The sequence below is a fragment of the Kineococcus rugosus genome (assembly GCF_050871975.1).
Classification (GTDB): domain Bacteria; phylum Actinomycetota; class Actinomycetes; order Actinomycetales; family Kineococcaceae; genus Kineococcus.
Genome location: NZ_JBJLSJ010000018.1, coordinates 57,407 through 100,105 on the forward strand (window position 1 = coordinate 57,407; position 42,699 = coordinate 100,105).

The following is a 42,699-nucleotide window of genomic DNA, read 5'->3' on the forward strand; positions in this document are numbered from 1 at the left end:
GCGACGTGGCGGGGCTCGATGACGGACGCGGTGACGTCCGGCAGCAGGGGGCTGTAGGTGAGGTGGTCAGTCGGGCTGACGATCACCAGCTCCGCCGTGGAGGCCGGAAGGAGCTTCTCGAGCTTCTTGCCGGCGTAGAGGCCGGTGAAGCCACCCCCGACGATGACGACTCGCTGTCGATCGACCATGTGGCACCCCATTGTCATTGTCTGTGGCTCGCCGGGACGTGGTTCCCGCTTCGGTCGACGATTCTCGCACTCGCGACCGCGAACGTTCACGCGGGTGCGCACCGCGGGCGCGCACCGGGGCGTGAGCGGGGCGTGAGCAGGACGTGAGCGCGGGGTGATCGAGGGGTGGCCGCGGTCACGGACCGTCGGCGCCCGCCTCCAGCTCGGCGACGACCGGGCGCCGCATCCCGAGCACGGCCGTCGTGACCCGCTGCGCCCGGTCGGGGCCGGGGTCGGCCAGCTCGTGCAGCCGCCGCGGCACGACCTGCCAGGACACCCCCCACGGGTCCTTCAGCCAGCCGCACCGGCCCTCGGCGCCGCCGCCGTCGAGGACCACGTGCTCGCGGCCGTCGAGGGTGGGGGAGACCGTCAGCGGCGCCCGTCCGGCCCGCCGGGGCCGGTGGAGGTGGTCCGCGAGCCCGGGAACAGGAAGTCGCAGCGCTGCGCCGCGCTCAGGCCGTCGTGGTCGAACCACGGGCAGGGGACCGTGGTGCTCACGTCGTCACCTCCCGCTCGACCAGCGCTCGCACCGGGCACTCCCGCAGGTGGTCGTCCACCACGCCGCAGGCCTGCATGGCCGCGTACGCCGTCGTGGGGCCCACGAAGCGGAAGCCCCGGCGCTTGAGCTCGGCCGCCAGCGCCGCCGACCCCGGCGTCGAGGCCGGCACGTCCGCCGGGCTCGCCGGGGCGGGCCGCGGGCCCGGGGCGAAGGACCACACCAGGTCCGACAGGCTCTCCCCGGCGGCCCGCATCGCCAGCACGGCGCGGGCGTTGGCGACGGTCGCGGCCACCTTGAGCCGGTTGCGGATGATCCCGGGGTCGGCCAGCAGCCGCTCCACGTCGGCCTCGCCGTAGGCGGCGACGGCGTCCGGGTCGAAGCCGTCGAAGGCGGCCCGCAGCGTCTCGCGCCGGCGCAGGACGGTGATCCAGCTCAGCCCGGACTGGAAGGCCTCCAGGCTGATCCGCTCGTACAGGGCGCGGTCGCCGCGCACGGGCCGGCCCCACTCCTCGTCGTGGTAGCGGGCGTACAGCGCGTCACCGGTGCCGAAGCAGCGGAAGGGTTCGTCAGCGGGCACGGGCCCACCGTGGCACGGGCCTGCGACACGGGGCCGCCGGTGCGGGCCGGGTACGGTCCCGGGGTGACGATCCTGGTGCTGAACGGACCCAACCTCGGCCGCCTCGGCAAGCGCCAGCCGGAGGTCTACGGGACCACCACGCTGGCCGACGTCGACGCCCGCCTGCAGCGGCTGGCCGCCGACCTCGGGGTGCGGGTGGAGCTGCGCCAGACCGACGCCGAGCACGAGATGCTCGCCTGGGTCCACGCCGCCGCCGACGCCGGCGACCCGGTCGTGCTGAACCCCGGCGGGTGGACGCACACCTCGGTGGCCCTGCGCGACGCCTGCGCGGAGCTGACCGCGGGCCTGGTGGAGCTGCACGTCTCCAACGTGCACGCGCGCGAGGACTTCCGCCGGCACTCGTACGTCACCCCGGTGGCCACGGGCGTCATCGCGGGCCTGGGCACCGACGGCTACGAGCTCGCCGTCCGCTTCCTGGCCGCCCGTGTCGGATCCGGCGCGTAGGCTCGCGCCGGAGTCGTAGGGCGATCAGCTGGGAGCAATCGTGGTCGAGCACATGAAGTGGTGGGGCTGGGGCGTCGAGGGCGTCGCGTTCCACCACGAGGACAAGCCGAACCTGGCGCCGTTCGCGCTGCGGATGGCCGGCATCGACTTCAACGCCCCGCCGGTCCAGGTCCCGGACCTGTCCGAGCTGCACGTCCCGGCGTCGCAGGCCCCCGACACGCTGCGCAAGGCGTTCGTGGAGGCCCTGGGCGAGGAGCACGTCCACGACGACGACCTCGACCGGGTCGTCCACACCTACGGCAAGTCGATGCGCGACCTGGTGCGCATCCGCCGCGGCGACTTCGGCCGGCTGCCCGACCTCGTGCTGTACCCGGGCACCGAGGCCGAGGTGGAGGCCGCGCTGCGCATCGCCCTGGACGCCGACGCCGTCCTGATCCCCTTCGGCGGCGGGTCCAACATCGTCGGCTCCCTCGAGGCCCCCCGCGACGAGACCCGCCCGGTGCTCTCCCTCGACCTGGGCCGCATGCGCGCGGTCCTGTCGCTGGACGAGACCGCGCAGACGGCGCGCATCCAGGCCGGGGCCCTCGGCCCGGACCTGGAGGCGCAGCTGAACGCCCGCGGCTGGACGATCGGGCACTTCCCCGACAGCTTCAAGCACTCCACCCTCGGCGGCTGGATCGCCACCCGCTCCTCGGGCATGCAGTCCGACCGCTTCGGCGACATCGCCGACATCACCCGCGCCGTGCGCGTGGTGACCCCCAAGGGGGTCGTGGCCACCGCCGAGGTGCCCGTGCAGTCGGCCGGCCCGAGCGTGCGCGAGATGGTCCTGGGCAGCGAGGGCCGGCTCGGCGTCATCACCGAGGCCACCGTCCAGGTGCACCGCCAGGCCGAGCAGCGCGAGATCCAGGCCTACTTCTTCCCCGACTACGGCAGCGGCCTGAAGGCGATGCACGACATCGCCGCCTCCGACGCCTCGCCCAGCATCACCCGCGTCTCGGACGAGATGGAGACGCAGTTCACCCTGGCGACCTCCAAGAAGGGCAGCACCCTCGGGCAGCTGCTCAACAAGGGCGTGCAGCTGTACGCCAGCAAGCGCAAGGGCTTCGACCTGTCGAAGATGTGCCTGTCGTTCATCGGGTTCGAGGGGTCGGCGCTGCACGTGCGGCGCAACAAGCAGCTCGTCGGCGAGATCGTCAAGAAGCACGGCGGCTTCGGCGTCGGCTCCGGTCCCGGCACGCTGTACGACCAGAAGAAGTTCGACACCCCCTACATCCGCGACTTCATCCTCGACCGCGGCGCGTACGGCGACGTGTCGGAGACGTCCTCGTCCTGGACGACGCTGAAGGCGCTGCACGACAACGTCGTGGCCGCCGCCAACAAGGCGTTCGCCGAGGTCGGCATCAAGGGGTTCGTCTTCTGCCACCTCTCGCACAGCTACCACTCCGGCGCGTGCCAGTACTTCACCTTCGCGTTCCAGCCGCCGACGGACCGCGACGGCCTGGAGGCCTACGACACGATCAAGGGCGCCATCCAGCAGGCGTTCATCGACAACGGCGGGACGCTGTCGCACCACCACGCCGTGGGCCGCGAGCACAAGCGGTGGGTCGGCGACGACCTGTCCCCGGCGGGGGCCGAGATCGTCGGCGCGCTGTTCGCCGGCGTCGACCCCGGCCGCAACCTCAACCCGGGCGCCATCGTCGACTGAGCCGTCCGGAGGGCATTCGAGGCCGTGATCGACCGATAACCGGTAGTGTCCCCGCCAGAGCTGGACGGGGGGACACCGTGGGAGAACCGGTCGATCACGGCGGTGGCCGGGACGAGGACGGGCGGACCGCCCGCGCCGCCCGGGTGCTCGCCGTCCTGCGCGACCTGTGGGGGGACGAACCGCCCCCCGGGCAGGACCCCGACCTCGCCTGGCTGGTCGACGCCCTCGCCGTCGACGACGCGCACGGGCGGGAGAACGGGTACCTGGTGCGCGGCGACGCCATCACCGTGACGTCGCTGGCGCACTGGCTCACGTCCCCGCAGTTCCCCGACGAGCAGACCGGCGCCTGGCAGTGGGACAGCGCCACCGGCCGCGTCCAGCTCGACGAGCTGGCCGGCCGGGTCCTGGGCGTGGTGGGGGGCGGGCCGGTCGGCTTCCAGCGCCTCCTGCGCGACGTGCACCCCGGCGACCGGGCCCAGGTCGAGCAGGCGGTGCACCGCGCCGCGACGACCGGTGAGCCGTTCCACCTCACCTTCCGCGGCCGTTCCCCGCAGGGGGAGTGGCTGTGGCGCACCAGCGCGGGCCGGCGCGTCGCGGCCACCGACGCCGGCACCGTCCTCGTCGGGTTCATCACCGCGCACCGGTCGGCGCTGCCCGTGGAGTGAGCCTCCCCCGCAGCGAGCGAGCGGGCCGGCTCAGGCCACCAGCAGGTCCGCCCACACCGTCTTGCCGTCACCGCGCGGGGCGACCCACCACCGGTGGGCGACCACCTCCACGATGCCCATCCCGCGCCCACCGGTGGCGTCCTCACCCGGGTCGCGCGGCTGCGGCTGACGGGTCGACCCGTCCTCGACCCCCACGCACAGCACCGCGCCGGAGACGTCGTGGCGCAGGGTCAGGGCCGTGGGGGAGCCCGTGTGCAGCACCGCGTTCGTGACCAGCTCGCTGACCACGAGCTCGGCCTCGTCGCACGCGCCGGCCAGCGCCCACTCGGCGAGGGTCGTGCGCAGGTAGTCGCGGGCCACCCGCACCGCGCGGGTGTCCGGGGGCAGCACCAGCCGGGCCTCGCGGGTGTCCGGGTCGGGCCCGGAGTAGTCCACGACGAGCAGCGCCGCGTCGTCGTTCTTGGTCCGCTCGGCCGGGGCGAGCACCCGGTCCGCGACCGCGTCCGCCGGCTCGGCCGCCGTCGCGGACAGCGCCCGCGCCAGGACCTGCTCCCCGCCGTCGGTCGTGCGGGGCCACTCCACGACGCCGTCGGTGTAGAGCAGCAGCCGGCTGCGGCCGACCAGCCGGTGCCGGGTCTGGGCGAACACCGGCTCGGCCGTGACCCCCAGCGGGGGACCGGGGTCGACCTCCAGGGCGCGGACCGGGCCGGGCGCGAAGAGCAGCGGGGCCGGGTGCCCCGCGCTGGCGACCACGACCTCGCCGGTGTCCTCGTCCAGGGCCACCAGGCAGCACGTCGCGAACAGGTCCCCGTCGAAGGAGTCCATGAGGCGGTTGGTGCGCTCGAGGACCGCCGACGGCTCGTGACCCTCGGCGACGTAGGCCCGCACCGCCGTGCGGACCCGCCCCATCAGCGCCGCGGCCTCGGCGTCGTGCCCCTGCACGTCCCCCATGGCGAACACGAAGGTGTGCTCGGTGCGGATGGCGTCGAAGAAGTCACCGCCGACCCGGGCGCCGTCGGTGCCGGGCAGGTACCGCGACGTGAGCTGCACCCGTTCGCTGGTCGGCAGCCGGTGCGGCAGCAGCGCCTGCTGCAGGGCGTGCGCGGTCTCGGCGGTCGCCCGCGTCCGGATGAGCTCCTGCTCGTGGGTGGCCAGGTGCCGGGCCCGGCGCTCGCGGTCGAAGATCGAGACGACCAGGGTCGCGAGGTCGGCGAGGTCGGCCCGCTGGGTCTCGGTCAGCTCCTTGGGCGAGGAGTCGTCGAAGACGCACAGGGTGCCGAGGGCGAGCTGGTCGGGGGTCAGCAGGGGCGCGGCGGCGTAGCTGCGGATGGTGCCCAGGGTGCCGTCGACCCAGGGGTTGGCGACCCAGCGGGCGTCGCGGCGGGCGTCGGGGGCGTGGACGAGACCGCCCATGCCGAGGGCGTAGTAGCACATCGAGTCGGTGCGGGCGCCGATCCCGCGCTCGAACCCCTCGGCGGCCAGCTGCCGCTGGTACTGCTCGTCGATGATGTTGACGACGGCGTTGGGCAGCCCGGTCAGGCGGGTGGCGAGCCGGACGACGGCCTGCAGCTCCGCCGGCGGGGGTGCGGCGACGTCGACGTAGTCGCGCAGGGCGGCCAGTCGGGCCGCCTCGTCCGGTGCGGTTCCCCCGTTCGCGGCGACCACCTCGGTGGTCCGTACCGAGGTGGCATGGTTCACAGCTCTACGTTACTCCGCGACTACGTAGAGTGTTCTAGAAAGCGCGGATCAGGCCCCGCGCGTGGGGTGGCGGCGGGCCGCGCCCGACGGCATCCGGTTCCACACCGTGCTCACCAGCCCGCGCGGCAGGACGTCCAGCACGGCCGAGACCGCCTTCCACCGCTTCGTCGGCACGCTCACTGCCCGGCCCGCGAACAGGTCGTCCAGGGAGGCGTCCACGACGTCGTCGATGTCCAGCCAGATCCGGCTCGACAGCGCCGACCGGCCCCCCGACGCCATCCCCGACCGGGCGTGGAACTCGGTGCGCACGTACCCGGGCTCGACGACGGTGGCCCGCACGCCCGTGCCGCGCAGCTCCCCGGCCAGGGTCTCGGTCAGGACGATGACGTACGCCTTGGCCGCGGAGTAGTGCCCCCCGCCGGGCACCAGCCCGGCCACCGACCCCACGTTCAGCACCCACCCGCGCCCGCGCGGGACCATCGCCCCCGCCGCGGCCCGCGACAGCACCATCACCGCCCGGCACAGCACGTCGAACATCCGCTCGTGGTCGGCGGGGTCCCCGTCGAAGAAGCGCTGCCGCAGGCCGAAGCCGGCGTTGTTGACCAGCACGTCCACCGGCGCGGTGGTGCTGCCCACGCGCTCGGCGACCCGGCCCAGGGCGGCCCGGTCGGACAGGTCGGCGACGAGCACCTCGACGTCCACCCCGAAGTCGGCGCGCAGGGTCGCGGCCGTGCTCTCCAGGCGCCCGGCGTCGCGGGCCACGACCACCAGGTCGAACCCGCGGCCGGCCAGCGACCGCGCGTAGGCCGCCCCCAGGCCGGCGGTGGCCCCCGTGACGAGGGCGGTCGGACGGGAGGACGGGACGCTGGTCACGAGGGGCGAGCCTAGTGAGTGCCCGCCCCGACCGGTCGACGCGCCGCCCACGAGCGCTGGGCGAGCAGGCACACCAGCGCCGCCGCGACGACGGCGGCCGCGGCCACGGCGAGCGCGGCCCGGGCCCCGGCGGCGTCCAGCACGACCCCGGCGACGGCGTTCCCGACGGCGGCGCCGGCCGTGATGGCCGTCGACAGCCAGGCCTGCGCCTCGCCCAGCCGGTGACCGGGGGCGAGCAGGTCGACCAGGCCCTGGGCGGCGATGAGGTTGGGGGAGATGAACAGCCCGGTGGCGAACAGGACCACCACCAGGACCGGCAGCGGCACGCCCTCGCCGGCGGCCGCGGCGACGGTGAACAGCAGCAGCCCGAACAGCGTCAGCGTCACCAGCAGCCGCCGCCGGTCCGGGCTGCGCCAGTCGCGGCTGCCGTAGAGCAGGCCCCCGAGGGCCGAGCCGCCGGCGATGGGTGCGAAGAGCACCCCGAGCCGGTCGGCGGACCCCAGCAGGTGCTCGGCCAGGCCGATCATCGAGACGTCGAGGATGCCGAAGCCGATGCTCATCACGGCCATCACCACCATCAGCAGGACGAAGCCGGTGCTGTGCAGCAGGGCCGCGCCCGCGCCGGGGGCGTGCTCGTCGGCCGGGCGGCGCGGCACGTGCGCCGCGCCGGGGGAGCGGGCGTAGACGAGGGTCCCGCCGACGAGCAGGGCGACCGTGACGAGCAGCGGCAGCGGGACGAACCCGAGCAGCAGCAGCACGCTCAGCAGCAGCGGGCCGCCGACGAAGATCGTCTCCACGGCGGCCGCGTCCAGCGCGTAGCCGCGCCGCCGCCGCCGCTCGTCCTTCACCACCGCGCGCCACGTCGAGCGCATCGCCGGGCTCAGCGGCGGGAAGGCCGCCCCGGCCAGCAGGGCCAGGACGGGCAGCACCGCGGCGGGGACGGCGGTCCACACGGTGGCCCCGGTCAGGGCCAGCAGCAGGAACCCGCTCAGGCTCGCCGAGGGCACCAGCACGCGCGGCTGCCCGAGGCGGTCCATCGCCCGGCCCCACAGCGGGGACCCGACGGCCAGGCCCACGGCGAACAGACCGGTGACGATGCCGCCGAGGGTGTAGTTGTCCCGGGTGGTGCGCACCAGCAGGACCAGGCCCAGCGGGGCGGTCGCGATCGGGATGCGGGCCACCACCGAGGACACGAACGGTCTCGCCACCAACGGATCGCGCAGCAGCGCGAAGTACCCCGACATGCCCACCGGTTCCTCGTCGTCGACCGCTGCTGTGCGATCGTTCCCAGTTCTCCGGGGGAAGCTTGTCAGACGGGCCAGATCCGCGCGCAGTGACCACCGGCACCGCGTGCCGATTCCAGGGCGGCGAGCGCCTGCCGGTGGGCCTCGGCGCCGGTCAGCGCCCGCTGCGGGGCCAGGCTGGCGCCGATGCTCACCGACATCGCGGGGTGGTCGTCCACGGCGAGCTCCACGGCCATCAGCAGCGCGTCGGCGACCCGCTCGACGACGCCCTCGCTGCCGGCGCGGGGCAGGCCGGTGAGCAGCACCGCGAACAGGTCGGGGGCCAGCGGCAGCCAGCGGTCGACCGAGCGCACGGCCCGCCGCATGCGGCGCACGACGGCGTCCCGCCCCCCGCGCCGGCAGGTGCCGTCGACGCCCACGAGCAGCAGCCCGGTGCCGGTCCCGGCCCGCCGGTCGCCCTCGAGGGCGTCGGCGAGGAGGCCGGGGAGGAGGTCGCTCAGCGAGGCCGTGCGCGCCGGGGCCGGCGGTGCGGGGCGGTGCGGGGGGCGCTCGCCGGTCAGGACGTCCTCGACGAGGTCGGCCACGAGGTCGGCGTCGTGGCTGACGACGAGGGCGTGCTCGCCGGGGCCGGTCCCGGGGAGGGTCAGGACGACCGAGGCGGTGCGGGGGGACAGGACGGCCAGGCCGTGGCCGTCGAGGTCGCGGTGGGCGCGGACGGCGGCCGGGCCGAGGTCGGCGGCGTGCCGGCGGGCGCCGTCGCCGCCCAGGGAGACCAGGACGGTGGGGTCGGGGTCGTGCCGGGCGCGCAGCCGCAGGTGGGTGAGGGCCTGCTCGGCGACGTCGGCGCCGGCGGGACGGGCGGCCGCGGTGAGCCGGTCGGCCGGGGCGGGCCGGGCGGCGGTGGCGCGCGGCAGCGGCCCGCCGGTGGGCACCGGCAGCGCGGTGAGCACGTCCCCGGGCCGGGCCGCGTGGGCCACGGCCCAGCCCTGGAGGAGGTCGGCGCCCAGCGCGAGGGCCCGGGCGCGGTCCTCGGCGTCCTCGACGGACTCGGCCAGGACGCGCGCGCCGGTGCGGGCGGCGTGCGCTCCGACGAGGGCGCTGACGGTGGCGACCTCCTCGGCGGTGCGCCGGGCCAGCAGCCGCAGGTCCAGCTTGACGACGTCGGGGCGCAGCACGGGCAGCAGGGCCAGGACGCCGGGGTCGGCGCCGACGCCGTCGAGGGCGACGCCGAAGCCGGCGGCGCGGGCGCGGCGGGCCAGGCGCAGGCCCGCGCCGGGGTGGGCCAGCAGGGCGGCGGCGTGGACGTCGACGACGACCGGGACCGGCGCGGCGCCGAGGTCGGCCGCCAGGCCCTCCAGGGAGGAGTTGAGGAACAGCGTCCAGGGGGCGGCCAGCCCGAGGGCGGCGGCGTCGCGCAGGGCGGTGCGGTGCGCGGCGCGGTCCAGCTCGGCGACGCGGCCGGCGGTCGCGGCGGCGCGGAAGAGGTGCGCGGGGGTCGACAGGCCGGAGTCGGCGGGGCCGCGGACGTAGGCCTCGAGGGCGACGGGACGACCGGTGGCGGCCTCGTGCACGGGCTGGAAGACGGTGCGCAGGGTGCCCTCGCGCAGGATCGCGTCCAGCTCGGACGGCGTGGGCGCAGGGCGCGGCCCCGGGGCGGTCGGGGTGCTCAGCGCGGTCATGGTCGCGTCATCGGCAGGTCCGGCCGCGACCTTGAGCCGTCCGGGTGAACGACTACGGACGGTGACGTCCGGTGGGGTGCCGGCGGCCCCGCGATCGTTCGACATGGTCGAACGGGTGGCGTTGACGCAGGGGGGCCTCCCTCCTACCTTCACGACCACGGCGCAAACGCCGTGAAACTCGACTCAACGTGGAGTTCCCCATGTCCCACAGCAGGTCCTCGGAGGCGGCACCGGCGCGCCCCGTGCCCCGCACCCCCACCCTCACCGGCGAACTCCTCGCGGAGTTCGCCGGCACCGCCGTCCTCATCCTGTTCGGCGTGGGCGTCGTCGCCCAGGTCGTCGCCGGGCAGAACGGCGACAACGACTCCATCCACTGGGCCTGGGGCCTCGGTGTCACCTTCGGCATCTACGTCGCCGGCCGCACCACCGGCGCCCACCTGAACCCCGCGGTGACCATCGCCCTGGCCGTCTTCCAGGGCTTCGCGTGGAAGAAGGTCCTGCCGTACTCGGTGGCCCAGTTCCTCGGCGCCTTCGTCGCGGCCCTCATCGTCCGCTGGGTCTACGCGGGTCCCATCGACGGGGTCGACCCCGGGCACACGTACGACACCCAGGGCATCTTCTCGACCCTGCCCGGCACGAACGTCACCATCGGCGGTGCGTTCCTCGACCAGGTCGTCGGGACCGCCATCCTGGTGTTCCTCATCTTCGCCGTCACCCAGGCCAAGGCGATGCCGCCGGCGGCCAACCTCGCCCCCCTCATCGTCGGCCTCATCGTCGTCGCCATCGGGTTCGCGTGGGGCAGCAACGCCGGGTACGCCATCAACCCCGCCCGCGACTTCGGTCCCCGGCTGGCGTCGTTCGTCACCGGGTACTCCACGGCCATGCGCGAACCGGGCGGCTCGTTCTACTTCTGGGTCCCGATCGTGGCCCCGGTCCTCGGCGGCCTCATCGGCGGCGCCCTCTACAAGGTGCTGATCGAACGCCACCTGCCCGACGCGGACGTCGCGGAGCCCGAGGGCCGCACCCACACCGACGCCTGACCACTCGACGAGGAGAGACGGACCAGACATGAGCGACACCCCCACCCCCCAGTACGTCGGCGCCGTCGACCAGGGAACCACCTCCAGCCGCTTCATGGTGTTCGACCACAGCGGCAACGAGGTCGCCAAGTACCAGCTCGAGCACACCCAGATCATGCCCAAGCCGGGCTGGGTGGAGCACGACCCGATCGAGATCTGGGAGCGCACCAGCTCGGTCATCCAGAGCGGCCTGCGCCAGGCCAACCTGACGCACAAGGACCTCGCGGCCCTGGGCATCACCAACCAGCGCGAGACCGCCGTCGTCTGGAACAAGAACACCGGCCGCCCGTACTACAACGCGATCGTGTGGCAGGACACCCGCACCGACCGGATCGCCTCGGCGCTGGACCGCGACGAGCGGGGCCAGAAGATCCGGCAGAAGACCGGCCTGCCCCCCGCCACGTACTTCTCCGGCGGCAAGATCCAGTGGATCCTGGAGAACGTCGACGGGGTGCGCGAGGCGGCCGAGAGGGGTGACGCCGTCTTCGGCAACACCGACTCCTGGCTGATCTGGAACCTCACCGGCGGCCCCCGCGGCGGCGCGCACGTCACCGACGTGACCAACGCCAGCCGCACGATGCTCATGGACCTCGAAACCCTCGACTGGGACGACGAGCTCCTCGAGATCTTCGGCATCCCCCGCGCGATGCTGCCCGAGATCAAGCCGTCCTCGTACTCCGAGGGCTACGGCACCACCCTGGAGACCGGCCCCCTGGGCGGCGAGGTCAAGCTGACCGGCATCCTCGGCGACCAGCAGGCCGCCATGGTCGGCCAGGTCTGCTTCGACCCCGGCATGGCCAAGAACACCTACGGCACCGGCAACTTCATGCTGCTGAACACCGGTGAGGAACTGGTGCGCTCCAAGGCCGGGCTGCTGACCACGGTCTGCTACCAGTTCAACGACGAGAAGCCCGTCTACGCCCTCGAGGGCTCCATCGCCGTCACCGGCTCGGCCATCCAGTGGCTGCGCGACCAGCTCGGCATCATCTCCGGTGCGGCCGAGTCGGAGTCGCTGGCTCGCCAGGTCCAGGACTCCGGCGGCTGCTACTTCGTGCCGGCGTTCTCGGGCCTGTTCGCCCCGTACTGGCGCTCGGACGCCCGCGGCGCCATCGTCGGGCTCTCGCGCTACAACACCAACGCGCACATCGCCCGGGCGGCCCTGGAGGCCATCTGCTACCAGAGCCGCGACGTCACCGAGGCCATGACCGCCGACTCCGGCGTCCAGGTCGAGGTCCTCAAGGTCGACGGCGGCATCACGGCCAACCAGCTGTGCATGCAGCTGCAGGCCGACGTCCTCGGCGTCCCGGTGTCCAAGCCGGTCGTCGCCGAGACCACCGCCCTGGGGGCGGCCTACGCGGCCGGCCTGGCCGTCGGGTTCTGGGAGAACCTCGACGAGCTGCGGGAGAACTGGAACGAGGGGGCCCGCTGGGAACCGTCCTGGGACGACCAGCAGCGCAAGGACGGCTACGCCGGCTGGAAGAAAGCCGTCGAGCGGACGTTGAACTGGGTGGACGTGGACTGACGTCCCCCTCCCTGAACGCGCCGGGCGCGCGGATCGCGCGCCCGGCGCACACCATGGAGCAACACCAGTAGCAGGACCGGTACGGAAGACGCTGAGGAGCAGGACGTGGAGATCAAGGCACTGTCACCGCAGGCACGGGCGGACGCGCTGCGCGAGATGGCTGAAGGTGAACTCGACGTCCTCGTCATCGGCGGCGGCGTCGTGGGGACCGGGGCGGCGCTGGACGCGGTGACCCGCGGCCTGCGCACCGCGCTGGTCGAGGCGCGCGACTGGGCGTCGGGCACGTCGAGCCGCTCGTCCAAGCTCATCCACGGCGGCCTGCGCTACCTGGAGATGCTGGACTTCGCCCTCGTGCACGAGGCGCTGTCCGAGCGCGGCCTGCTGCGCAACAAGCTCGCCCCGCACCTGGTCAAGCCGGTGCCGTTCCTGTACCCGCTGTCCAAGCGGTTCGCCGAGCGCCCCTACGTCGGGTCCGGCGTCGCGCTGTACGACGGCATGGCGCTCTCCTCGGGCAACAACAAGGGTTTCCCGCTGCACCGCCACCTCACCCGCAAGGGCGTGCAGAAGGTGGCCCCCGGCATCCGCAAGGACGCCATGGTCGGCGCGATCCAGTACTACGACGGCCAGGTCGACGACGCCCGCCACACCATGACGATCGCCCGCACCGCCGCGACCTACGGTGCGCTCATCGCCAACCGCACCCGCGTCAAGGAGTTCGTCCGCGAGGGCGAGCGGGTCGTCGGCGCGGTCCTGGTGGACCTGGAGACCGGCACCGACATCCGGGTGCGGGCCAAGCAGGTCATCAACGCCACCGGCGTGTGGACCGACGAGACCCAGGAGCTGGTCAACGCGCGCGGGCAGTTCAAGGTGCGGGCCTCCAAGGGCATCCACCTGGTGGTGCCGCGCGACCGGATCCAGTCCACGACGGGCATGATCCTGCGCACCGAGAAGTCCGTGCTGTTCATCATCCCGTGGGGCCGGCACTGGATCGTCGGGACGACCGACACCGAGTGGACGCTGGACAAGGCCCACCCGGCCGCGACGAGCGCCGACATCGAGTACGTCCTGGAGCACGCCAACACCGTCCTGAAGTCCCCGCTGACCCGCGAGGACGTCGAGGGCGTCTACGCCGGGCTGCGCCCGCTGCTGTCGGGGGAGTCGGAGTCGACCTCCAAGCTGTCCCGCGAGCACGTCGTCGGCCACCCCGTCCCCGGCCTGGTCGTCGTCGCCGGCGGCAAGTACACGACGTACCGGGTGATGGCCAAGGACGCCGTCGACGTGGCGGTGGAGGGCCTGGACGGCAAGGTCCCGGCCTCCACCACCGAGAACGTCCCCATGGTCGGGGCCGAGGGTTACCACGCCCTGTGGAACCAGCGGCACGCCCTCGCGGCGAAGGCTGGCATCCACGTCGACCACGTCGAGCACCTGCTGAACCGGTACGGCTCGGCCATCGACGAGGTCCTCGCCCTCATCGCGCAGGACCCCTCGCTGGGCGAGGTCCTGCCCAAGGCCGACGACTACCTCAAGGCCGAGGTCGTGTACGCCGCGACCCACGAGGGCGCCCGCCACCTCGACGACGTCCTGGCCCGCCGCACGCGCATCTCGATCGAGACGTACGACCGCGGCACCGCCTCGGCCGAACTGGTCGCGGACCTGGTCGCCGGCCCGCTGGGCTGGGACGCCGAGCGCAAGGCCACCGAGGTCCGCACCTACCTGGAGCGGGTCGCGGCCGAGCGCGCCTCGCAGGAGCAGCCCGACGACGCCTCGGCCGACGCGGTGCGCCTGCAGGCCCCGGAGATCGTCCCGGTCTGACCCCGGCCCGACCGCTCACCCGTCCGGCCCCGTGCCCCGTCAAGGGCGCGGGGCCGGTGGTCGATGCGACGGGGGACGGCCCGAACGGCGGACCGCGGAGGAGGTGCGCGGTGCGGGTCGGTTCGGTGCGGTGGACGGCGGCCGGCGGCTGGGCGGGGGAGCTGCCGGACCTGGACTCCGCCGCCACGCTGGTCCTGGTGCTGCTGGGCCCCGAGACGGACCTCGGCGCCGTCCCGCTCGCCGAGGTCGCCGCGGCCTACCCCACCTCGCTGGTCACCGGCTGCTCCACGGCCGGCGTCGCCGACGGCCCGACCCTGCTGGACGACGGCGTGCTGGTGCTGGTGTGCGCCTTCGAGCGCACCCGCGTCCTCCTGCGCCCGGCCCGGCAGAGCGCCGAGCGCTCCCACGCGGTGGGGCAGGCGCTGACGGCGGGGCTGCACGCCGACGCCGCCGCCGCCGGCACCGACCTGCGCGCCGTCCTGGTGATCTGCGACGGACTGGACGTCGTGGGCAACGCCTTCGCCCAGGGGCTGGCCTCCGGGGCCGCCGGGGTCCCCGTGTTCGGCGGCATGTCGGCGCTCATGCCCGGTCCCGGCGGCACCATCCGCGCCCCGTGGACCGTCCTGGACGGCGCCCTGCAGCGGGGCGTCGCGGTCGCGGTCGGCCTGTGCGGCGACCACGTCACCCTCACCTGCGGCACCGGCGGCGGCTGGGACGAGCTCGGCCCGCCGCGGACGGCCACCCGCTCCAGCGGCGCGGAGCTGCTCGAGATCGACGGCCAGCCCGCGCTGGACCTGTACCGCCGCTACCTGGGCGTGGAGGCCGAGGGCCTGCCCGGGTCGGGCCTGCGGTTCCCGCTGCTGCTGCGCCGCCCCGGCGAGCAGCAGTCGGCGCTGGTGCGCTCGGTGCGCTCCTTCGACGAGGGGACCCGCGCGATCGGGCTGACCGGTGACGTGCCCGAGGGTGCCGTCGTGCAGCTGCTGCACCAGAACTCCGAGGCGATGGTCGACGCGGCCCAGGACGCCGCCCGCGCCGCCGCGGCCGGGGCCGGTCCCGCGCACGTCGCCGACGGGGCCCTGGCGCTGGTGGTCAGCTGCCTGGGCCGCCGGCTGGCGCTGGGGGCCCGGGTGGAGGACGAGCTGGAACCGGTCGCCCTGGAGCTGGGCCCGGGGACCGTCGTGGCCGGGTTCTACGGCTACGGCGAGCTCGCCCCCACGCCCGCGCGGTCCTGCGACCTGCACAACCAGACCGTCGCGGTGGGGGCGATCTCGGAGTGGACGTGGTGAACGGGGCCGGGCACGACGGCGGGGACGACGGCGGGGACGACCTGCACCGCGTCCTGTCCCGGCAGCTGCGCCGCGCCGGCGCCGACCGCTCCCACCCGCCGGGGCCGCGGGAGTGGCAGCGGTTCCTGGCGGTGGTGTCCTCGACCTACACCGAGCACGACCGGTCCCGCTACGTGCTGGAACGGGCCATGCGCATCTCCACCGAGGAGATGCAGCAGCTGCACAAGGAGCTGCGCTCGCGCGCCCTCGTCGACGCCCTCACCGGCATCGCCAACCGCGCCGGGATCCTGGAGACGCTGGAGCACGTCGTGGCCGAGCGCGCCGTGCGGCGCCGCGTCACGGTCCTGTTCCTGGACCTGGACGGGTTCAAGGGCGTCAACGACCGCCACGGGCACGGCGCCGGGGACGAGCTGCTCGCCGCCGCCGCCGGGCGGATCCGCAGCCGGTCGCGACCCACGGACGTCGTCGGGCGCCTGGGCGGGGACGAGTTCCTCGTGGTGCGCGTCGGGGAGGGCGACGAGGACGCCGCGGCGCAGCGCGTCGCCGACGCGCTCGCCGCCCCGTTCCGGTTGTCCTGCGGGACGGTCCGGGTCAGCGCCAGCGTCGGGGTCGCCTCGGGGACCACCGGGGAGCGGACCGCCGCGGACTTCGTGCAGGCCGCCGACGACGCCATGTACGCCGCGAAGGCGGCGGGCAAGAACCGGGTGGTGGCGGTCGACCTGGACGCTGCGCGCGACGGCGCGGCGCGTACCGTGCACGGGTGAGGCCGTTCCTGCTGCTGGCCACCCGCGAGGACGACGCGGTGGCCGATTCGGAGTTCGAGGCGTTCGCGCGGCACGGCGGTCTGGGACCCGGTGAGCTGCAGCGCCTGCGCCTGGACCGCGGACCGATGCCGGACCTCGACCTCGACGACTGGTCGGGGATCGTGCTGGGCGGCAGCCCGTACTGCACGAGCGACACCGTGAAGTCGCCCACCCAGCGGCGCGTGGAACGGGAGCTGTCCGCCCTGTTCGACGAGGTCGTGGCCCGCGACGTCCCGTTCCTGGGCGCCTGCTACGGCATCGGGACGCTCGGGGTCCACCGGGGCGGCACGGTCGACCGGACGTACGGCGAGCCCGTCGGCACCGTGCCGGTGACGCTGACCGCCGAGGGCCGCCGCGACCCGGTGCTCGGTGGCCTGCCCACGACGTTCGACGCGTTCGTCGGGCACAAGGAGGCCCTCGTCGCGCCGCCACCCGGAGCGGTCCTGCTGGCGACGTCCGGTCCCTGCCCCGTGCAGGCGTTCCGGGTGGGGCGCAACGTGTACGCGACGCAGTTCCACCCCGAGCTCGACGCCGAGGGCTTCATCGCCCGCTGCCTGGTCTACCGCGACGAGGGGTACTTCCACCCCGACGAGTTCGACGACCTCGCCGTCCGGCTGCGGGCCTCGTCGGCGCCGTTCGCGCCGCGGGTGTGGCGGCGGTTCGTCCAGCGCTACGCCCGCGACGCCCGCGACCGGGTCGCGCCGGCCCGCAGCGCCACGTAGTACGGCCGCAGGACGTCGGCGATCCCCGCCGCCCCCGGACCCAGGACCAGGTCGTCGAGGTCGTCGGGGACCGTCCGGCCCGGGACCCGGTCGCGGACGCCCAGCTCGGGCAGGTCCCCGGCCGCGCGGTGGAACGTCGCCAGGTGCGCGCTCAGGTCCTCCACCGGGTCCGAGGGCCCCGACGCGGCGGCGGTGACGCGCCGCAGCAGGTCCGCCAGTTCCACCCCGCGCAGCGTGAGGACCGTCGCCGGTTCGGCGTCCAGCCGCTCGGCCAGCGCGTACACCACGGCCGCGGCGTGCTTGCACGGTTCCCCGTCGTCGGGGCAGCTGCAGTCGTAGGTGACCTCCCGGTCCTCGGGCAGCAGGCCGACGCCGATCCCGGACAGCAGGTCCACCAGCCCCGGCGGCACGTCCCCGGCGAACAGCGGCGCCAGCAGCAGCGGGTTGTCCACCACGGTCGCCACGACGGCCTCGACCTCCGCGCCGGACCACCGGCGGACCGTCACCTCCACCAGGTACGGCCGCGGCCGGGACCCCTGGACGCGGGCGCCGACCGCTCCCGGGCGCGGGCGCAGTTCCACGACCTGACCGGCGCGCGCGTACGTCCGGCCCCGCTGCAACCGGCCGCGGTCCCCGGTGCGCTCGAGCCCGTCGACGAACCGCTGCGACCACCAGTTCTGCGCGATCCGGCCCCGCTGGGACCGCAACCGCGGCCCGCCGCCGGGACGCCGCCTGCCGTACCGGCCGAACTCCATCACTCACCCACCGCGTCGTCGCCGAGCCGGATCAGTTCGCGCAGCGCGTCGCCGTCGAGCTCGGTGATCCAGCCCTCGCCGCTGCCGACGACCTGGTCGGCCAGGTCCCGCTTGCGGCTGATGACGGCGTCCACCCGTTCCTCCACGGTCCCCACGCTGACGAGCTTGCGGACCTGCACCCGGCGGTGCTGCCCGATGCGGAACGCCCGGTCGGTGGCCTGGTCCTCCACGGCCGGATTCCACCACCGGTCGACGTGCACGACGTGGTTCGCGGCCGTGAGGTTCAGCCCCGTCCCGCCCGCCTTGAGCGAGAGCAGCATCACCCCCGGGCCGTCGGCGCCGGAGAACTCCTCGACCATCGCGTCGCGGCCGCGGCGGGTCACCCCGCCGTGCAGGAACGGCACGGGCCCACCGGTGAGGTCGGACAGGTGCGGGGCGAGCAGGTGCCCGAACTCGGCGAACTGCGTGAAGCACAGCACCTTCTCGCCCTCGGCGCGGGCCGAGGTCACGACGTCGTCGAGCAGCTGCAGCTTCCCCGACCGGTGCCGGCCGCGGTGCAGCACCCCGGACCGGTCGCCGAGGTAGTGCGCTGGGTGGTTGCAGATCTGCTTCAGCCGGGTCAGCGCCGCCAGGATCATCCCGCGCCGCGACATCCCGTCCTCGTCCGAACTCTTGTCCTGCAACCGTTCGGTGAGGTCGTCGACGACCCGGCGGTACAGCGCCGCCTGCTCGGGGGTCAGGTTGGCCCGCACCGTCATCTCGATCTTCTCCGGCAGGTCGCCCGCGACCGCGGGGTCGGTCTTGACACGGCGCAGCACGAACGGCCGGGTCACCACCGCGAGCCGGCGGGCCGGTTCGGTGTGCCCGAGCTTCTCGACCGGCACCGCGAAGGTGTCCCGGAAGCTCGCCGCGCTGCCCAGCAACCCCGGGTTCGTCGCGTCCAGGACCGCGCGCAGGTCCTCCAGCCGGTTCTCCACCGGCGTCCCCGTCAACGCCACCCGGTGCCGCGCCGGGACCGCCCGCACGGCCCGGGCCTGACGGGTGCTCGCGTTCTTCACGTGCTGCGCCTCGTCGAGGGCGACCCGGTGCCACGCCACGGCCGCCAGGTCGGTGACGTCCCGCACCAGCAACCCGTACGTCGTCACGACCAGGTCCCGGTCGGCCGCCAGCGCGGCCAGTTCCGCGCCCTTCGGCCGGCCCGGCCCGTGGTGGACGTGCACCCGCAGGTCCGGGACGAACCGGGCGGCCTCGGCGGCCCAGTTCCCCACGACCGACATCGGGCACACCAGCAGCGTCGGCCCGGGGTCCCGCGACCGTTCGTGGGCCAGCAGCGCCAGCAGCTGCAGCGTCTTGCCCAGCCCCATGTCGTCGGCCAGGACGGCCCCCAGGCCCAGCTGCGACATCGTCGCCAGCCACGTCAGCCCGCGCCGCTGGTAGGGGCGCAGCGTCGCGTCCAGGCCCGGCGGGTCGGGCAGTTCCGGCAGCCGCTCGGCGGCCTGCCCGGACAGCACGTCACCCAGGACCCCGCGCGCCTCGATCGACGTCACCGGCCCCGGCAGGTCCCGCCCCGACGCCACCGCGGCCAGCACGTCCACGACCGTGGCGCGCCCGTTCCCGCGCCGCCGCAGGAACGTCGCGCTGCGCCGCAGCGCCTCCTGGTCGACCTGCACCCACTCGCCGCGGAACCGCACCAGCGACGACTTCGCCGCGGCCAGCGCCAGCAGCTCGGCCTCGGTGACGGGGGAGTCGCCCAGCGCCGCCTGCCACCGGAAGTCCAGCAGGTCGGCCGCGCGGACCCGCGGGTCGGTGATCGCCCCGGGCTGGACCGCCGCCGCGCTCAGCGAGAACGACAGCGCCTTGCGCGTCCAGTGCCGCGGCAGCTGCACCGCCACCCCGGCCGCCGACAACCGCGGGCCGCCGTTCTCCACGAGGTCGAGCAGCTCCCCGATGGACAGCTCCACGCCGTGCTCGGCGGCCGCGTCGGTCCGCCCGCCCAGCACCCGCCGCAGCGGCGGGTGCGCCGCCCCGGCGCGCGCGATGCCGCCCAGCAGCACCAGGAGGGGGTCCTCGGCGCCCGGCCGGGACCCGCCCTCGGCGCGCGCCTCGGCCAGCGTCAGCACCAGGCTGGGGTCGTCCAGCGGCCGCAACCGCACCTGCAACCGCCACGTCGGGTCGCCCGTCGCGTCCGGCGCCGCCGTCGCCAGGTCCCCGTCGGCCAGCTCGTCCGGCACGTCGTCCCACGGCTCGGGCTCCACCACCCGCAGCAGCACGTCGTACCCGTCGGCGTCCCCGCTGCGGTGCCACTCCCGGACCCGGCGGGCCAGGGAGTGCAGCACCGGGTCGTCCGGCAGCGCCCGGCCGGTGCGCAGGGCGCTCACCCACGCCAGCGGCGCCGGGGCGTCGGGCAGGTCGTGCGGCACCACCGACCGGGTGCGGTCGGCGACCAGGACGTCCACCACGACCGAGCACACGCCGTCGAGCAGGTCCTCGGCCCGCGGCGGCCCGCTGGGGGAGCGCTGCGCCCGCAGCACCGGCGGGCACGCCTGCGCCACGGCCGCCCGCCAGCGGCCGAACGCCCGGTCCGGCGCCGGGACCCACCCCGCGACCCACGCGCCGTCGCGCAGCGCCAGGTCGGGCACCACGTGCCCGGCGTCGACGGCCCGGCGCGCGCCAGCCGCGACGTGCGCCAGCCACCGCAGCCCGTCCGAGACGGGCAGCCCGCCGGCCGCGACCTCGGTGAGGACCTCCAGCGCCCGGGCCCCCGTCAGCTCCACGACGGGCACGTCGACCGGCAGCAGCCGCAGGTCCGCGCGCGCCCGGCCGGTCGAGGCGGCGGGCCGCCCCGCCGGGGTGCAGGGCAGCAGCACCGTCAGCGTCGTCGTCGCCGGTCGCGCCAGGGCCCGGGCCACCGCGTCGGCGGCGGGGGCGAGCGCGGCGAGGTCCTCGTGGCGGGCCGGTCCGGGCCGGCGGCGCGGGGCCTCCACCCACAGCGCGAGGGACTGCTCCCGGGTCCAGAGGCCGTGGACGAGGAGCACCGGGGCAGCGTACGACGGGGGGCCGACAGCACCCCCGCGTGGCCGACGCCGGGGCCGCGGACCCCGCTGGTCGCCGAGCACCCCGGTGCTGGTGGGGCGGTGCGGCGGACCGGCGTCGAGCCCACCGCCGTCCACCGCTGCGAGCACGTGCGCGCCCGGGCCGAGCGAGGCAGCGCCCGGTCGGTGGACCACCGCGCCCCGCGGGCAGTCAGCCCCGTCCCCGGTGGATCGGGGTGATCACCGCCGCCGTCCTCGTCGTCCTCGAAGCCGGAGGGCACGGCGATCCCCGGCCTCCGGTCGTTCTCCCGCCGGACAGATCGGTGGCGAGCTGCTCCCACGTCCCCCCCCCCGGGTCCCGGAGCCGGTGGGTCGCGCGCGGTGGCTGCAGGACGCGGCTAGCGATCGGCTAGCTCGCGGCAAGGGGTGCTGAGCACTGTGGAACCACACCGCGCCGCGAGGGCGCGGTGGAGGCCGGGCTCCCGGCAGAGCTGAACAGGAGAACTGATGATCAAGAAGTCCATCACCTTCGCGGATCTCGACGCGAGGGGGGACGTGCTCACGGACGAGGAGCTGGCCGGCGTCTCCGGCGGTGTGTGGCGCGTCACCTGGCGGGTCAACGGACAGCCCGCGGAGTGGAAGGTCGTGCAGCCCGAGCAGCCCTGATCCAGCAGGCACCGAGTGCCGGCCGGTGGGGTTCACGCCCCACCGGCCCGGCCGTCAGCAGACCTCTCCTCGGAGGAGACCGTGATCCTGGCCCTCAGCGCCCGGGACGACGCCACGACCAGCGCCCTCGTCACCGCCCTGCGCGAGCGCGGCGCGAACGTCCTCGCCTGGGACCCCGCCACCCTGCCCGCGACCAGTGCCCTCACCGTCCGTGTCGGGCGCCAGGGCCTGGCCGTCGACCTCGACACCGATCGCGAGCAGGTGGACCTGACCGGCGTGCGGGCTGTCTGGTACCGCGCCCCGGGCCAGCCCGATCCGCTGCCCACCGCCGACCCCGCGCACCAGCGGTACGCCGCGCTGCAGTGCCACTCCCTCGTCGCGGGGCTGTGGGAGCTGCTGGACGTGCCGTGGGTCCCCGGGCGCTACCCGGCGATGAGCCGGGCGCACAACAAGGCCGTCAACCTCGCCCTCGCCCGTGCCGCGGGGTTCCACGTGCCCGAGACCCTGTTCACCAACGACCCGCGCGAGCTGGTGCCGGCCCACCGTCGTGCCGGCGGCGACCTGATCGCCAAGCCGGTCGAGCCCACCGGTGTCCTCGTCGACGGGCAGGAGCACCGCACCTACACCACCCCCGTCGGACGGCGGATGCTCACCTCCCGGCACCGGCTGCGCGCTGCGCCGGTGGTGCTGCAGCCACGGGTGCCCAAGGCGCTGGAGCTGCGCGTCGTCGTCGTCGACGACGCCGTCTTCAGCTTCTCCATCGACTCGCAGGCCTCCCGCGTCGGCGTGGACGACTGGCGCCACTACGACCACGACCGGGTCTCCTACCGCGAGCACCGCCTCCCCGACGACGTCCGGCGTCGCTGCGCCCGCTTCGTCAGCAGCCTCGGCCTGACCTACGCGGCGCTGGACCTCGTCCTGACCCCCCACGGGCAGCACGTCTTCCTCGAGGTCAACCCCACCGGCGAGTACGGGTGGCTGGAGGAGGTCACCGGAGCGCCCATCACCTCGGCGATCGCCGACCACCTCGTCGCCGCCACCACCACCGCAGGAGTCCGCCATGACCACCTCCGCCCTGCAGCCTCCACCCACGCACCCGTCGGCGCTCGACGGTGACGTGCTGGCCTCGGCCGTCGAGCTGCTGCGCGGTCTGCCCCGCCGGCGCGGGGCCACCGCCGCGGCGCACGCAGCGGTGAGCGCCTGGGCCGCCGCGCACCCCGCCGCCCGAGCCGAGCTGGTCGTCGACGAACGACCCGGCACGGTCGTGGTCGACAACGACCTGCTGCTGACCGCCCCCGGTGGGGGCACGATCGCACTCTCCGTCTCCGACGACGACGGCCGCGCCTGGCTGGTGGACCACTCGACGCACTGGGCCGCCGACGTCGTGGTCTCGGTCGACGACGAGCACATCACCGTGCCGCAGGCGATGACGATGCTGCGCGGCATCGCCGAGCGCAACGCCACGGTCCTGGAGCACCTGGTCGACCAGTGCCTGCTGATGGCCGAAGCCCGCGCGGACGGCGGAGCGGTCGACGCGCGCGAGCTGCAGGAAGCCGTCGACGCGATGCGCCGGGCCCGCGGCCTGCTCACCCGGGAGTCGGTCCTGGCGTGGATGCGCGACGCCGGGCTCACCCCGGAACAGGTCGAGCGGACCGCCCACGACGACGCGCTGCGCCGGCGGGCGCGTCGGCGCCTCGAGCAGCAGCTGGCGGAGGAGCACCTCGCCCGTCACCGCACCGACTTCGACCGGGTGCTCGCCGCACGCCTGACCGGCCCCTCGCTGGCCGCCCCGGCCACTGTGGCTGCCGCCGCGCTGGACGGGAAGGGCGTCGAGGCGGCGCTGCACGTCCTCACCGCGGCGGCCACCGACCTGCCGGGGACGGAGCTCGTCGTGGGGGAGGGCTTCGCGGGGCGACTCCCGGCGGCCTTCCGCGCCGCGGCGGCCGGGGACCTGGTGGGCCCGGTCCCCGTGGAGGACGGGGAGGGAGAGGTCGTCGGGCTCGTCGTGCGGCGCAGTCCCGCCGTGCACGACCGCGCCACCCTGGACGCCGCGGGCCAGGCCGCGCTCTCGGCGTGGCTGGCCACGCGCCGCGCTGCGGCGACGACCACCTGGCACTGGCTGTGAACGCCCAGGGACCCGCCGCGCCCCCCACCACCCTCACGCCCGTCGTCGAGGCGCCGCGGACGGGCCGGCGTCGCTGCACCCTCCTGTGGCTGCTGCTCGCCCTCCTGCTGCCGGCGACCGTGGGTCTCCTGCACGCCGTCACGGGAGGCGGGGCACTGTGAGGCGCACCCCCGTGGTGCTGCAGACCACCCCCACCGAGTGCGGCGCCGCGTGCCTGACGATGGTGCTGCGCCACCACGGCCGCGCCACCTCCCTGACGGAGCTGACCGCGCTCCTGCAGCCCGGTCGCGACGGCCTGAGCGCCCTGGCCCTCGTCCAGGCCGCGCGAGCCTCGGGTCTCGAGACCCGCGCGGTGCGCGTGGCGCCGGAGGACCTCGGCGACCTGCCGGGTCCCGTGGTGGTGCACCTGCGGCACGGCCACTTCGTCGTGCTGGAGGGCGCCGGTGCCCACGGCGCCGACGTGGTCGACCCCGGCGGCGGTCGGCAGCGGTGGACACCCGCCGAGCTCGCCGAGCGCTTCAGCGGCGTGGCCCTCGTGCTGCGGCCCGGCCCGGGCTTCGAGCGCCGCCGCCGCCGTCCTGACGCCCCGCTCCGCCGACGCGTCCTCAGCACGCTCCTGCTGCGCCGTCGAGGGCTGCTGGCGCAGGTGCTCCTGGCGTCGCTGCTGCTGCAGCTGACGGCTCTCGTCATCCCGGTCAGCACCGAGGCACTGGTGGACCGGGTGCTGCCGCACGCCGGTACGACCCCGGCCGCCGCGGTGGACCTGCTGCACCTGCTCGGCGCCGCCGTGCTCCTCGCCGTCGTCGCCCAGGCGCTCACCGGCTACCTGCGGGCCGTCCTGCTGGTCCGGCTGCGCGCCCGTTCCGACGCCGACCTCACCGGCGGCCTCGTCGCCCACCTGCTCTCCCTGCCTCACAGCTGGTTCACCCGCCGCGGCACGTCCGACGTGCTCAGCCGCGTCGGGGGCGTGTCGGTGGTGCGGGACGGCGTCACGGGGCAAGTCCTCGCCGCCCTGCTCGACGCTCCGCTCGCCCTCGGCTACGTGGTCCTCATCCTGGTGCGGGACCCGGTCGTGGGTGGTGTCCTCGCCGGCCTCACCGTCGCGCAGGTGGTGCTGCTGCTGGCGAGCACCGGGCGCATCGCCGCCCTGACCCGGCGTGAGCTGGCGGCGGACGCGGAGAGCCAGAGCCACCTGATGCAAGCCGTCTCGGGCATCGAGACCCTCAAGGCCGCGGGCGCCGAGGCCAGGGCCTTGCGCCGCTGGTCGGCCAGCTTCTCCGCCCGGTTGCGCGCGGACACCGAGGCGGGTCTGGCCCAGGGCGCCCTGGACGCAGTGCTCACCGCCCTGCGCTTCGCCGCGCCCCTGGCGCTGCTGTGGGTGGGTGCCTGGCGGCTGCTCGGCGGGCACCTGGGGCTGGGTGAGCTCCTGGCGCTCAGCAGCCTGGCAGGGGCCGCCCTCGTGCCCTTGTCCTCCGTCATGACGAGCTTGCAGCAGCTCCAGTCAGCGGCGGCGCACCTGGACCGTCTGGTCGACGTGCTCGCCGCCGAACCGGAGCCGGTGGGCGGTCTGCGCGTGCAGCGGTTGCGGGGGGCGGTGTCCTTGCGCGGTGTCTCGTTCCGCCACGACCCTCGCGGGCCGTGGGTGCTGCAGGACGTCGACCTCGACGTCGCGCCGGGTCAGAAGATCGCCGTGGTCGGTCCTTCCGGTGCCGGCAAGAGCACCCTGGCCCGGCTGCTGCTGGGCCTGCACGAGCCCACGTCCGGGGAGGTGCGCTACGACGGCGTGCCCGCCCACCACTACGAGCGGACCGCCTTGCGCCAGCACTTCGGCGTCGTGGTGCAGTCGCCGGCGCTGTTCACCGGCACGATCGCGGACAACATCCGCCTGTCCGACCCGGACGCCTCGTTCGAGCGGGTCGTCGCCGCCGCGCGGACGGCGTGCCTGCACGACGACGTCGAAGGCATGCCCATGCGCTACGACACCCTGCTCGTGGACGGCGGGGGCCTGTCCGGTGGTCAGCGGCAACGTCTGGCCCTGGCCCGCGCGTTGCTCGGCGAGCCCCGGCTGCTCCTGCTGGACGAGTCCACCAGCCACCTGGACCCGGGGACCGAGGCGCGCATCGAGGAGAACCTGGCGCGGTTGCCCATCACCCGCATCGTCATCGCCCACCGCCTCTCCACGGTCCGTGACGCCGACCTGGTCGTCGTCGTGGACGACGGCCGGGTCGTCGAACGCGGACGGCCCGAGGACCTCCTGGCCGCCGGCGGGCACTACGCCGGGATGGTCGCGGCCCACGCACGGGGGACGGCGGAGCCGTGGGCGGCCGACGCGCGGCCGTGATCCCGCCGGCGCGCAGGTCCGGGACGACTCCGGCCGACGACCTCCGGCGGAGGACGACGAGCGTGGCCGAACCCGAGGGGCCCGGCTCCGGACCGCCCCGACGGAGTGGGGGCGGACGGGAGGGGGTGGACCCGGGAGCCACCTGCGCCCGGCAGCCCTTCGGGGAGGACGTCGACCCGCCCGACGCGGTGGAGTCGCTGTTCGCCCCGGGTGACCGCCGTCGTGGCGGCCCGCCGTCACGTCGACCGGACCCCGACGCGGGGGGAGAGGTCCACGACCCGTGGCCGCGGACGCAGGTGGGGGTGGGCCGCAGCGTGCGCAGCCCGCTCCCGGCGCACCTCGTCGGCCACGCCCGCCGCTCCGCTGACCTCCGCTGTCACCAGTGCGTGGTCCAGCTGGGCCTGGACCTCCTCCGCCCCGGCGCCGGTGCGGGCCAGCGCGCGGGCCAGCGCCAGGTGCACCCGGGGCAGGAAGAACCGCTCGCCGGTGCGCTCGGACTCCGTCACGGCGCGGCGGGCAGCGCGCGCGGAGTCCTGCCAGCGCCCGGCCTCGGCCAGCGCCTCGGCCAGCGCACCGTGCATGAGGTGGCCGAACATGTGCCCGGCGGGTGACGCCTGGAAGGTCTCCAGCGCCCGTTCCAGCTCGCTCACGCCCTCACCGGTGCGCCCGAGCCGCGCCAGCGCCCACCCGTGGGGGGCCGTGGCGAAGGCCGTCAGTTGCTCGAAGCCTCGTCCGGTGCTCAGGCGCAGCCCCGCCTCGGTGGTCTCGAGCGCCGCGTGCGGATCGTCCCGGAACGCCGCCCGCCAGCCCTCGAGCACCGTGCGGTACGCGCTGGTGTAGTCGTGCCGCAGCGCAGCTGCCGCCTCCCGGGCCCGTCCGGAGACCTCCTCGGCCTCCTCGGCCTCACCGAGGAGGGTCAGCACCACCGCCAGCCACGCCGGCGCGGTCACCGCCGGGTGCTGCAGGAACAACGCGAGGTCCACCTGCCCGGAGTGCTCCTCGGCCAGCGCGGTGGCCGCCGACAGGTCGCTGCGCGCCTCGTGCAGGCGCCCCTGGTGCAGGCGCACCTGCCCCAGCGCGTGGTGGTGGGCCAGGCGCAGCACCGCGTCGTCACGGCGCTCCGCGGCTCGCGCCAGCTGCAGCGCCGCCGCTTCGGCTGCGGGGAAGTCGCCGGAGACCAGGGCCACCCCCCACGCTCCCCACAGCGCCGAGAACAGGTGACCGGTGGTGCCCACCTGCTCGGCCAGGTGCACCGCCCGGTGTCGGTGCTGGGCGACCTCGGCGGTGTTGTAGCCGTGCAGCAGGGTCAGCAGCGACCCCAGCCGCACCCGCACCTCCAGCTCCAGCTGCGCCGAGCGCGGACCGGCACCCGCGCTCGACCGCGCCAGCGCGGTACGCAGGTGCTGCTCGGCCTCGGAGTGGGCGGCGTGCCGCCCGGCGACCTCGGCGGCCAGCAGGCACGCGCGCACGGCTCGTTCAGGGTCGGTCAGAGCGCCGGCCGCGGTGTGGTGGTGCGCCAGTCGCGCGGCCGCGGGCTCGAGGTCGTCGGCGTGCACACCCTCCAGCACCTCGGCCGTGCGCGCGTGCAGCGCCGAGCGCCGCATCGGCCCGGTGGCGGCCAGCAGCACCTCCTGGACCAGGGCGTGCGTGAACGAGTACACCCCGGTGGTGCCCGGCTCGGCGTGCACGATCCCGGCTGCCGTCGCGGTGTCCAGGTCGTCGACCAGCGCCAGGGGCGAACGCCCGAGCACCTCGGCCAGCAGCCGCACCTCGAACTCCCGCCCCAGGACCGCGGCAGCCTCCAGCACCTGCCGTGCTCCCGGTCCCAGGTGCACCAGGCGCCGTTCGAGGACGGCCTGCACGCTGCGGGGCACCTCCAGGTCCGCGCCGTCGCTGCTGGCGCGCTCCTCGGCCAGCAGCCGCACCAGCTCGGCGATGAAGAAGGGGTTGCCGTTGGTGCGCTCGTGCAGGCGCTGGGCGGCTGCGGCCTCCACGGGCGCCGCCAGCCGCTGCGCCGCGTAGCGCTGCACGTCGGCGGTCGACAGACCCCGCAGGTGCAGCTGGCGGGCGTGCGGCAGCCGGCTGGCCAGTGACAGCACGCGGTCGCGCGCCTCGTCGCTGGAGGCCTCCGGATCGCGCAACGTCAGCACCAGGCACAGACGGGCACCGGTGGCCCGGGTGACGACGTGCTCGGTCAGCTGCAGCGTCTCCGGGTCGGCCCAGTGCAGGTCTTCGACGATCACCGTCAGCGGCTGCTGGACGGCCAGCTGCTCGAGGAAGGCCGTCACCGCCTCGAAGAGCACCGTGCGCGCTGCCTCCGGGGCCATGCCCGCGATGTCCGGGGCGGGAGCGGACCTCCCGGTCCCCGCCGCTGCCGGGACCGAACCCGCTCCCGGCAGCAGCAGGGCCGCCGCGGCGCCTCGCCCGGCGGTGGCGCGTGCCACGGCCGAGGGCTCCCGGGAGTTCGCCAGGGCGGTGAGCACCTGCCGCCAGGGCCAGTACGCAGGTGCGCCGGTGCCGTCGGTGCACCGCCCCCACACCACCTGCCCGCCGTCGGCCTGCACGTGGTGCGCCAGCTCCTCCGCCAGACGGGTCTTGCCGACCCCGGCCTCGCCGGTCAGGGCGATGCTGCTGGGTGCGCCCGTGGCCGCCCGCCGCCAGGCCCCCAGGCAGTGCGCCAGTTCCCGTGCGCGGCCGACCATCGCCTCGCCGGCGCCGTCCGCTGCGGCGCTCGCGCCAGCGGACCCCTCGGCGCGGGTGCCGTGCCCGGCCCGGGTGCCGTGCTCGTCGGGAACGGTGCCGGGGGCGGCGGTGGGCGCAGCCGTGGTCTCGACGGTGGGGGCGGTGACGGGGTCGGACGCCAGCAGCACCGGGTCCTGGTGCAGCATCAGCTCGTGCAGCCGCTGCAGCTGCGGTGAGGGGTCGGTGCCGAGTTCGTCGGCCAGCAGCGCACGCGTCTGCTCGTACAGGTTCAGCGCGCTCGCCTGTTCCCCGCACCGGTACAGAGCCAGCAGCAGCGCGCCGCGCAACCCCTCGCGCAGCGGGTGCGCGGCCACGACGGCGGGCAGTCGCGCGGCGACGTCCTCGTGCCTGCCCAGCACCAGGTCCAGCTCCGCGGCCAGTTCCGTGGCGGCCAGCCACAACCCCTCCAGTCGCGCCACCTCGTCGGAGACCACCTCCGCGCGCACGTTCGCGTAGGGCTGCCCGCGCCACAGGGCCAGCGCTTCACCGATCCGCGCGCGCGGGTGCCACCTCGTTGCGGGCGGCCAGTCGGCGGGCGGCGGTGAACAGGTCCTCGAACAGGTGCCCGTCCACCTCCTCGCGGGCCACTTCCAGGCGGTAGCCCGGTGCGGTCGTCACGATGACGGGGGCACCGGCGCTGGACAGCTGCTTGCGCAGGCGGGAGATCACCACCTGCAGGAACGCCGCGCTGGAGGAACCGGCACCCTCGCCCCAGACCCGTTCCACCAGCGTGGACGTGCTGACGGTGCGTCCTGCTCCCGCCAGCAGCACGGCCAGGACGGCCCGCTGCTGCGGTGCGCCGATGTCGAAGCGCTCACCCCCCGCGAAAGCGTGGAGAGGACCCAACACTTGGAAGTACATGTGCGATCTCCTGCGCGGACTGTTCATCAACACCTGGCTGTACCGACCGTGGACGTCGGTGACGCACCGCGGACCGTCAGGTCCCCGACTGCGGCGCTCAGGCCGATCACTCGATCGACCTGCCCGTCGTCGGCGGGCACGAGGAGGACGGACCGGCTGAGGGGTTCCCGGGACCGCGCCGCAGCCCGACCCGGGCTGAGCCTGCCCGTCCCCGCCGTGGCGGCGGGCCTCCGTCGCGGGGGCTGCCGAGGTCGTGCGACGTCGACCTGGCCGATCGCCGACACACCCGTCGGGCAGTTCGACGCGACGAGCAGGCCGGCGCAGGAGACCCGGTGCGGACCGGCGTCACGGAACTCCCCTCATCCCCGGTGGCGGTGCCCGGCGGTTCCACGGTCGCGGCGACGCCGCACGACCTCACCGCCTCGACCACGGCTACCTGCACAGCGTCCTGCACGACCGTCCTCGCTCGCCCTGCACCGAGGTCGTCCCCGGTGGGGAGGGCCCCACCCCCGCCGCGTCCTGGGCCCGCGCCTGCGTCTGGTCCGTCGGCTGCGGCATCCACGCCGTCCGCTGCCCGGGTGAGGACGGTGCCGGCTACCGCTCCCGCCCCTTCGCTGCTGCCCGGCCACGACCGCACCGCCCACGAGCGGACCCGGCTCCACCTGCCCCGGACCGAGGGGAGGGTGACGTGGCGCCCCGGTGGGGGTGGCTCGCCACCGTCACCGACGCGGCCGGCAGCCGCGTCGCCGCCTACCCGGCCCGCGGTCGCCTCGTCCTCGTCATCACCCCTCCTCAGCAGGAACCCCACGTCCGGCGAGCACTGAGCGTGCACACCCTATGACGGTGCGCCGCCGCCCGTGCCGCATCCTCACGATTCGTCGGGTTCTCGACGGTTCGACCCCTCCTCAGCGGGCCGCTCGTCGAGGTGACCGTCGGCGACGTCCGGGCGGAGGTCGACGACGTCGTCGAGGGGGCGAGGAACCACGCCCGGGCGCAGCGGGAGGGGCGAGGTGCTGGACGGCTGACGCGGAGGACGGGGCCGGGGCGCGTCGGTGCGACGCCGGGCAGGGTCGCCGGATCCTGCGCCGGGACGGCGGCGAGCCCGCCCACCTGCTGGTCGTCGAAACCTCCTGCTGACGCCTGGCTCGCACCCGGGGCGGGACGTCCCGGATCAGAGCCACTTCCTGGCGCGGAAGACGACGTACAACCCCACGCACACGACGACGATCACGGCCAGGACGACGAAGTAGCCGTACCGGGTCGACAGTTCGGGCATGTTGTCGAAGTTCATGCCGTAGATGCCCGCGATGGCCGTGGGCACCAGGGCGATCGCCGCCCAGGCCGAGATCTTGCGCATGTCCTCGTTCTGCTGCGCGCTGGCCCGGTTCTGCCGGACCCCGACCTGGGTGAGGTGGGCCTGCAGCACGTCGGTCAGCAACTTGTCGTAGCCGTCGATCGCGTCGGCCGCCCGCAGCAGGTGGTCCAGCACGTCGCGGTAGTACGGCCGCTTCGCCTCGGCGATCAACGATGCGGTCGCGCCCGCAGGGTCGCCGTCGACCATGCGCTGCAACGGGGTCACCAACGGGAACACCGCCCGCCGGAACTCCAGCACCTCCCGCTTGAGCTTGTAGATCCGCTCGGCGTGCTCGTCCTGCCCGCCGCTGAAGACCTGTTCCTCGATGTCCTCGACGTCGACCGCGATGCCCTCCACGGCGTCGGTGTACCCGTCGACGACCCGGTCCAGCAGCCGGTACAGCACCCCGACCGGGCTCAGCGCCGGCGCCTCGGCCGGCGAGGAGGGACCTGGGCCGGTCACGGGTGCTTCGAGGTCGGCGCGGACGTCGGCCACGACGCTGGACTCCCCGTGCCGGACGGTGATCAGGAAGTGGCTGCCCAGGAACACGGCCACCTCGCTGACGTCGACGACCTCGTCGTGGTCGACGTAGCGCACGGGTTTGAGGACGGCGAAGGTCAGGTTCGGGTACCGCTCGAACTTCGGTCGCTGGTGGGCGTTGATCGCGTCCTCGACGGCCAGGGCCGGCAGGTCGAACGTCGCGGCGAGCCGGTGGACGTCTTCGGCGGTGGTGTCGTGCAGGCCGATCCAGACGAAGCCGCCGTCGGCTTCGGCGGTGGCCAGCGCGCCGTCCAGGTCGGAGACCTGCTGCTGGCGTCCGTCGGCCCGGTAGAGCTTGCAGGCGACCACCGGCAGGTGGGCGAGGTCGGCGGCGTCGGGCCCGGGGGAGGAGCCGAGCGTGGTGGCCGGCTGTCGCGCGGCGTCGTCCGTGCTGCGCGAGGAACGCTGACGGGGCGGGTGCGGAGGCTGCTGCGGCACTGGCTTCTCCCGGCGTGCTGTGCTTCCCCGAGCCGGGGTGGCGGTGGACGAGCAAGAGCCTAAGCCGGGCGGGGTGCCCAGCCGGGTCGGGGAGCGGCCTCGACGGCGTGAGGGGCCACTCGGGTGCGCGAGCGCACGGAGGGGGGCAGCGCGGCAGTGCGGTGTCCTGACCGACGCCACGACCGCGAGGCGCCCGCAGCGCGGGATGACCGTGGAGCGGGGCGGGCGGGCCGCGGAGACCTCCTGCCCGTGCCGTCGTGGTGCGTTGCAACACCTCGTCCGCTCCTGGAGGTGTGGGAACGTCACGCGACGGCTCCGACCGAACGGCAGGACATCGACGTGACCGTGGTGCTCACGGGCGGGGGTTCGGCCGAGGGCGCGGAGGTGCGCGTGCGGGATGCTGAGGACATGACGGTCAGCGACGACACCGACACCGATCCCGGCCCCGATCCCCTGCGGGCTGCGGCGGTCCACGCCTGGTCCCTGGACCGCACCCTGGGCCGGTTCCGGGCCGGGACCACCACCGAACCCGCTGGGCTGCCGCTGCTGGAGCTGCCCGCGGCGCTGCGCGACCACGGCTACCGCACCGTGCAGCTGTGCCACTTCCACCTGCCGCACCGCGACGCCGGCTACCTCGCCGAACTGCGCGCGGCGCTGGCCGAGGCCGGTGTCGTGCTGGACGCGTTGCTGGTGGACGACGGTGACCTGACGCACCCGAGCGAGGCCGCGCGGGAGGAGGCGTGGATCTCCTCCCACCTCGCCGACGCCACCGCGCTGGGAGCCACCCGGATCCGGGTGGTGGCCGGCAAGACCCGCACCGACACCGCGCAGGCCGACAGCTCCAGGGCGCTGGGCCGCATCGCCGCCCGCGCCGGGGACCTGCGCGTCGTCACCGAGAACTGGGGTGACGTGACGCGCGACGCCGCGGACGTGCGGGCCGTCCTGGACCCCCTGGACGGGGCGGTGGGACTGCTGGTGGACCTGGGGAACTGGAGCGGCCCGGGCAAGTACGCCGACCTGGCCGAGGTCGCCCCCTACGCGGAGACCTGCCACGCGAAGGCGCACTGGGACCGGGGCGAGGTCGACGAGGTGGACTACCGCGCGAGCCTGTCCGCGATCCTCGACGCCGGGTACGCCGGGTACGCCGGGCCGCTGGCCCTGGTCTACGACGCGGTCGACGACGACGAGTGGGCGGGGCTGGCTGTCCAGCGCGCGATCGTGGAGGACGTCCTCGGCTGATCGCTCGACCGGGAGGCCGCGTTCCGGGCGCGGCCGCTCGGCGACGGCCGCGCGGGTCGCGGGGTGACCGTGACGGCGGTGCCGGCGGTGCCGGCGGTGCCGGCAGGTCAGGAGGTGGACGTGGAGGTGGACGTGGAGGTGGGCGTGGACGTCGCCGGGCTGCGGGCCCAGCTGCGCACCGTGTACTGGCTCGGCGGCGGCAGCGGAGCGGGCAAGTCGACGATCGCCGCTGCCCTGGCCGAGCAGCACGGGCTGCGGCTCTGCAGCACCGACGACGTCATGGCCGATCACGCGCGTCGCTGCCCTGCACGGCAGTGCCCCCACCTGCACGCCTTCGGAGCGATGAGCATGGACGAGCGCTGGGTGCACCGACCACCGCGGGTGATGCTGGAAACCTTCCACTGGTACCGCGGAGAGGGCTTCCACCTGATCCTCGAGGACCTGCTGACCACGATCGGGACGACCGGAGGGGCCGGAGCGGGCGGAGGTCCCGCACGACCGGGAATGCTGGTGGAGGGGTTCCGCCTGCTGCCGCACCTGGTCAGGCCGTTGCTGGCCGATGCGCGCCGTGCGGTGTGGTTGCTGCCCACGCCGGGCTTCCGGCGGGCCGCCCTCGAGAGCCGCGGCGGGCTGTGGCAGATCGCCGGGCGCACCAGCGACCCGCAGCGGGCGCTGGAGAACCTCCTGGAACGGGACCGGTTGTTCACCGAGGAGCTGCGCGAGCAGACCCGCCGGCACCAGCTGCACGCGGTGGAGGTGGACACCTCGTGGACGCAGGAGCAGTCGCGGCGAGAGGTCGCCGTCTCGCTGGGGCTGGAGGGGGACCGGCCGCCGTCGCTGCGGACCTCGGGCAGCGCGCGGTAGGGACACCGCGCGCGGTCCGTCGTCGGCCCGCTCCTGCTGCGCCGCGGCGGCGATCACTACTGTCGGTGCCGTGAGGCTGCTGCTGACATCGGCCGGGCTGGTGAACGCCGACTCGTGCGCCGCCGTGGCGGCTCTGGCCCGGCGCCCGCTGTCGTCGCTGCGCGTCGCGGTGGTGCCGACGGCGGCCAACGTGGTCGAGGGGGACAAGGGCTGGCTCATCGCGGACTACGTGAACTTCCAGCGAGCCGGCTTCGCGCAGGTCGACATCGTCGACGTCTCCGCGCTGGAGCGGCGGGTGTGGGCTGCCCGCCTCCACGCGGCCGACGTGCTGGCCGTGACCGGAGGGGACACCACCCACCTCCTGCACTGGGTGCGACGCAGCGGGCTGGAGGAGGCCCTGGGCGAGCTGCTGCGCGAACGGGTCTACGTGGGCATCAGCGCGGGCAGCATGGTCACCGGGCCGCACCTGCGCTTGAGCCGCTCGGCGCAGCGAGCTCCCGAGGACACCACCGGCCTGGGGCTGGTGGACTTCCTCGTGCAGCCGCACCTGGACTCGCCGCACTTCCCCTCCGCCGGTGAGGAGGTGGTCCGCGAGGCGGTCGCCGGCTTCACCGAGGACACGTTCGCCCTCGCTGACGGACGGGCCGTGGCGGTGGACGGGGACGCGGTGCAGGTGGTCGGTGAGGGGCGCTACGTCGTGCTGCCGGGCGCGGGGTGACACGTCGGTGGCGGGCGACGGCGTGAGCGGCCACCGGGTCCTGCCCACCGGCGCCCGGCCGGGCCCGTCAAGGAGGCGTCAACGGCGGTCCCCGGTGGCGTCAAGGGAGCGTCAGGACCGGCGGGGGCGGGCCGGCCCGGTGCTGTGGTGGGGGCGCACCACCACCCTCACCACCTCTCCTGGGAGTTCCCCGTGTTGGACGTCGGGTTCGTCGCCCTGACCCTGGCCCTCGCCGTCGCCGCGACCCTGCTGGTGCGCGCGCTGGAGCGCCGGTGAGCCCGGAGGCGGCGGTGGGCCTCGCGCTCGCCGTCCTGGCCGCCGGTTACCTCCTGTACGCCCTGCTGCGACCGGAGAGGTTCTGATGACCCTGTCCGACACCGCCGCCGGCCTCCTGCAGATCGGCCTGCTCGTCGTGCTGCTCGCCGCCGTGCACGTCCCGCTGGGCGACTTCATCGCCCGCTCGTTCACCGGTGCCCGGCACCTGCGGGTCGAGCGCGGGATCTACCGCCTGCTGCGCGTCGACGGCGACGCGGACACCCGCTGGCCGGTGTACGCCCTGGCCGTCATCGGGTTCTCGACCGCCTCCATCCTGTTCCTGTACGCGTTCCTGCGCCTGCAGTCGTCCCTGCCGCTCTCGCTGGGGATGTCGGCGATGGAGCCGTCGCAGGCGTGGAACACCGCGGTCTCCTTCGTCGGCAACACCAACTGGCAGTCCTACTCCGGCGAGTCCGCCGTCGGGCACCTGGTCCAGATGGCCGGGTTGACCGTGCAAAACTTCCTGTCCGCTGCGGTCGGCCTCGCGGTCGCCGTCGCCCTGGTGCGCGGGCTGGTGGCCCACGGGACCGGCACGATCGGGAACTTCTGGGTCGACCTGACCCGCGGCACGCTGCGGGTCCTGCTGCCGATCTCCGTGGTGGGCGCGGTCCTGCTGCTGCTGACCGGCGTCGTGCAGAACTTCACCGGCGCCACGGAGTACACGACGCTGTCCGGCGGGTCGCAGTCGATCATCGGTGGCCCGATCGCCTCCCAGGAGGCGATCAAGCTGCTGGGGACCAACGGGGGCGGGTTCTTCAACGCGAACTCCGCGCACCCGTTCGAGAACCCCACCGCGCTGTCGAACCTCCTGCAGGTCTTCCTCATCCTGGTGATCCCGTTCAGCCTGCCCCGCACGTTCGGCACGCTGGTCGGTGACCACCGCCAGGGGCTGGCGATCCTGTCGGTCATGGGGTTCATCTTCGGCGTCTCGCTCACCGTGACGACCTGGGCCGAGACGCACGCGCTGGGCACCGTCCCGCAGGCCGTCGGCGCCGCGCTGGAGGGCAAGGAGACCCGTTTCGGGGAGTGGGCCTCGGCCCTGTTCGCCACCGCGACGACCTCGACCTCGACGGGGGCGGTGAACTCGTTCCACGACAGCTACACCGCCGCCGGCGGCGGCATGGTCATGCTGAACATGATGATGGGCGAGATCACCCCCGGCGGTGTCGGCTCGGGCCTGTACGGGATGCTCGTCCTGGCCATCCTCACCGTGTTCATCGGCGGGCTCATGGTCGGGCGCACGCCGGAGTACCTCGGCAAGGGCATCCGCCAGCGCGAGATCACCCTGGCCGCGCTGTACATCCTGGCCACGCCGTTCGCGCTGCTCGTCGGCGCGGCCATCGCCCTGTCCAGCGAGGACACCCGCTCGGCGCTGCTGAACAGCGGCCCCCACGGGCTGACGGAGATGCTCTACGCCTTCGCCTCCGCGGCGAACAACAACGGGTCGGCCTTCGCCGGGCTGTCGGCGAACTCCCTGTTCTACAACACCGCGCTCGGGCTGGCGATCTACGTCGGCCGGTTCCTGCCGATGGTCCTGGTCATCGCCCTGGCCGGTGCGTTCGCCGCGCAGCGACCCGCCGCCGCGACCGCCGGGACCCTGCCCACCCGCACCCCGACGTTCGCCGGGATGCACACCGCCGTCGTCGTGGTCGTCACGGCGCTGACGTTCTTCCCCGCCCTGGCCCTCGGCCCGATCGCCGAAGCCCTCACCGGAGCCACCGCATGAGCACCGACACGCACACCCCCGCGCCGACGCGCAGCAGCACCGAGGCGCCGGGCACCCCGCACCGGGTCGCCACCGGGGCCTTCAGCCCCCGTCAGCTCGTGCAGAACCTGCCCGACGCGTTCCGCAAGCTCGACCCGCGGCACCTGGTCCGCACCCCGGTCATGTTCATCGTGGCCGCCGGCGCCGTCCTGACCACCGTCCTGGCGGTCCTGGAGCCGTCGGTCTTCGCCTGGGTCATCGCGGCCTGGTTGTGGATCACCGTCCTGTTCGCCAACCTCGCCGAGGCCGTCGCCGAGGGCCGCGGCCGCGCGCAGGCCGCGTCGCTGCGCAAGGTCAGCACCGAGACGGTCGCGCGCCGGCTCGACCACGGCCGCGACGAGGTCCGCGTCCCCTCCAGCGCGCTGCGCGTCGGCGACCTGGTGGTCGTCGAGGCGGGGGAGACGGTCCCCGGCGACGGGGACGTCGTCGACGGCGTCGCCAGCGTCGACGAGTCCGCCATCACCGGGGAGTCCGCCCCCGTGATCCGCGAGTCCGGCGGCGACCGCAGCGCCGTGACCGGCGGCACCACGGTCCTGTCCGACCGCATCGTCGTGCGGATCTCGGCGAAACCCGGCGAGAGCTTCGTGGACCGGATGATCGCCCTGGTCGAGGGGTCCGCGCGCCAGCGCACGCCCAACGAGATCGCCCTGAACATCCTGCTGGCCAGCCTGACCCTGGTGTTCCTGCTCGCGGTCGTGACGCTGCAGCCGATGGCGGTGTACTCGGGGAACCCGCAGAGCACCGTCGTCCTGGTGGCGCTGCTGGTGTGCCTCATCCCGACCACGATCGGCGCGCTGCTGTCGGCCATCGGCATCGCCGGGATGGACCGGCTGGTGCAGCGCAACGTCCTGGCCATGTCCGGGCGAGCCGTCGAGGCCGCCGGTGACGTGGGGACCCTGCTGCTGGACAAGACCGGGACCATCACCCTGGGGAACCGGCAGGCGCACGAACTCGTCGCCGCCCCCGGGGTGACGCTGGCCGAGCTGGCCGACGCGGCGCAGCTGTCCAGCCTGGCCGACGCGACCCCCGAGGGCCGGTCCGTGGTCGTCCTGGTCAAGGAGCAGTACGGGCTGCGGGCCCGCGCCGAGGGGGAACTGCCGGGCGCGACGTTCGTGCCGTTCACCGCGCAGACCCGCATGTCCGGGGTGGACCTCGACGGCCGCGAGATCAGGAAGGGCGCCGCGGCGGCCGCGACGCACTGGGTGCGCACCCTCGGCGGGGACGTCCCCGCCGAGGTCGGCCAGGTGGTCGAGGACATCTCGACGGCCGGCGGGACCCCGCTCGTCGTGGCCGAGAACTCGCACGGGACCGCCCGCGTCCTCGGCGTCATCCACCTCAAGGACGTCGTCAAGGAGGGCATGCGCGAGCGGTTCGAGCAGCTGCGCGCCATGGGCATCCGCACCGTCATGGTCACCGGCGACAACGAGCGCACCGCACAGGCCATCGCGGTCGAGGCCGGCGTCGACGACGTCCTGGCCGAGGCCACCCCGGAGGACAAGCTCGAGCTCATCCGCCGCGAGCAGTCCGGCGGCCGCCTGGTGGCGATGATGGGCGACGGCACCAACGACGCCCCCGCGCTGGCCCAGGCCGACGTCGGGGTGGCGATGAACACGGGGACGACCGCGGCCAAGGAGGCCGGGAACATGGTCGACCTGGACTCCAACCCGACCAAGCTCATCGAGATCGTCGAGATCGGCAAGCAGCTGCTCATCACCCGTGGTGCGCTGACGACGTTCTCCATCGCCAACGACATCGCCAAGTACTTCGCGATCATCCCCGCGATGTTCGTCACGACGTTCCCGCAGCTGGACGTGCTGAACGTCATGCGGCTGGCCACCCCCGAGAGCGCGATCGTCTCGGCGATCGTGTTCAACGCGCTGATCATCGTCGCGCTGATCCCGCTGGCCCTGCGCGGGGTGCGGTACCGGCCCTCCAGCGCCGCGTCCCTGCTGCGGCGGAACCTGTTCGTCTACGGCCTGGGCGGCGTCGTCGTGCCGTTCATCGGCATCAAGCTCATCGACCTCATCGTCTCCCAGATCCCGGGGCTCGGCTGACCATGTCCACCACCACCTCCACCCTGTTCCGGCAGTTCCGCACCGGGCTGCTGCTCCTGCTCCTGGCCACCGCCGGCCTCGGGCTGGTCTACCCGGGCGCGGTCTACGCCGTGGGCCGGGTCGTGCCCGAGCGCGCCGACGGCCAGGTCGTCCGCGTGGACGGCGCCCCGGTGGGCTCGCGGCTCATCGGCCAGCAGTTCACCGGCGCGCAGTGGTTCCACCCGCGGCCCTCGGCCGCCGGCGACGGCTACGACCCCACGTCCAGCGGCGCCTCCAACCTCGGCCCGGAGGACGGCGACCTGCTCGCCGCCGTCGAGGAGCGCCGGGCGGCCGCGGCCGCGGCCGACGGCACCGCCCCGGCCGACGTGGCGCCGGACGCCCTCACCGCCTCCGGCTCCGGGCTGGACCCGGACATCTCCCCGGAGTACGCGCGGCAGCAGGTGGCGCGGGTGGCCGCGGCCCGCGGGCTGCCCGAGCAGGAGGTCGCCGACCTCGTCGCCGCGCAGGTGCGGGGGCGGGAGCTGGGGTTCCTGGGCGCCGAGCACGTGAACGTGCTGGAGCTGAACGTGGCGCTGCGGGAGCTCGCGGGCTGACCGATGGGCGAGACTGCTCGGGTGGAGGAGAAGCGGAGGGGGCGGCTGCGGGTGTTCCTGGGCGCCGCCCCCGGCGTGGGCAAGACGTACGCGATGCTCGACGAGGCCCACCGGCGGTCCCGGCGCGGCACCGACGTGGTCGTCGCCCTCGTCGAGTGCCACCGGCGGGAGCGGACCGAGGCCCTGCTGCAGGGCCTGGAGGTCCTGCCCCGGCGCCGGGTCGAGCACCGCGGCCTGAGCGTCGGCGAGCTCGACGTCGAGGCCGTCCTGGCCCGCCACCCGCAGGTCGCGGTCGTCGACGAGCTCGCGCACACCAACGCCCCGGGCTCGAAGCACCCCAAGCGCTGGCAGGACGTCGAGGAGCTCCTCGACGCCGGGATCGACGTCGTGTCCACGGTGAACATCCAGCACCTCGAATCCCTCAACGACGTCGTCGAGCACATCACCGGCATCGAGCAGAAGGAGACCCTGCCCGACGCGGTGCTGCGTGCCGCCGACCAGGTGCAGCTCGTCGACATGACCCCCGAGGCGCTGCAGCGCAGGTTGTCCCACGGCAACGTGTACGCCGCCGACCGGGTCGACTCGGCGCTGTCGAACTACTTCCGCACCGGCAACCTCACCGCCCTGCGGGAACTGGCGCTGCTGTGGCTGGCCGACCGCGTCGACGAGGGCCTGGAACGCTACCGGGCCCAGCAGGGGATCGAGGCGACCTGGCCGGCGCGCGAGCGCGTCGTCGTCGCGCTCACCGGCGGGCCCGAGGGGGCGACGCTGGTGCGCCGGGCCGCCCGCCTCGCCGGCCGCGGCGCCGGCGGGGAGCTGCACGCCGTCCACGTCGCCAGCGGCGACGGCCTGGTCCGCACCTCACCGGCCCGGCTGGCCGAGCAGCGCGCCCTCGTGGAGAGCCTGGGCGGGATCTACCACCAGGTCGTCGGCGACGACGTCGCCGCCTCGCTGCTGCAGTTCGCCCGGGGGGTCAACGCCTCCCAGATCGTCGTCGGCGCCAGCCGGCACCGGCCCATCGCCTCGCTGTTCCGCACCAGCGTCGGGGACACCGTCGTGCGCGGGGCCGGGCCCGTCGACGTCCTCGTCGTCACGCACGAGGCGCAGGCCCGCCCGTTCAGCCTGCCGCGCCCGGCCCGCGCGGCCCTGTCGGGCGGGCGGCGGGCGCTCGGCTGGATCGCCGCCCTCCTGGGGCCGCTGGTGGTCACGGGGTTGCTGATGCTGTTCCCCCGGCAGGACCTGTCCACCGACCTCATGGCGTTCCTGGTCGTGGTCGTGGCGGCGGCGCTGATCGGTGGGGTGCTGCCCGCGCTGGCCGCGGCCCTGGTCGGCAGCCTCGCGGTCAACTGGTTCTTCACCCAGCCCGTGCACCAGTTCACCATCGCCCAGCCCGCCAACGCCGTCGCGCTCGTCGTCTTCCTGCTCGTCGCGGTGGCGGTGTCCAGCACCGTCGACAAGGCCGCGCGCCGCAGCCGCGAGGCGGGACGCTCCCGCGCGGAGTCCGAGGCGCTGTCGGTGCTGACCCGCACCGCGCTGCTGGCGAAGGACCCGCTCCAGGAGGCGCTGCGGCACACCCGCGAGACGTTCGCCGTCGACTCGGTCACCCTGCTGGAACGCGCCGACGCGCGGGCCCCGTGGACGGTCGCCGCCGCGACCGGCGACCCGGTCTGCACCGCCCCGGGCGAGGCCGACGCCGAGGTCGACGTGGACGAGCACACCAGCCTGGTCCTGCGCGGACGGCTCCTGGGGGCCGACGACCGGCACGTCCTGGAGGCCTTCGCCGCCCAGATCGCCGCCGTCCGGCAGCGGCAGCGGCTGCGCGCCGAAGCCGCCCAGGTGCGCCGTCTGGAGGAGGGCGACGCGGTGCGCGGCGCGCTCCTGACGGCCGTCTCGCACGACCTGCGGACCCCGCTGGCGACCCTCAAGGCGTCGCTGGACAGCCTGCGGGCCAAGGACATCGAGCTGCCCGAGGAGGTGCGGGACGAACTGCTGGCCGAGGTCGGGAACTCCGCGGACCGGTTGCAGGGGCTCATCGACGACCTGCTGGACCTCACCCGCGTCCGCAGCGGCGTCGTCGAACCCCACCTGCTCGTCGTGGACCTGGAGGAGGTCGTGCACGCCGCCGTGCGCGACCTGGGCCCGGTCGCCGTGGCCGTCTCCGCCGACCTGCCGCCGGTCTCGACCGACCCGGGCCTGCTGCAGCGGGTCGTCGCCAACCTGGCGCAGAACGCCCTGCGGCACGGCGGGGGGAGCGTGGAGGTCGTGGCGAGCGTGTCCACCGAGGACGCCCACCGGGTCGTCCGCCTCCTCGTCGTCGACCACGGCCCCGGGCTGCCGGGGACCGCGAAGGACCGGGCGTTCACCCCGTTCCAGCGGCTGGGGGACCGCTCGGGCGCGGGCCTGGGCCTGGGGCTGGCCGTGGCGCGCGGGCTCACCGAGGCCGTCGGGGGGCGGCTGACCGCCGAGGACACCCCCGGCGGCGGGCTGACGATGGTGCTGGACCTGCCGCTGGCCGGGCACACCCACGAGCTGGCGGAGGCGCCGGGGGGGTCGGCCGCGTGAGCCGGGTCCTCGTGGTCGACGACGAACCCGGCCTGCGGCGGGCGCTGTCGATCAACCTCACCGCCCGCGGCTGGGACGTCACCGTCGCCGCCGACGGGGCCGCGGCCCTGGAGGCCGCCGCCACCGCCCACCCCGACGTCGTGCTCCTCGACCTCGGCCTGCCCGACCTCGACGGCCTCGACGTCATCGCGGGCATCCGCGGCTGGAGCCCGGTGCCCATCATCGTGCTCACCGCCCGCACCGCCTCGGCCGACGCCGTCGACGCCCTCGACGCCGGCGCCGACGACTACGTGACGAAACCCTTCGCGATGGACGTCCTGCTGGCCCGGCTGCGGGCCGCGGTCCGCCGCGGCGCCGCCCACGACAGCGTCCCGGAGGTCCTCGACGTCGACGGCCTGCACATCGACCTGGCCCGCCGCACCGTCACCCGCGACGGCGAACCGGTCCGCCTCACCCCCACGGAGTGGAACCTGCTGCAGGTGCTGGTCACCAACGCCGGCCGGCTCGTCGGGCAGACCCAGCTGCTGAAGGAGGTGTGGGGCCCGGGGTACGGCCGGGAGACGAACTACCTGCGGGTGTACGTGGCGCAGCTGCGGCGCAAGCTGGAGAAGGTCCCCGGGGCGCCGGTGCACCTCATCACCGAACCGGGGATGGGGTACCGGTTCGAGCTGTGAGCCCCTCGGGGCCCGGGGCGGGGGCCGGGACGGGCGCGGCGAGCGGGTCCGGTTCCCGGCGGGTGCGGCCGGTGTCGGTGACGGTCGCCAGCCCCTCCCGGGCCCAGTACTCGAAACCCCCGATCAGTTCGCGCACCGAGGTGTACCCCATCGTGGCCAGGGTGAG

38 protein-coding genes and 1 pseudogene (1 of these 39 running past the window's edge) are annotated in these 42,699 nt (G+C 74.9%); 25 read left to right on the forward strand and 14 right to left on the reverse strand.

Annotation, left to right across the window (positions count from 1 at the left end):
- The 4 genes from ACRYM6_RS12120 to ACRYM6_RS12135 form a co-directional block, all read right to left on the reverse strand.
- On the reverse strand, positions 1-188 hold the 5' portion of the coding sequence (locus tag ACRYM6_RS12120; protein WP_432543128.1) for an NAD(P)/FAD-dependent oxidoreductase. The gene continues 1,195 nt to the left of window position 1, outside the view; only the first 188 of its 1,383 coding nucleotides appear in the window; the start codon lies at positions 186-188; its stop codon lies beyond the left edge, outside the window.
- A gap of 175 nt (positions 189-363) precedes the next feature.
- Positions 364-564: a VOC family protein gene (locus tag ACRYM6_RS12125; RefSeq protein WP_432543129.1), complete on the reverse strand. Its 201-nt coding sequence runs from the start codon at positions 562-564 to the stop codon at positions 364-366.
- Positions 565-596: 32 nt separating this feature from the next.
- Entirely contained in the window at positions 597-725 is a 129-nt protein-coding gene (locus ACRYM6_RS12130; RefSeq protein ID WP_432543130.1) for a hypothetical protein, read from the reverse strand.
- Complete coding sequence (locus ACRYM6_RS12135; protein ID WP_432543131.1) at positions 722-1,303, reverse strand: DNA-3-methyladenine glycosylase I; 582 nt, start codon at positions 1,301-1,303, stop codon at positions 722-724. The genes ACRYM6_RS12130 and ACRYM6_RS12135 overlap by 4 nt, the downstream gene beginning before the upstream one ends.
- A gap of 63 nt (positions 1,304-1,366) precedes the next feature.
- Here ACRYM6_RS12135 and aroQ point away from each other — a divergent pair, with 63 nt between their 5' ends.
- From aroQ to ACRYM6_RS12150, 3 genes are all read left to right on the forward strand, one after another.
- Complete coding sequence (gene aroQ / locus ACRYM6_RS12140; protein WP_432543132.1) at positions 1,367-1,807, forward strand: type II 3-dehydroquinate dehydratase; 441 nt, start codon at positions 1,367-1,369, stop codon at positions 1,805-1,807.
- Between the two features lie 40 nt (positions 1,808-1,847).
- Positions 1,848-3,512 (forward strand): FAD-binding oxidoreductase, encoded by a 1,665-nt coding sequence (locus tag ACRYM6_RS12145; protein ID WP_432543133.1) that lies wholly within the window; start codon positions 1,848-1,850, stop codon positions 3,510-3,512.
- Between the two features lie 77 nt (positions 3,513-3,589).
- On the forward strand, positions 3,590-4,177 hold the full coding sequence (locus ACRYM6_RS12150) for a PAS domain-containing protein (RefSeq protein ID WP_432543134.1): 588 nt from the start codon (positions 3,590-3,592) through the stop codon (positions 4,175-4,177).
- A 30-nt stretch (positions 4,178-4,207) separates the two neighbouring features.
- Here ACRYM6_RS12150 and ACRYM6_RS12155 read toward each other — a convergent pair whose 3' ends face one another.
- The 4 genes from ACRYM6_RS12155 to ACRYM6_RS12170 all read right to left on the reverse strand — a co-directional run bounded on the left by ACRYM6_RS12155 (position 4,208) and on the right by ACRYM6_RS12170 (position 9,671).
- Positions 4,208-5,875: an ATP-binding SpoIIE family protein phosphatase gene (locus tag ACRYM6_RS12155; protein ID WP_432543135.1), complete on the reverse strand. Its 1,668-nt coding sequence runs from the start codon at positions 5,873-5,875 to the stop codon at positions 4,208-4,210.
- A 48-nt stretch (positions 5,876-5,923) separates the two neighbouring features.
- Positions 5,924-6,748 (reverse strand): SDR family NAD(P)-dependent oxidoreductase, encoded by an 825-nt coding sequence (locus tag ACRYM6_RS12160; protein WP_432543136.1) that lies wholly within the window; start codon positions 6,746-6,748, stop codon positions 5,924-5,926.
- Positions 6,749-6,759: 11 nt separating this feature from the next.
- The gene (locus ACRYM6_RS12165; protein ID WP_432543168.1) at positions 6,760-7,992 is read right to left on the reverse strand and encodes an MFS transporter; all 1,233 of its coding nucleotides are present in this window, start codon (positions 7,990-7,992) and stop codon (positions 6,760-6,762) included.
- Positions 7,993-8,057: 65 nt separating this feature from the next.
- The gene (locus ACRYM6_RS12170; RefSeq protein ID WP_432543137.1) at positions 8,058-9,671 is read right to left on the reverse strand and encodes an EAL domain-containing protein; all 1,614 of its coding nucleotides are present in this window, start codon (positions 9,669-9,671) and stop codon (positions 8,058-8,060) included.
- A 200-nt stretch (positions 9,672-9,871) separates the two neighbouring features.
- Here ACRYM6_RS12170 and ACRYM6_RS12175 point away from each other — a divergent pair, with 200 nt between their 5' ends.
- From ACRYM6_RS12175 to ACRYM6_RS12200, 6 genes are all read left to right on the forward strand, one after another.
- On the forward strand, positions 9,872-10,711 hold the full coding sequence (locus ACRYM6_RS12175; RefSeq protein WP_432543138.1) for an MIP/aquaporin family protein: 840 nt from the start codon (positions 9,872-9,874) through the stop codon (positions 10,709-10,711).
- Between the two features lie 28 nt (positions 10,712-10,739).
- Positions 10,740-12,272, forward strand: a complete 1,533-nt coding sequence (gene glpK, locus ACRYM6_RS12180; protein WP_432543139.1) for a glycerol kinase GlpK — start codon at positions 10,740-10,742, stop codon at positions 12,270-12,272.
- 105 nt (positions 12,273-12,377) lie between these two features.
- On the forward strand, positions 12,378-14,084 hold the full coding sequence (locus tag ACRYM6_RS12185) for a glycerol-3-phosphate dehydrogenase/oxidase (protein ID WP_432543140.1): 1,707 nt from the start codon (positions 12,378-12,380) through the stop codon (positions 14,082-14,084).
- Between the two features lie 110 nt (positions 14,085-14,194).
- On the forward strand, positions 14,195-15,370 hold the full coding sequence (locus ACRYM6_RS12190) for an FIST signal transduction protein (RefSeq protein ID WP_432543141.1): 1,176 nt from the start codon (positions 14,195-14,197) through the stop codon (positions 15,368-15,370).
- A complete protein-coding gene (locus ACRYM6_RS12195; RefSeq protein ID WP_432543142.1) occupies positions 15,364-16,134 on the forward strand; it encodes a GGDEF domain-containing protein in 771 nt (256 codons plus the stop codon). Before ACRYM6_RS12190 ends, ACRYM6_RS12195 begins: the two co-directional genes overlap by 7 nt.
- Positions 16,131-16,895, forward strand: a complete 765-nt coding sequence (locus ACRYM6_RS12200) for a glutamine amidotransferase (protein ID WP_432543143.1) — start codon at positions 16,131-16,133, stop codon at positions 16,893-16,895. The genes ACRYM6_RS12195 and ACRYM6_RS12200 overlap by 4 nt, the downstream gene beginning before the upstream one ends.
- Here the strand turns inward: ACRYM6_RS12200 and ACRYM6_RS12205 are convergent.
- Together ACRYM6_RS12205 and ACRYM6_RS12210 are read right to left on the reverse strand one after the other, a co-directional pair.
- Positions 16,844-17,650, reverse strand: coding sequence for an SWIM zinc finger family protein (locus tag ACRYM6_RS12205; RefSeq protein ID WP_432543169.1), 807 nt, complete (start codon positions 17,648-17,650; stop codon positions 16,844-16,846). The genes ACRYM6_RS12200 and ACRYM6_RS12205 overlap by 52 nt on opposite strands.
- Positions 17,650-20,685: a DEAD/DEAH box helicase gene (locus ACRYM6_RS12210; RefSeq protein WP_432543144.1), complete on the reverse strand. Its 3,036-nt coding sequence runs from the start codon at positions 20,683-20,685 to the stop codon at positions 17,650-17,652. The genes ACRYM6_RS12205 and ACRYM6_RS12210 overlap by 1 nt, the downstream gene beginning before the upstream one ends.
- A gap of 504 nt (positions 20,686-21,189) precedes the next feature.
- Here ACRYM6_RS12210 and ACRYM6_RS12215 point away from each other — a divergent pair.
- The 5 genes from ACRYM6_RS12215 (at position 21,190) to ACRYM6_RS12235 (ending at position 25,814) form a co-directional block, all read left to right on the forward strand.
- A complete protein-coding gene (locus ACRYM6_RS12215; RefSeq protein WP_432543145.1) occupies positions 21,190-21,348 on the forward strand; it encodes a hypothetical protein in 159 nt (52 codons plus the stop codon).
- 81 nt (positions 21,349-21,429) lie between these two features.
- Entirely contained in the window at positions 21,430-22,464 is a 1,035-nt protein-coding gene (locus ACRYM6_RS12220; RefSeq protein ID WP_432543146.1) for an MvdC/MvdD family ATP grasp protein, read from the forward strand.
- The gene (locus tag ACRYM6_RS12225) at positions 22,409-23,473 is read left to right on the forward strand and encodes a TIGR04500 family putative peptide maturation system protein (RefSeq protein WP_432543147.1); all 1,065 of its coding nucleotides are present in this window, start codon (positions 22,409-22,411) and stop codon (positions 23,471-23,473) included. The genes ACRYM6_RS12220 and ACRYM6_RS12225 overlap by 56 nt, the downstream gene beginning before the upstream one ends.
- Positions 23,470-23,634 carry a hypothetical protein gene (locus ACRYM6_RS12230; protein WP_432543148.1) on the forward strand — a complete coding sequence of 55 codons (165 nt, stop codon included), beginning with the start codon at positions 23,470-23,472 and terminating at the stop codon, positions 23,632-23,634. The genes ACRYM6_RS12225 and ACRYM6_RS12230 overlap by 4 nt, the downstream gene beginning before the upstream one ends.
- Positions 23,631-25,814: a peptidase domain-containing ABC transporter gene (locus tag ACRYM6_RS12235; RefSeq protein ID WP_432543149.1), complete on the forward strand. Its 2,184-nt coding sequence runs from the start codon at positions 23,631-23,633 to the stop codon at positions 25,812-25,814. The genes ACRYM6_RS12230 and ACRYM6_RS12235 overlap by 4 nt, the downstream gene beginning before the upstream one ends.
- Before the next feature lie 236 nt (positions 25,815-26,050).
- Here the strand turns inward: ACRYM6_RS12235 and ACRYM6_RS12240 are convergent, their stop codons facing one another.
- Entirely contained in the window at positions 26,051-29,002 is a 2,952-nt protein-coding gene (locus tag ACRYM6_RS12240; protein WP_432543150.1) for an ATP-binding protein, read from the reverse strand.
- Positions 29,003-29,039: 37 nt separating this feature from the next.
- Positions 29,040-29,417: an AfsR/SARP family transcriptional regulator gene (locus ACRYM6_RS12245; protein WP_432543151.1), complete on the reverse strand. Its 378-nt coding sequence runs from the start codon at positions 29,415-29,417 to the stop codon at positions 29,040-29,042.
- 688 nt (positions 29,418-30,105) lie between these two features.
- Here ACRYM6_RS12245 and ACRYM6_RS12250 point away from each other — a divergent pair.
- Positions 30,106-30,258 carry an RHS repeat domain-containing protein gene (locus tag ACRYM6_RS12250; RefSeq protein WP_432543152.1) on the forward strand — a complete coding sequence of 51 codons (153 nt, stop codon included), beginning with the start codon at positions 30,106-30,108 and terminating at the stop codon, positions 30,256-30,258.
- A gap of 330 nt (positions 30,259-30,588) precedes the next feature.
- Here the strand turns inward: ACRYM6_RS12250 and ACRYM6_RS12255 are convergent, their stop codons facing one another.
- Positions 30,589-31,749 (reverse strand): magnesium and cobalt transport protein CorA, encoded by a 1,161-nt coding sequence (locus ACRYM6_RS12255; protein WP_432543153.1) that lies wholly within the window; start codon positions 31,747-31,749, stop codon positions 30,589-30,591.
- A gap of 339 nt (positions 31,750-32,088) precedes the next feature.
- Here ACRYM6_RS12255 and ACRYM6_RS12260 point away from each other — a divergent pair, with 339 nt between their 5' ends.
- The 10 genes from ACRYM6_RS12260 to ACRYM6_RS12305 all read left to right on the forward strand — a co-directional run bounded on the left by ACRYM6_RS12260 (position 32,089) and on the right by ACRYM6_RS12305 (position 42,533).
- Complete coding sequence (locus ACRYM6_RS12260) at positions 32,089-32,988, forward strand: sugar phosphate isomerase/epimerase family protein (protein WP_432543154.1); 900 nt, start codon at positions 32,089-32,091, stop codon at positions 32,986-32,988.
- Positions 32,989-33,084: 96 nt separating this feature from the next.
- Positions 33,085-33,852: a hypothetical protein gene (locus ACRYM6_RS12265; protein ID WP_432543155.1), complete on the forward strand. Its 768-nt coding sequence runs from the start codon at positions 33,085-33,087 to the stop codon at positions 33,850-33,852.
- Between the two features lie 70 nt (positions 33,853-33,922).
- Entirely contained in the window at positions 33,923-34,570 is a 648-nt protein-coding gene (locus ACRYM6_RS12270; RefSeq protein ID WP_432543156.1) for a Type 1 glutamine amidotransferase-like domain-containing protein, read from the forward strand.
- 147 nt (positions 34,571-34,717) lie between these two features.
- Complete coding sequence (locus ACRYM6_RS12275; RefSeq protein WP_432543157.1) at positions 34,718-34,846, forward strand: hypothetical protein; 129 nt, start codon at positions 34,718-34,720, stop codon at positions 34,844-34,846.
- Complete coding sequence (gene kdpF, locus ACRYM6_RS12280) at positions 34,843-34,932, forward strand: K(+)-transporting ATPase subunit F (RefSeq protein WP_432543158.1); 90 nt, start codon at positions 34,843-34,845, stop codon at positions 34,930-34,932. Before ACRYM6_RS12275 ends, kdpF begins: the two co-directional genes overlap by 4 nt.
- Positions 34,932-36,611, forward strand: coding sequence for a potassium-transporting ATPase subunit KdpA (gene kdpA / locus ACRYM6_RS12285; protein ID WP_432543159.1), 1,680 nt, complete (start codon positions 34,932-34,934; stop codon positions 36,609-36,611). Before kdpF ends, kdpA begins: the two co-directional genes overlap by 1 nt.
- A complete protein-coding gene (gene kdpB / locus ACRYM6_RS12290; RefSeq protein WP_432543160.1) occupies positions 36,608-38,704 on the forward strand; it encodes a potassium-transporting ATPase subunit KdpB in 2,097 nt (698 codons plus the stop codon). The genes kdpA and kdpB overlap by 4 nt, the downstream gene beginning before the upstream one ends.
- Before the next feature lie 2 nt (positions 38,705-38,706).
- The gene (gene kdpC / locus ACRYM6_RS12295; RefSeq protein WP_432543161.1) at positions 38,707-39,297 is read left to right on the forward strand and encodes a potassium-transporting ATPase subunit KdpC; all 591 of its coding nucleotides are present in this window, start codon (positions 38,707-38,709) and stop codon (positions 39,295-39,297) included.
- Between the two features lie 21 nt (positions 39,298-39,318).
- Positions 39,319-41,859 carry a DUF4118 domain-containing protein gene (locus ACRYM6_RS12300; protein ID WP_432543162.1) on the forward strand — a complete coding sequence of 847 codons (2,541 nt, stop codon included), beginning with the start codon at positions 39,319-39,321 and terminating at the stop codon, positions 41,857-41,859.
- Positions 41,856-42,533, forward strand: coding sequence for a response regulator (locus ACRYM6_RS12305; RefSeq protein ID WP_432543163.1), 678 nt, complete (start codon positions 41,856-41,858; stop codon positions 42,531-42,533). Before ACRYM6_RS12300 ends, ACRYM6_RS12305 begins: the two co-directional genes overlap by 4 nt.
- Here ACRYM6_RS12305 and ACRYM6_RS12310 read toward each other — a convergent pair.
- Positions 42,496-42,699 (reverse strand): annotated as a pseudogene (locus ACRYM6_RS12310) (hypothetical protein); the annotation flags it as partial. The gene ACRYM6_RS12305 and the pseudogene ACRYM6_RS12310 sit on opposite strands and share 38 nt — an antisense overlap.

Coding starts and splice junctions, on each gene's coding strand:
- ACRYM6_RS12170 (WP_432543137.1), bottom strand. CDS start 9,671: ATGACCGCGCTGAGCACCCCGACCGCCCCGGGGCCGCGCCCTGCGCCC.
- ACRYM6_RS12165 (WP_432543168.1), bottom strand. CDS start 7,992: ATGTCGGGGTACTTCGCGCTGCTGCGCGATCCGTTGGTGGCGAGACCG.
- kdpA (WP_432543159.1), top strand. CDS start 34,932: ATGACCCTGTCCGACACCGCCGCCGGCCTCCTGCAGATCGGCCTGCTC.
- ACRYM6_RS12215 (WP_432543145.1), top strand. CDS start 21,190: ATGATCAAGAAGTCCATCACCTTCGCGGATCTCGACGCGAGGGGGGAC.
- ACRYM6_RS12225 (WP_432543147.1), top strand. CDS start 22,409: ATGACCACCTCCGCCCTGCAGCCTCCACCCACGCACCCGTCGGCGCTC.
- glpK (WP_432543139.1), top strand. CDS start 10,740: ATGAGCGACACCCCCACCCCCCAGTACGTCGGCGCCGTCGACCAGGGA.
- kdpB (WP_432543160.1), top strand. CDS start 36,608: ATGAGCACCGACACGCACACCCCCGCGCCGACGCGCAGCAGCACCGAG.
- ACRYM6_RS12175 (WP_432543138.1), top strand. CDS start 9,872: ATGTCCCACAGCAGGTCCTCGGAGGCGGCACCGGCGCGCCCCGTGCCC.
- kdpC (WP_432543161.1), top strand. CDS start 38,707: ATGTCCACCACCACCTCCACCCTGTTCCGGCAGTTCCGCACCGGGCTG.
- ACRYM6_RS12205 (WP_432543169.1), bottom strand. CDS start 17,650: ATGGAGTTCGGCCGGTACGGCAGGCGGCGTCCCGGCGGCGGGCCGCGG.
- ACRYM6_RS12245 (WP_432543151.1), bottom strand. CDS start 29,417: ATGTACTTCCAAGTGTTGGGTCCTCTCCACGCTTTCGCGGGGGGTGAG.